General features: G+C 64.1%; 52 protein-coding genes, 1 tRNA gene and 2 pseudogenes (2 of these 55 only partly in view). 16 read left to right on the forward strand and 39 right to left on the reverse strand.

All coding sequences use genetic code 11. The features are described from left to right. The 11 genes from IVA88_RS24135 to ugpC all read right to left on the reverse strand — a co-directional run. Nucleotides 1-627: the 5' portion of a thiolase family protein gene (locus IVA88_RS24135; protein WP_247499654.1), read on the reverse strand. The gene continues 510 nt to the left of window position 1, outside the view; the window shows 627 of its 1,137 coding nt (coding positions 1-627); the start codon lies at nt 625-627; its stop codon lies off the left edge, out of view. Further along, complete coding sequence (locus IVA88_RS24140) at nt 624-1,847, reverse strand: CoA transferase (RefSeq protein ID WP_247499655.1); 1,224 nt, start codon at nt 1,845-1,847, stop codon at nt 624-626. The genes IVA88_RS24135 and IVA88_RS24140 overlap by 4 nt, the downstream gene beginning before the upstream one ends. A gap of 119 nt (nt 1,848-1,966) precedes the next feature. Continuing rightward, complete coding sequence (locus tag IVA88_RS24145; RefSeq protein ID WP_007592312.1) at nt 1,967-2,173, reverse strand: hypothetical protein; 207 nt, start codon at nt 2,171-2,173, stop codon at nt 1,967-1,969. Between the two features lie 114 nt (nt 2,174-2,287). Then, nucleotides 2,288-3,457: an acetyl-CoA acetyltransferase gene (locus tag IVA88_RS24150; RefSeq protein ID WP_247499656.1), complete on the reverse strand. Its 1,170-nt coding sequence runs from the start codon at nt 3,455-3,457 to the stop codon at nt 2,288-2,290. 71 nt (nt 3,458-3,528) lie between these two features. Then, on the reverse strand, nt 3,529-4,179 hold the full coding sequence (gene eda, locus IVA88_RS24155; RefSeq protein WP_247499657.1) for a bifunctional 4-hydroxy-2-oxoglutarate aldolase/2-dehydro-3-deoxy-phosphogluconate aldolase: 651 nt from the start codon (nt 4,177-4,179) through the stop codon (nt 3,529-3,531). A 13-nt stretch (nt 4,180-4,192) separates the two neighbouring features. Then, nucleotides 4,193-5,173: a sugar kinase gene (locus IVA88_RS24160; protein WP_247499658.1), complete on the reverse strand. Its 981-nt coding sequence runs from the start codon at nt 5,171-5,173 to the stop codon at nt 4,193-4,195. A 23-nt stretch (nt 5,174-5,196) separates the two neighbouring features. Then, nucleotides 5,197-6,183, reverse strand: coding sequence for a D-erythronate dehydrogenase (denD, locus tag IVA88_RS24165; RefSeq protein ID WP_247499659.1), 987 nt, complete (start codon nt 6,181-6,183; stop codon nt 5,197-5,199). 78 nt (nt 6,184-6,261) lie between these two features. Then, complete coding sequence (locus IVA88_RS24170) at nt 6,262-7,137, reverse strand: carbohydrate ABC transporter permease (RefSeq protein WP_247499660.1); 876 nt, start codon at nt 7,135-7,137, stop codon at nt 6,262-6,264. Nucleotides 7,138-7,139: 2 nt separating this feature from the next. Then, complete coding sequence (locus IVA88_RS24175) at nt 7,140-8,087, reverse strand: sugar ABC transporter permease (RefSeq protein WP_247499661.1); 948 nt, start codon at nt 8,085-8,087, stop codon at nt 7,140-7,142. A gap of 66 nt (nt 8,088-8,153) precedes the next feature. Beyond that, a complete protein-coding gene (locus IVA88_RS24180) occupies nt 8,154-9,467 on the reverse strand; it encodes an ABC transporter substrate-binding protein (RefSeq protein ID WP_247499662.1) in 1,314 nt (437 codons plus the stop codon). A gap of 114 nt (nt 9,468-9,581) precedes the next feature. Continuing rightward, nucleotides 9,582-10,643: a sn-glycerol-3-phosphate ABC transporter ATP-binding protein UgpC gene (gene ugpC / locus IVA88_RS24185; RefSeq protein WP_247499663.1), complete on the reverse strand. Its 1,062-nt coding sequence runs from the start codon at nt 10,641-10,643 to the stop codon at nt 9,582-9,584. A 203-nt stretch (nt 10,644-10,846) separates the two neighbouring features. On the opposite strand from ugpC, the gene IVA88_RS24190 reads away from it, so the two are divergent. From IVA88_RS24190 to IVA88_RS24220, 7 genes are all read left to right on the forward strand, one after another. Beyond that, nucleotides 10,847-11,947 (forward strand): LacI family DNA-binding transcriptional regulator, encoded by a 1,101-nt coding sequence (locus IVA88_RS24190; RefSeq protein ID WP_247499664.1) that lies wholly within the window; start codon nt 10,847-10,849, stop codon nt 11,945-11,947. 122 nt (nt 11,948-12,069) lie between these two features. After that, complete coding sequence (locus IVA88_RS24195) at nt 12,070-13,899, forward strand: IlvD/Edd family dehydratase (RefSeq protein WP_247499665.1); 1,830 nt, start codon at nt 12,070-12,072, stop codon at nt 13,897-13,899. A gap of 126 nt (nt 13,900-14,025) precedes the next feature. Then, a complete protein-coding gene (locus IVA88_RS24200) occupies nt 14,026-14,757 on the forward strand; it encodes an SDR family oxidoreductase (protein ID WP_247499666.1) in 732 nt (243 codons plus the stop codon). 16 nt (nt 14,758-14,773) lie between these two features. Next, complete coding sequence (locus IVA88_RS24205; RefSeq protein ID WP_247499667.1) at nt 14,774-15,520, forward strand: SDR family NAD(P)-dependent oxidoreductase; 747 nt, start codon at nt 14,774-14,776, stop codon at nt 15,518-15,520. A 7-nt stretch (nt 15,521-15,527) separates the two neighbouring features. Continuing rightward, nucleotides 15,528-15,920 (forward strand): GFA family protein, encoded by a 393-nt coding sequence (locus IVA88_RS24210; protein ID WP_247499668.1) that lies wholly within the window; start codon nt 15,528-15,530, stop codon nt 15,918-15,920. A gap of 153 nt (nt 15,921-16,073) precedes the next feature. Next, entirely contained in the window at nt 16,074-16,754 is a 681-nt protein-coding gene (locus IVA88_RS24215; protein ID WP_247500402.1) for a site-2 protease family protein, read from the forward strand. Nucleotides 16,755-16,818: 64 nt separating this feature from the next. Then, entirely contained in the window at nt 16,819-17,241 is a 423-nt protein-coding gene (locus IVA88_RS24220) for a hypothetical protein (protein WP_247500403.1), read from the forward strand. On the opposite strand, the gene IVA88_RS24225 is transcribed toward IVA88_RS24220, so the two are convergent. From IVA88_RS24225 to IVA88_RS24250, 6 genes are all read right to left on the reverse strand, one after another. Then, the gene (locus IVA88_RS24225; protein WP_247499669.1) at nt 17,229-18,044 is read right to left on the reverse strand and encodes a TonB family protein; all 816 of its coding nucleotides are present in this window, start codon (nt 18,042-18,044) and stop codon (nt 17,229-17,231) included. The genes IVA88_RS24220 and IVA88_RS24225 overlap by 13 nt on opposite strands. Before the next feature lie 9 nt (nt 18,045-18,053). Beyond that, a complete protein-coding gene (gene exbD, locus IVA88_RS24230) occupies nt 18,054-18,509 on the reverse strand; it encodes a TonB system transport protein ExbD (RefSeq protein WP_247499670.1) in 456 nt (151 codons plus the stop codon). A 3-nt stretch (nt 18,510-18,512) separates the two neighbouring features. After that, on the reverse strand, nt 18,513-19,409 hold the full coding sequence (gene exbB / locus IVA88_RS24235) for a tonB-system energizer ExbB (protein ID WP_247499671.1): 897 nt from the start codon (nt 19,407-19,409) through the stop codon (nt 18,513-18,515). Further along, on the reverse strand, nt 19,406-20,095 hold the full coding sequence (locus IVA88_RS24240) for a Fe2+-dependent dioxygenase (protein ID WP_247499672.1): 690 nt from the start codon (nt 20,093-20,095) through the stop codon (nt 19,406-19,408). The genes exbB and IVA88_RS24240 overlap by 4 nt, the downstream gene beginning before the upstream one ends. A 2-nt stretch (nt 20,096-20,097) precedes the next feature. Continuing rightward, the gene (locus IVA88_RS24245) at nt 20,098-22,491 is read right to left on the reverse strand and encodes a TonB-dependent receptor (protein WP_247499673.1); all 2,394 of its coding nucleotides are present in this window, start codon (nt 22,489-22,491) and stop codon (nt 20,098-20,100) included. Nucleotides 22,492-22,714: 223 nt separating this feature from the next. Further along, nucleotides 22,715-22,954 (reverse strand): hypothetical protein, encoded by a 240-nt coding sequence (locus IVA88_RS24250; protein ID WP_211396371.1) that lies wholly within the window; start codon nt 22,952-22,954, stop codon nt 22,715-22,717. A gap of 374 nt (nt 22,955-23,328) precedes the next feature. On the opposite strand from IVA88_RS24250, the gene IVA88_RS24255 reads away from it, so the two are divergent. The 3 genes from IVA88_RS24255 to IVA88_RS24265 all read left to right on the forward strand — a co-directional run bounded on the left by IVA88_RS24255 (nt 23,329) and on the right by IVA88_RS24265 (nt 28,273). Then, nucleotides 23,329-24,501, forward strand: a complete 1,173-nt coding sequence (locus tag IVA88_RS24255; RefSeq protein WP_247499674.1) for an efflux RND transporter periplasmic adaptor subunit — start codon at nt 23,329-23,331, stop codon at nt 24,499-24,501. Then, nucleotides 24,498-27,644: an efflux RND transporter permease subunit gene (locus IVA88_RS24260; protein WP_247499675.1), complete on the forward strand. Its 3,147-nt coding sequence runs from the start codon at nt 24,498-24,500 to the stop codon at nt 27,642-27,644. The genes IVA88_RS24255 and IVA88_RS24260 overlap by 4 nt, the downstream gene beginning before the upstream one ends. A 65-nt stretch (nt 27,645-27,709) precedes the next feature. Further along, nucleotides 27,710-28,273 (forward strand): invasion associated locus B family protein, encoded by a 564-nt coding sequence (locus IVA88_RS24265; RefSeq protein ID WP_247499676.1) that lies wholly within the window; start codon nt 27,710-27,712, stop codon nt 28,271-28,273. Between the two features lie 79 nt (nt 28,274-28,352). Here IVA88_RS24265 and IVA88_RS24270 read toward each other — a convergent pair whose 3' ends face one another. From IVA88_RS24270 to IVA88_RS24295, 6 genes are all read right to left on the reverse strand, one after another. Beyond that, on the reverse strand, nt 28,353-29,072 hold the full coding sequence (locus IVA88_RS24270) for an ABC transporter ATP-binding protein (RefSeq protein ID WP_247499677.1): 720 nt from the start codon (nt 29,070-29,072) through the stop codon (nt 28,353-28,355). Then, the gene (locus IVA88_RS24275) at nt 29,069-29,836 is read right to left on the reverse strand and encodes an ABC transporter ATP-binding protein (RefSeq protein WP_247499678.1); all 768 of its coding nucleotides are present in this window, start codon (nt 29,834-29,836) and stop codon (nt 29,069-29,071) included. The genes IVA88_RS24270 and IVA88_RS24275 overlap by 4 nt, the downstream gene beginning before the upstream one ends. After that, entirely contained in the window at nt 29,826-30,797 is a 972-nt protein-coding gene (locus IVA88_RS24280; protein WP_247499679.1) for a branched-chain amino acid ABC transporter permease, read from the reverse strand. The genes IVA88_RS24275 and IVA88_RS24280 overlap by 11 nt, the downstream gene beginning before the upstream one ends. Before the next feature lie 13 nt (nt 30,798-30,810). Then, a complete protein-coding gene (locus IVA88_RS24285) occupies nt 30,811-31,674 on the reverse strand; it encodes a branched-chain amino acid ABC transporter permease (protein WP_247499680.1) in 864 nt (287 codons plus the stop codon). A 69-nt stretch (nt 31,675-31,743) separates the two neighbouring features. Then, nucleotides 31,744-32,997, reverse strand: coding sequence for an ABC transporter substrate-binding protein (locus tag IVA88_RS24290; RefSeq protein WP_247499681.1), 1,254 nt, complete (start codon nt 32,995-32,997; stop codon nt 31,744-31,746). A gap of 253 nt (nt 32,998-33,250) precedes the next feature. Continuing rightward, complete coding sequence (locus IVA88_RS24295) at nt 33,251-33,613, reverse strand: DUF1428 family protein (RefSeq protein ID WP_247499682.1); 363 nt, start codon at nt 33,611-33,613, stop codon at nt 33,251-33,253. Between the two features lie 298 nt (nt 33,614-33,911). Between IVA88_RS24295 and IVA88_RS24300 the strand changes: the two genes are divergently transcribed. Then, nucleotides 33,912-33,985 (forward strand) — tRNA-Gln (locus IVA88_RS24300). Nucleotides 33,986-34,181: 196 nt separating this feature from the next. On the opposite strand, the gene IVA88_RS24305 is transcribed toward IVA88_RS24300, so the two are convergent. The 6 genes from IVA88_RS24305 to IVA88_RS24330 are packed head-to-tail and all read right to left on the reverse strand — an operon-like array spanning nt 34,182 to nt 40,892. Then, nucleotides 34,182-35,153 carry a tripartite tricarboxylate transporter substrate binding protein gene (locus IVA88_RS24305; protein ID WP_247499683.1) on the reverse strand — a complete coding sequence of 324 codons (972 nt, stop codon included), beginning with the start codon at nt 35,151-35,153 and terminating at the stop codon, nt 34,182-34,184. 57 nt (nt 35,154-35,210) lie between these two features. Beyond that, a complete protein-coding gene (locus IVA88_RS24310) occupies nt 35,211-36,341 on the reverse strand; it encodes an iron-containing alcohol dehydrogenase (RefSeq protein ID WP_247499684.1) in 1,131 nt (376 codons plus the stop codon). 14 nt (nt 36,342-36,355) lie between these two features. Beyond that, entirely contained in the window at nt 36,356-37,393 is a 1,038-nt protein-coding gene (gene pdxA, locus IVA88_RS24315) for a 4-hydroxythreonine-4-phosphate dehydrogenase PdxA (RefSeq protein ID WP_247499685.1), read from the reverse strand. Further along, entirely contained in the window at nt 37,390-38,496 is a 1,107-nt protein-coding gene (locus IVA88_RS24320) for a four-carbon acid sugar kinase family protein (RefSeq protein WP_247499686.1), read from the reverse strand. Before IVA88_RS24320 ends, pdxA begins: the two co-directional genes overlap by 4 nt. Next, nucleotides 38,493-39,938, reverse strand: a complete 1,446-nt coding sequence (locus IVA88_RS24325; protein WP_247499687.1) for an FAD-binding oxidoreductase — start codon at nt 39,936-39,938, stop codon at nt 38,493-38,495. The genes IVA88_RS24320 and IVA88_RS24325 overlap by 4 nt, the downstream gene beginning before the upstream one ends. A gap of 21 nt (nt 39,939-39,959) precedes the next feature. Continuing rightward, the gene (locus tag IVA88_RS24330; RefSeq protein WP_247499688.1) at nt 39,960-40,892 is read right to left on the reverse strand and encodes a dihydrodipicolinate synthase family protein; all 933 of its coding nucleotides are present in this window, start codon (nt 40,890-40,892) and stop codon (nt 39,960-39,962) included. Nucleotides 40,893-40,994: 102 nt separating this feature from the next. Here IVA88_RS24330 and IVA88_RS24335 point away from each other — a divergent pair, with 102 nt between their 5' ends. Further along, a complete protein-coding gene (locus IVA88_RS24335) occupies nt 40,995-41,828 on the forward strand; it encodes an IclR family transcriptional regulator (RefSeq protein WP_247499689.1) in 834 nt (277 codons plus the stop codon). Nucleotides 41,829-41,843: 15 nt separating this feature from the next. Here IVA88_RS24335 and rnz read toward each other — a convergent pair whose 3' ends face one another. Further along, nucleotides 41,844-42,746 carry a ribonuclease Z gene (gene rnz, locus IVA88_RS24340; protein WP_247499690.1) on the reverse strand — a complete coding sequence of 301 codons (903 nt, stop codon included), beginning with the start codon at nt 42,744-42,746 and terminating at the stop codon, nt 41,844-41,846. A gap of 445 nt (nt 42,747-43,191) precedes the next feature. Here rnz and IVA88_RS24345 point away from each other — a divergent pair, with 445 nt between their 5' ends. Further along, a complete protein-coding gene (locus tag IVA88_RS24345) occupies nt 43,192-44,700 on the forward strand; it encodes an amidase (protein ID WP_247499691.1) in 1,509 nt (502 codons plus the stop codon). A gap of 24 nt (nt 44,701-44,724) precedes the next feature. Here the strand turns inward: IVA88_RS24345 and IVA88_RS24350 are convergent, their stop codons facing one another. After that, the gene (locus IVA88_RS24350) at nt 44,725-45,330 is read right to left on the reverse strand and encodes a TetR/AcrR family transcriptional regulator (protein ID WP_247499692.1); all 606 of its coding nucleotides are present in this window, start codon (nt 45,328-45,330) and stop codon (nt 44,725-44,727) included. 199 nt (nt 45,331-45,529) lie between these two features. On the opposite strand from IVA88_RS24350, the gene IVA88_RS24355 reads away from it, so the two are divergent. Together IVA88_RS24355 and IVA88_RS24360 are read left to right on the forward strand one after the other, a co-directional pair. Next, nucleotides 45,530-46,786, forward strand: a complete 1,257-nt coding sequence (locus IVA88_RS24355) for an efflux RND transporter periplasmic adaptor subunit (protein ID WP_247499693.1) — start codon at nt 45,530-45,532, stop codon at nt 46,784-46,786. Nucleotides 46,787-46,971: 185 nt separating this feature from the next. After that, nucleotides 46,972-50,160: a multidrug efflux RND transporter permease subunit gene (locus IVA88_RS24360; protein WP_247499694.1), complete on the forward strand. Its 3,189-nt coding sequence runs from the start codon at nt 46,972-46,974 to the stop codon at nt 50,158-50,160. Here the strand turns inward: IVA88_RS24360 and IVA88_RS24365 are convergent. The 8 genes and pseudogenes from IVA88_RS24365 to IVA88_RS24400 all read right to left on the reverse strand — a co-directional run. After that, a pseudogene (locus IVA88_RS24365) lies at nt 50,157-50,351 on the reverse strand (sulfite exporter TauE/SafE family protein); the annotation flags it as partial. The gene IVA88_RS24360 and the pseudogene IVA88_RS24365 overlap by 4 nt on opposite strands. Before the next feature lie 19 nt (nt 50,352-50,370). Beyond that, nucleotides 50,371-50,883 carry a hypothetical protein gene (locus IVA88_RS24370; protein ID WP_247499696.1) on the reverse strand — a complete coding sequence of 171 codons (513 nt, stop codon included), beginning with the start codon at nt 50,881-50,883 and terminating at the stop codon, nt 50,371-50,373. Between the two features lie 92 nt (nt 50,884-50,975). Beyond that, a pseudogene (locus tag IVA88_RS24375) lies at nt 50,976-51,421 on the reverse strand (MaoC family dehydratase). 373 nt (nt 51,422-51,794) lie between these two features. Next, nucleotides 51,795-52,217, reverse strand: a complete 423-nt coding sequence (locus IVA88_RS24380) for a hypothetical protein (RefSeq protein ID WP_247499697.1) — start codon at nt 52,215-52,217, stop codon at nt 51,795-51,797. 12 nt (nt 52,218-52,229) lie between these two features. Further along, the gene (locus IVA88_RS24385; RefSeq protein WP_247499698.1) at nt 52,230-52,451 is read right to left on the reverse strand and encodes a hypothetical protein; all 222 of its coding nucleotides are present in this window, start codon (nt 52,449-52,451) and stop codon (nt 52,230-52,232) included. A 194-nt stretch (nt 52,452-52,645) separates the two neighbouring features. After that, the gene (locus IVA88_RS24390; RefSeq protein ID WP_247499699.1) at nt 52,646-53,464 is read right to left on the reverse strand and encodes a lytic murein transglycosylase; all 819 of its coding nucleotides are present in this window, start codon (nt 53,462-53,464) and stop codon (nt 52,646-52,648) included. 398 nt (nt 53,465-53,862) lie between these two features. Next, complete coding sequence (locus tag IVA88_RS24395; RefSeq protein ID WP_247499700.1) at nt 53,863-54,771, reverse strand: amino acid ABC transporter substrate-binding protein; 909 nt, start codon at nt 54,769-54,771, stop codon at nt 53,863-53,865. 179 nt (nt 54,772-54,950) lie between these two features. Beyond that, the gene (locus IVA88_RS24400; protein WP_247499701.1) at nt 54,951-55,370 is read right to left on the reverse strand and encodes a nuclear transport factor 2 family protein; all 420 of its coding nucleotides are present in this window, start codon (nt 55,368-55,370) and stop codon (nt 54,951-54,953) included. A 143-nt stretch (nt 55,371-55,513) separates the two neighbouring features. On the opposite strand from IVA88_RS24400, the gene IVA88_RS24405 reads away from it, so the two are divergent. Beyond that, nucleotides 55,514-56,522 carry the 5' portion of an amidohydrolase family protein gene (locus IVA88_RS24405; protein ID WP_247499702.1) on the forward strand. Its footprint extends 233 nt past the window's final position, so only the first 1,009 of its 1,242 coding nucleotides appear in the window; its start codon is at nt 55,514-55,516; its stop codon lies beyond the right edge, outside the window.

Here is a 56,522-nt window from a genome sequence, read left to right on the forward strand (position 1 = left end):
GTCCGACACCGGGCAGCAATCGAGCAGCTTCAGCGGCATCGCCACCGGCTTCGAGGCCATGACGTCGGAAACAGTGATGGGATCGTGGAATTGGGCGCCGGGATGGCTGCAGGCGTGGGCGCGCATCAGCACCGCGAATTCGGCGAGGTCTTCTTCCGTCACGCCGTATTCGTGCATGTAGCGGTTGGCGACAAGGCCGTAATAGGCGGGAATGGTCGGGCCGAGCGGCACCTCGTAATCGGGATGACCGACCTGCGCCAGTGCCTGGATCGAGGCATCGCGGCTCTGGCCAGTGAGGCGGTTCTCGCCGCCGACGACGAGCACATTGCGGGCGACGCCTGCTTCGACGAGATGATGGGCGAGCATGGTCATCGCGAGCCCGGTCGCGCCGCCGACCTGGACGGCATGGGCGTAACTGGGGCGGATGCCAAAATGCTCGGCAAAGACGGTCGCCAGCATGATGTGCGACGAGACTGTGGAGTAGCCGCAGAGGACGCCGTCGATCTCCGCGCGCTTGAGCCCGGCATCGTCAAGCGCGGCCTGCGCGGCCTTGCTCATCAGGTCGAGCGAGGACGAGCCTTCGTGCTTGCCAAAAGGCGTGAGGCCGACGCCGGTGATGAAGCTCATGGGCGCACCTGTGCATCGTCATTCCGAGGCGGCGAACGGGTGACGCCGTCGCGGACCATGGCCTCGATCTCGTCCGCGGAATAGCCGATCTCACGCAGGATCTCCGCGCCGTGCTCGTTGAGCTGCGGGGCGAGGCGCACCGGTTCGGCTTCAGTCCCGGACCAGGTCGCCGTCACCTTCATGCTGCGGATCGGACCTTCGGTCGGATGGTTCACGACCGGGAAGAAATTCGTCGCCTCCAGATGCTCGTCGTGCAGCATCGACGCGAGGTCGTGCATCGGCATTACAGGCACGTCCGCCTTGGTCAGCAGGTCGATCCATTCCGCCGTGGAGCGCGTCTCGAAGATGCGCGCGAGCTCGGCATAGACGACGTCGATGTTGGCGGCGCGGCCGGCAAAGCTCGCGAACATCGCGTCGGCCCGCAGATCGTCACGTCCCGTGGCCTTGAAGAAGTTCTCCCACTGTTTGTCGTTGTAGACGATGATGCTGAGATAGCCGTCCGACGTCTTGTAGGGCCGGCGATCGCGCGAGAGGTGGCGGGCGTAACCGCCCTTGTCGAGCGGCGGCTCGTAGGTCAATCCGCCCATATGGTCGCCCATGACGAAGCCGGCCATGGTCTCGAACATCGGGATGTCGACGCGCTGGCCGCGTCCGGTGCGGTCGCGGTGCACGAGGCTGGCGCAGATCGCGCCGACGGCGGTCAAGCCGACGATGCGATCGACCAGCGCGTTGGGCACATAGCGCGGCACGCCGTCACCGGTCTGCGCCATCAGAGCCGGCAGCGCGGTGGCGCCCTGGATCAGGTCGTCATAGGCAGGTTTTGCAGCATACGGCCCGTCCTGGCCGAAACCGAACACGCCGGCATAGACCAGACGCGGATTGATCTTGGAAACTACGTCATAGCCGAGTTGAAGCCGCGCCATCGCCTGCGGGCGGACGTTGTAGACAAGGACGTCGGCGTCTTTCAGCAAGCGCAGCACGGCCTCGCGGCCGGCGGGCTTCTTCAGGTCGAGGCAGATCGAGCGCTTGCTGCGGTTGGTGTTGAGGAACACCGGGCCCATGCCGGCGTGCCGCATCGGCCCGATCAGGCGGGTGACGTCGCCGTCCAGGGACTCCACCTTGATGACGTCTGCGCCGTAGTCGCCGAGCATCTGGGTCGCATAGGGCCCCATCAGCACGGTGGTCATGTCGACGATCTTGATGTCCTTCAGCGGCCCCATCGTTCGCTCCCGATCGCGCGGGCTCACTTGGGGCCCTCCGATTTCGGTCCAGCTAACGGCAGCGGCGGCGCGTGCGCAAGGGCGGCCGGCGTATGGCCGCATGCGCCGCGATGCGGCCGCTATTTCTTCTGACGGGATTCGCGAACCTTGAGGAGACGGTCGAGTTCCTCATTCTGCTGGTTGATGCGATCCGCGATCCGCGACTCGTTCTGCTCACCCGAGGCCGCCGCGGCCTGCTCGATGAGCTGCCTTATATTGTCCTCGAGGATCGCGATGCGGTCGTTGAGCGCGTCCATCGACAGCGAATCTTCGTAGTCATTGCTCATGATGCATCCCCTGCAAATCGATCAAGAGCTTTAAGGGGCCGGGTGGGCCCACCATGATCTAGCGCAAGAAAAGAAGGTGGGCACGGCGCTTCGCGCTTTGCCCACCCTGCGGCCTTACTTCAGCGGCTCCAGCACGGAGACGTAGTTGGCAACGGCCGCACCGCCCATGTTGAAGATGCCGCCGAGTTTTGCATTCTTGAGCTGCATGCCCTCGGGCGCTTGGCCGGCGAGCTGCATCGCGGTCATCACGTGCATGGAGACGCCGGTGGCACCGATCGGATGGCCCTTGGCCTTGAGGCCACCGGACGGATTGACCGGCAGCTTGCCGTCCTTGAGCGTCCAGCCTTCCTTGATGGCGCGGGCGCCCTGCCCCTTCGGCGTCAGGCCCATCGCTTCGTACTCGATCAGCTCGGCGACCGTGAAGCAGTCATGGGTCTCGACGAAGGAGAGATCGGTGAGCGCAACGCCCGCCTTTTCCAGCGCGCGCTGCCAGGCGACCGTGCAGCCCTCGAACTGGAGGATGTCGCGCTTGGACATCGGCAAAAAGTCCTGGGCGTGCGCGGTGGCGCGGAAGCCGATCGACTTGCTCATGGTCTTGGCGGTCTCGCCGTCGGCCAGCACGAGCGCCGCGGCACCGTCGGAGACGAGCGAGCAATCGGTGCGCTTCAGCGGACCGGCGACATAGGGATTCTTCTCGCTCTCGGCGCGGCAGAACTCGAAACCAAAGTCCTTGCGCATCTGGGCGAACGGATTGGCGACGCCGTTCTTGTGGTTCTTGGCCGCGATCAGCGCCAGTGCATCGGACTGGTCGCCGTATTTCTGGAAATAGGAGCTGGCGATCTTGCCGAACACACCGGCGAAGCCGCCGACTGTGTCGCCGTCCTCGGGCAGATAGGACGCCTTCAACAGGTTCTTGCCGATCTCCGGCCCCGGCGTGCGCGTCATCTGTTCGACGCCGACGACGAGCACGATCCTGGCCGCCCCTGCGGCAATCGCACGCACGCCCTGATGCACGGCGGCGGAGCCGGTGGCGCAGGCGTTCTCGACGCGGGTGGTCGGCTTGAAGCGCAGCTTCGGGTCGGCCTGGAGCACCAGCGAGGCGGTAAAATCCTGGGGCGAGAAGCCGGCGTTGAAATGGCCGAGCACGATCTCGTCGATATCGCCGGCCGAAATACCGGCATCCGCCAGCGCCTCATTGGCGACCTTCACCACAAGGCTTTCCACGGTCTCGGTGTCGAACTTGCCGAAAGGCGTATGCGCCCATCCGACGATGCTGGCGGCCATGTCTTCTCTCCCGGGGTCGTCTGATCTCAAGTCTTGTCTGAGCTAAGTCTTAGCCCAAGGATGGCAAGACTTCACGCGGCTTTCAGGGCCTTGAGGGTGCGCTGGCAGATGGCAGTTATGCCCGCCCAGTTGCCGGCCCTCACCTCCGCTGCCGGACACAGCCAGGAACCGCCGACCGCAACCACGTTGGGCTCGGCGAGCCAGGTCGCCGCATTAGCCTCACCGACGCCGCCCGTGGGACAGAACCGCACGTTCGGGAACGGACCGGCGAGGGCGCGCAGGCCCTTGATGCCGCCGGCCTGCTCGGCCGGGAAGAATTTTGCGACGTCGAGGCCATGGGCCAGCGCCATCATGAGCTCGGAGGCAGTCGCGATGCCCGGGGCGAACGGCAAGGAGCTGTCGGCGGCAACCTTGAGGAGATCGGGGGTCAAGCCCGGGCTGATGCCGAATTTGACGCCAAGCTTCTCGACGCGAGCGAAGTCGGCCGGATTGAGAATCGTGCCGATGCCGACGACCGCCTCAGGCACCTCGGCCATCATCGCCCTCGCGGCCTCGATCGCAACAGGGGTGCGCATGGTCACCTCCAGCGTGCGGACGCCGCCGGCAACCAGCGCGCGGGCCAGCGGCACAGCATCCTGGATACGCTCGATGGTGAGGACGGGAATGACGGTCGCGGCCTTGAACAGCGCGACGAGGTGGTTCTGTTGGGCAGTCGTGGTCATATTGGCTTTCGTTTCACTTGGTCGCTTGACGCGTGGTCGCCGGCCGGTGCCGCTTCTTCGGTGGCATGGCATAACCCGGAATGATGGCGCCCGAATAGCAGATCACGAGGCTGGCGAGGCGGTGCCCGGCCTGGGCCGCCTCGACCGGGTCGGAACCGGCGAGCCGCGCCGCGATATAGGCCGCCGCAAAGCTGTCGCCGGCCGCGGTTGTGTCGACCACGGGCTTGGTCATGGGCTCGGCGCGGACCTCGTGGGTCGCCCCGGGAAAGCGCAACAGGCTGACCGGATCGGCGAGCCGGAACACCAGCTCGGGGCTCGGGATGCGCGCCATCAATTGGTCGTGGCTCTCGCCGGGATAGAGGGCGAGCAGATCCTCGGTCGAGGTCAGCACGATGTCGGCAGCCGCGAATGCCGCTGAAAACACCTCGCGCGCGACATCGCGGTCCGGCCAACCCCGCGCGCGAAAGTTGGTGTCGAACACGAAACGGGTGCCGAGCAGGCGCGCACGCTTGATCGCCGCGAACAGGCGCTCGCGCCCGGCCGCGTCGTAGATCGAGAGCGTGATCGCAGAGAGATAGACGACGTCGTAGCTCATCAGCGAGTTGAGGAGATCGTCCGTCTCCGGCAGATTCATCAGCTGGCGGGCCGCCGCACTGTCGCGCCAGTGGAGGAACTGGCGCTCGCCCTTCGCATCGAGCTGGATCATGTAAAGGCCGGGCAGCTTGCCCGGTAGCCGCGCGACGCGTCTCGTGCCGACGCCCTCCGCAGTCCAAGCCGCAATCATCTCATCGCTCAGGGCATCGTCGCCAAGTGCGGTGAGATAATCGACCTTGATCTCGAGCCGCGCCAGATACACAGCCGTGTTGAGGGTGTCTCCGCCGAAACCGCGCGAGTAGAGGCCCCCGCCCTGCCCGCCGGACTGTCCGGCTGATTGTCCACCTTGGGCCTGCCGGAGCTCGACCATGCATTCGCCGATGCAAGCAACGCTCGCCATCACTTTACCCGCTCAGTCAGAGATCAGGCGACGAAATTGCCGCCGAGCTCGTCTTCGATGTGAATGCGGATGATGTCGTCGAAAGTCTTCTCGGCGGTTGTGAAGCCGAGCTCGAGCGACCGCTTGGCATTGAAGTTGCGCGGCCAGCCGCCGACGATACCGATGATGAAGGGATCGGGCTCCCGCTTGATGCGGGCAGCGACCTTGTCGCCCGCGACGCGTTTCAGCGCAGCGATCTGCTCGCCGACTGTCGCCGACAGGCCCGGCATGGTCAAATTACGGCGCGGCCCCACCGCGGCGAGGTCCATGGTGCCGGCATGCAGCAGGAATCCAACGGCGGAGCGCGGCGTGGCATGCCAGTGGCGGACGTCCTCGGAGACCGGCAGCACGACCTCCTTGCCGGCCAGCGGCTCGCGCAGGATACTGGAGAAGAAGCCCGATGCCGCCTTGTTGGGCAGACCGGGCCTGATGCAGATGGTCGGCAAACGGATCCCGATGCCGTCGAGGAAGCCGCGGCGGGAATAGTCGGCCAGCAGCAATTCGCCGATTGCCTTCTGCGTACCGTAGCTCAGAAGCGGCGTATGGAAGAACTCATCGCCGATCGCCTCCGGGAACGGCGCGCCGAACACCGCGATCGAGGAGGTGAACACCACGCGCGGCTTGTAGCCGCCGCCCGCGAGCCTGACGGCGTCGAGCAGCATCCGCGTGCCGTCGAGATTGATACGATAGCCCTTGTCGAAATCGAGCTCGGCTTCGCCCGAGACGATCGCGGCCAGATGAAAGATCACGTCCGGGCGGCCGGCGACCAGCTTTTCGGCCGCACCCGGTACGGCGAAATCGCCCGAGACGGTCTCGACGGCAAAACCGGCTTTTTCCGGCATCTTCGGCTCGACCACGTCGTGCATGGTCAGCTTGGTGATCTCGCTCTTGCCGAGCCGGCCGTCGCGCAGCAGCCGTTCACACAATTTGCGGCCGACCATGCCGGCGGCGCCCAGAACCAGAATGTGCAAGAGCCTACTCCTTTTTATTGGCCGGAACGCGCCGCCCTTGGCGATTCGTCCTGGCAGGCCTGAAGGCAAGCCCCGCGATCATTCCTTCACGGCGCCGGTCATCGCCGACACATAATACTCCACGAAGAAGGAATAAAGGATAACTACGGGGACCGAGCCTGTCAGAGCCGCCGCCATCAGCGCGCCCCAATGATAGACGTCGCCATTGACGAGCTCGGTGATCGCGCCGACGGGGATCGTCTTGTTCTCGGACGAGGAGATGAAGGTCAGCGCGTAGATGAACTCGTTCCAGGACAGCGTGAAGGCGAAGATGCCCGCCGAGATCACGCCCGGCAGCGACAGCGGCAGCGTGATCTTCATCAGGATCTGCAGCCGCGTCGCCCCGTCGATCAGCGCACACTCCTCAAGCTCATAGGGGATGGTGCGGAAATAACCCATCAGGAGCCAGGTGCAGAACGGGATCAGGAAGGTCGGATAGGTCAGGATCAGCGCCAGATTGCCGTCGAACAGGCCGAGCTGAAACACGATCGCCGCCAGCGGAATGAACAGGATCGAGGGCGGCACGAGATAGCCGAGGAAGATCGCAAGGCCGACATAGCGCGAGCCCTTGTAGCGCAGGCGTTCGATCGCGTAGGCGGCGCAGACGCTGGCGAACAATGAAATGAAGGTCGACGACACCGAGACGATCACGGTGTTCCACATCCAGAGCGGATAGTCGGTGTCGAAGAACAGCTTCTTGATGTGCTCCAGCGTCGGATGCACGATCCAGAACGGATTGTACTTCTCGTAGTCGTACATCTCCGCGTCCGGCTTGAACGTCGCGACCGCCATCCAGTAGAACGGGAACAGCAGGAAGAAGATGATCAGGCCGAGCGGAAGGTAGACGCGGAAAAACTTCCGCGGGAACTTCTCCAGATAGTCCATTCCGACGCTTTGGTCGTCCATCGTGGTCATGGTCAGTCCCTCCCGCCCTGCTGCCAGCGGGAACGCTGAAGCCCGAAAAAGCTGAGCAGGATCGCGGCGACCAGGAACGGAATCATTGCGTTCGAGATCGCCGCGCCCTCGCCGAGATTGCCGCCGGTGATGGCCCGCTGGAACGACAGCGTCGCCATCAGATGGGTGGAGTTGATCGGCCCACCCCGTGTGATGGTGTAGATGAGCTGGAAGTCGGTGAAGGTCATCAGCACCGAGAACGTCATCACGACCGCGATGATCGGCGACAGCATCGGCAGCGTGATGTGGCGGAAGCGCTGCAGATTGGTGGCGCCGTCGAGATTGGCGGCCTCATAGAGCGAGGGCGAGATGGTCTGAAGTCCCGCCAGCAGCGTGATCGCCACGAAAGGCACGCCGCGCCAGATATTGGCAGCGACGACCGACCAGCGCGCATTCCAAGGATCGCCGAGGAAATCGATATAGCGTGTGATCAGGCCGGCCTTGATCAACACCCAGGAGATGATCGAGAACTGGCTGTCATAGATCCACCAGAACGCGATTGCGGAGAGCACAGTGGGCACGACGAAGGGCAGCAGGACGATGGCGCGGACCATCGACTTGAACGGCAGCCGCTCGTTGAGCAGCAGCGCCAGGTAAAGTCCGATGGCGAATTTCACGGCGCTGGCGGCGACCGTGTAGAAGATCGTGTTGAACACCGATAGCCAGAACACCGAGTCTTTGGAGAGCGAGACGAAGTTCTGGAAGCCGATGAAGCGCCCGGCTCCGCCAATCTTGGTATCGGTCATGCCGAGCCAGAAGCCCAGCGCCAGCGGATAAGCCAGAAACAGGATGAGGATCGCGATCGCCGGCACCATGAACATCGCGCCGAGGAAATGCCGGCTCTCGAATGCTCTGGTCCACAGGCTGCTGCGCTTGACCTGCGCGACAGCGGACTCGGCCATAACTGCCATGTCGGATTCCCCTCGACGAAGAGTCGCGGCGTCCGGCGAACCGGACGCCGCGTAGATTGGAGCTGATCAGACCTGGTAGTAGCGCTTGGCGCGCTCGGCTGCGCGTGCGGCTGCCGCCTTCGGCGTGACGGAGCCCGACGCCGCCTCGGCGAACATGTCGACGACGACGAAGTCGCCCATCACGGCGGCGGAGGCGTAGCCGAGATCGCCGGCAAAGCCGTTGTCGCGGCAGCGCTTCAGGCAGTCGCGATACGGGGTGATCTTCGGGTCCGAGGTCCATACCGGGTTGTCGTTATAGGCCGGCAGAGGCGGCGAGACGTAGCCGTTGGAGGAGACCTCCCAGGCGTCGTAGTTCGCCTTGTCCATCATGAACTTGATGTATTCCTTGACCGCCTTCGGATACTTCGAGTGCTTGTAACCGTAATAGACGAGCACGTTCTGCTGCTCGGTCGACACGCCGACCGGCCCGATCGGCATCGGGGCGTGGTTCATGTCTTTGGCGATCTCCTGCTGCTTCGGATCGGTCGAGTTCTTTCCGACGGTCCAGATCGAGATGCCGTTCAGGGTCAGGCTGAGCTCGCCGTTCAAGAACGCCTTGTTGTTGTTCGAGTCATTCCACGACAGCACGCCGGGGATGAAGGTCTCGTAGAGCTGCTTGACGTATTCGAGCGCGGCGATCGTCTCCGGCGAGTCGATCACGACCTCGTTCTTGTCGTTGACGACCTTGCCGCCGAAGGCCCACAGCGCCCACTGGCACCAGCCGTTGGCGTCGCCCGTGGCGTGGCCGAGCGCGAAGCCGGCCGGCGTGTTGTTCTTCTTCAGCGCCTGGCACAGCTTGAGGAAGCCGGCAGTATCCTTGGGGAATTCATCGAAGCCGGCGGCCTTCACGTGGCTTATGCGGTAGTTCAGGCAGCCGCCGGTCGCGCCCTGCGGAATGGCGATCCAGCTGTTGCCCTTCTTGCCGTAGCGTTCGGCAACCGGATACCAGCCGCCATACTGCGCACCGAGATAGTCGGCGAGGTCAGTCATGTCGATCAGCTTTTCCGGGAATTTGTGGGGATCATCGAGCGTGCCGATGATCAGGTCCGGACCGGCGCCGACATTGGCGGCGACCGCGGCTTTGGGGCGGATGTCCTCCCAGCTCTCGGCCTCGAGCTTGACCTTGACGCCGGTCTTCTCGGAGAACGCCTTGGTCTGCTCGGCGAATTTGTCGAACTCGGCCTGAATGAACTGCTTCCAGCGCAAGACGCGGATGGAAGCGTTCGGCTCGGGCGTGTTGGTCCACTCCGCCGCGCGCACCGGGACGATGCCCGGGCCGGCCAGCAACGCCGCGCCGCCCAGGCCGACTTTAAGCACACTTCGCCTGTCGAAATCGCTCATCGTTCTCTCCCTAAATTTTATATTTGTATTGGGTAGTCTTGTATCGGGTCGTCTTATTAGTCGTCTTGTTATTGGTCGTCCTGGGCAGTTCTGCTGGGGCAGTTCTCGGCGTCGCTACACGCGTTTGCCCGTCGCCTCGTCGAACAGATGAACCACGGAAGGATCGGGCTTCAGCTTGATCTTGTCACCCGGATTGAACTGGTGACGTTCGCGGAAGACCGCGACGACCTGCTCACCACCGAGCTTCGCAAACACCTGCGTTTCGGAGCCCGTCGGCTCGACCACAACGATCTCGGCATCGGCGCCGTCGTCAGCGATGGTGAAATGCTCCGGCCGCACGCCGTAAACGACAGGACGGCCGTCGGACGCCGCGGGCGCGTTCCTGAGCGGCAGCTTGACGCCGTTCGGACCCTCGAAGGTCGCCACGCCGTTGACGCGCACATGCCCCTTCAGGAAGTTCATGGACGGCGAGCCGATGAAGCCGGCAACGAACTGGTTCTCGGGCTTGTCGTAGAGCTCGAGCGGCGTGCCCATCTGCTCGACGATGCCGTCATGCATGACGACGATCTTGTCGGCCATGGTCATGGCCTCGATTTGATCGTGGGTGACGTAGACGGTCGTGGTCTTCAGCCGCTGGTGCAGCTCCTTGATCTCGGTGCGCATCGCCACGCGCAGCTTGGCGTCGAGGTTCGACAAGGGCTCGTCGAACAGGAACACCTGCGGATCGCGCACGATGGCGCGGCCCATGGCGACGCGCTGGCGCTGGCCGCCAGAAAGCTGGCGCGGATAGCGTTCGAGCAGCGGCGACAGCGCCAGGATCTCGGCGGCGCGCTTGACGCGCTTATTGATCTCTTCGGTGCTCTCGCCCCGCAGCTTCATGGAGAAACCCATGTTCTCGCCGACCGTCATGTGCGGATAGAGCGCGTAGTTCTGGAATACCATCGCAATGTCCCGCTCCTTGGGCTGGACATTGTTGACGACGCGGTCGCCGATCGAGATCGTGCCTGAGGTGATGTTCTCGAGGCCTGCGAGCATGCGCAGAAGCGTCGACTTGCCGCAGCCGGAGGGTCCAACCAGGACGACGAACTGGCCGTCCTCGATCGGAATCGAAACGCCGTGCAGGACTTCAAAATTACCGAACGATTTCCGCACGTCGCGGATTTGCACAGACGACATCTAGCTCCCTCCTCGAAAGTCCACGACGCATCTCGCGCCGCGACCGTCTTGTTTTTTCCAGACTTCACCCAACGAAGCCCGACCTTAGCGGGCGACATTGTCGGCAGTTTGTGCGGTTTTGGCAATTTGTCTTTGGTTAGTCTGTGCTGGTAGCGCTGTCAACGTTCCTTTGTTTGCGACAGTGAGTGTGTTAAGAGCAGCAAATGGGTCGAAAGCGCACCAAGTCAGGCAAAATCCGGCTGGCAGAAGTCGCCGAGCTTGCCGGCGTAAGTCCGATCACTGCGTCCCGTTTCTTCCGCAATCCCGAGGCGCTCTCGGTCGCCAAGCGGACACGGGTCGATAGCGCGGCCAAGGAACTCGGCTATGTGCCGAACCTGGCGGCACGGGCATTGGCCTCACAGCGCACCGAAGTGATCGGCGTCTTGATTCCGTCACTGACCAATAACGTGTTCTCCGACGTGCTGCGCGGCATCTACGACGCCTCCGAAAACAGCCGTTACTCGATCCAGCTGTCCAACACACGCTACAGTATTCTCCAGGAGGAGAAGCTGCTGCGCCTGTTTCTTGCGCAGAAGCCGGCCGGGCTGATCGTCACCGGCATCGACCAGACGACGGAATCGCGCGCGATGCTCGACGCCGCCGACTGCCCGATCGTGCAAATCATGGAGATCGGACCCAATCCGGTCGACATGATGATCGGCTTTTCGCACTATGACGCAGCCCGCGCCGCGATTGCACACTTGTTCGCGCAAGGTCACCGCAAGATCGGCTTCGTCGGCGCGCGGATGGATCCGCGGGTGCAGCGGCGGCTCGACGGATACGTCTCGGCCATGAAGGACGCCGGGCTGTTCGAGCAACGCCTCGTCGTCACGACGGCGACACCGACCTCGGTGACGCTCGGCGGCGCCCTGTTCACCGATCTCCTGGCGCGGGAGCCCGGCATGGACGCGGTGTTCTGCGCCAATGACGACCTCGCGCTCGGGGTGCTGTTCGAATGCAGGCGCCGCGAGATCGCGATCCCCGAACAGATCGCGATCGTCGGCTTCAACGATCTCGAATTCATGGCCTCTGCCGTCCCGACCCTCACGAGCGTGCGCACCAACCGGTACGAGATGGGCAACACCGCCGCCACCATGCTGATCGACGCGATCGACGGACGGCGCCCGGAGCATCCGGTGCTCGATCTCGGCTTCAAGGTGATCGAGCGGCAGAGCTCGTCGGCGCGGCGTTCGGACAACCGGCCAGCCGTTTCAGGCGCAGGCGCTGCGAACAAAATGGTAGCGTTACCAAGTGGCCATGACTAGTATCGGATTTGTAAGGAAACGACCCGCCAGCGGGCAGGCAAATCATCACTCGCGCCGTTGGGCATCGCACAAGCCGACCCCATAAAACGGACGCCAGTGCGTTTGCATTGCAGGAGAAATCAATGACAAAAAAACCAACCAATGGGCATGCCCCCGCCGGCAACGGCGCTCGCCGCCACCTCCGCTCGCAGGAATGGTTCAACAATCCGCATAATCCGGGTATGACCGCGCTCTATATGGAGCGCTATCTGAACTACGGTCTCACCCGGTCCGAGCTTCAATCCGGCAAGCCAATCATCGGCATCGCGCAGACCGGCAACGACCTCTCCCCCTGCAACCGCCACCATATCGAGCTTGCTCATCGGGTCCGCGAAGGCATCCGCGAGGCCGGCGGCATTGCGATGGAATTCCCGACCCATCCGATCCAGGAGACCGGCAAGCGCCCGACCGCGGCGCTCGACCGCAACCTCGCTTATCTCGGCCTCGTCGAGATCCTCTACGGCTATCCGCTCGACGGCGTGGTGCTGACCACCGGCTGCGACAAGACCACGCCGGCCTGCATGATGGCGGCGGCAACGGTCAACCTGCCCGCGATCGTGCTGTCGGGCGGCCCGATGCTGAACGGCTGGCATGCCGGCGAACGCACCGGCTCAGGCACCATCGTCTGGAAGTCGCGCGAGCGCCTCGCCGCCGGCGAAATCGACTATGAAGAATTCATGGAGATCGTGGCGTCATCGGCGCCCTCGGTCGGCCATTGCAACACCATGGGCACTGCCTCCACCATGAACGGGCTTGCCGAAGCGCTCGGCTTCTCGTTGCCGGGATGTGCGGCGATCCCCGCGCCTTATCGCGAGCGTGGCCAGATCGCCTATGAGACAGGCAAGCGCGCCGTCGAGATGGTCTGGGAGGATCTGAAACCCTCGGACATCCTGACCCGCGAGGCGTTCGAGAACTGCATCGTGATCAATTCGGCGATCGGCGGCTCGACCAACGCGCCGATCCACATCAACGCGCTGGCGCGCCACATCGGCGTCGAGCTCTCGATTGACGACTGGCAGAAGCTCGGCCACGACGTGCCGCTGCTGGTCAACATGCAGCCGGCCGGCTTCTATCTCGGCGAGGAATTCCACCGCGCCGGCGGCGTGCCGGCCGTGGTGCGCGAACTGATGAAGCACAAGCGCATCCACGAGGACGCGGTCACGGTCAACGGCCGCGGCATTGGCGAAAATTGCGCCAATGCGCCGAAGCCTGACAACGATGTGATCTGGGCTTACGACAAGCCGCTGGTGAAGGACGCCGGCTTCCTGGTGCTCAAGGGCAACCTGTTCGATTCCGCGATCATGAAGACCAGCGTGATCTCCAAGGAATTTCGCGATCGCTACCTCAGCAACCCGACCGATCTCAATGCATTCGAGGGCCGCGCCGTCGTGTTCGAGGGTCCCGAGGATTACCACGAGCGGATAGACGATCCCTCGCTCGATATCGACGAGCGCTGCGTGCTGTTCATCCGCGGCACCGGGCCGATCGGCTATCCCGGCGGCGCCGAAGTCGTGAACATGCAGCCGCCGGCGGCGCTGATCAAGCGCGGCATCCTTGCCCTGCCCTGCATCGGCGACGGCCGCCAATCGGGTACATCGGGCTCGCCCTCGATCCTCAACGCCTCGCCGGAAGCTGCCGCCAATGGCGGGCTGGCGATCCTCAGGAACGGCGACAAGGTGCGCATCGACCTCAACAAGGGCAGCGCCAACATTCTCATCTCCGACGACGAGGTGAAGAAGCGCCATGCCGACCTGGCGGCCAATGGCGGCTTCAAGCATCCGCCGAACCAGACGCCATGGCAGGAGCTTTACCGCAACACCGTCGGCCAGCACGCGACCGGCGCCTGCATGGAGCTCGCCACGCGCTACCAGAACGTCGCCGGCACATTTGGTGTGGCGCGGGATAATCACTAGCCACTCGTCATGGCGAGGAGCGAAGCGACGAAGCAATCCAGACTGCCTCCAAGGCAAGATTCTGGATTGCTTCGCTTCGCTCGCAATGACGGCATAGCAATCAATTCACGGTGAGGAGAATCACAAATGGCAGACCGCCTCAAGGGGAAGCGCGCAATCGTCACGGCTGCAGCGGCAGGCATCGGACGCGCATGCGCCATCGCATTCGCGCGTGAAGGCGCAACCGTGATCGCCACCGACATCAACGAGAGCGGCATCGCGAGCCTGACCAAGGAAGGCATCGCCGAGACGGCGAAGCTCGACGTGCGCAGCACCGCCGACGTCAACGCCTTCGCCAAGCGCGTCGGCAAGGTGGACATCCTGCTCAACGCGGCCGGCTTCGTGCACCACGGCACCATCCTGGAGTGTTCGGAAGAGGATTTTGATTTCTCGTTCGACCTCAACGTCAAGTCGATGCACCGGACCATCAGGGCGTTCCTGCCCGACATGCTCGCGGGCGGCGGCGGCAGCATCGTCAACATCTCCTCCTGCGCGGCGCTGCGGCCGCCGGCCAATCGCTACGTCTACAGCGCCTCGAAGGCCGCGGTGTCGCTGCTGACGCGGGCGGTCGCGCTCGACTTCATCACCAAGGGTATCCGCTGCAACAGCATCTGCCCCGGCACCGTCGAGACGCCCTCGATGCTCGACCGCGCCGCCGCGCAAGGGCCGCAGGGCAAGGAGATGTTCGTCTCCCGCCAGAAGATGGGCCGGCTCGGCACCGCAGACGAGATCGCGTCCATGGCGGTCTATCTCGGCAGCGACGAAAGCGCATTCACCACCGGCGTCGACCTCGTCGTCGACGGCGGCTACATGCTCTGACGCAAAGGCCTGCAGCATGAACAAGATCGATCTCAACGGCCGCGTCGCAATCGTCACCGGCGGCGCGCAAGGCTTTGGCCGCGCCATCACCCGGCGCTTTGTCGATTCCGGCGCCAAGGTCGCGATCTGGGATTTTGACGCCGCGCTAGCCGAGAAGACAGCGAAGGAGATCGGCGAAAACGTCCGCGTCTTCAAAGTCGACGTCACCGACACCGCGGCCGTCGAACAGGCGCGCGACGCGACGCTTGCCGCCTTCGGCAAGATCGACATCCTCGTCAACAATGCCGGCATCGCCGGAGTCAACAAGCCGGTCTGGGAAACTGATCTGGAGGAATGGCGCAAGGTGCTGCGCATAAATCTCGACGGCCCCTTCATCGTCTGCAAGGCGATCGTGCCCGCGATGCTCAAGCAGAAATACGGGCGGATCGTGAACATCGCCTCCATCGCCGGCAAGGAAGGCAATCCGAACGCCTCGCACTATTCGGCCTCCAAGGCCGGCCTGATCGCGCTGACGAAGTCACTCGGCAAGGAGCTGGCGGCACATGACATCCTCGTCAATGCGGTGACGCCGGCGGCTGCGAAGACCGCGATCTTCGACCAGATGACGCAGCAGCACATCGATTTCATGCTGTCGAAGATCCCGAAAGCGCGTTTCGTGCTGGTGGAAGAGCTGGCCGCGATGGTGAGCTGGCTCGCATCCGAGGACTGCGCGTTCTCGACCGGCGCGGTGTTCGACATTTCGGGCGGACGCGCAACCTATTGAGGCAGCCATGATCAGAGAAGGCGGATGTCTGTGCGGCGCGGTGCGGTTCAAGGCGGAAGGTGAGCCGCTCAACGTTCGCGTCTGCCATTGCCGCATCTGCCAGAAGGCCATGGGCTCGCCCTACTTCGCCCGCGCCCAGTTCGACCAGCGCGCACTGACCGTCGAGGGCGAGACCACCCGCTATGCGTCGTCGGAGAACATCGATCGCGTGTTCTGCACACGCTGCGGCACAAGACTGTTTGCCTGGCGGCGCAATGGCACGCTGGCGGGCGTCGCACTCACCGCGTTCGATGATCGCAACGCCTTCGCGCCGACCGAGCACATCTGGGTCTCGGAGAAGCTCGCCTGGCTGAAGCTCGACGACGGGCTGACGCAGTATCCGGGGACCATCCCGGCGTGAATTTTTGCGGAAGCATAGCGGCGTCGGGCCACGCGGATCATTTACGGCGTGGCATTTCTGAACCGGGCACCCTATGTTGAGATGAAGCGTTGCTGCACCACCGGTTGGCTGGGTCGGCTGCAAGACCGAAGGCAAAACCGGGACGGACGAGCCGTGAACATCTCTTTGTATGACCTCTCGGTGTGGGTACTGCCGCTGGTGCTCGCCATCACCTTCCACGAGGCTGCGCACGCCTTCGTCGCATACCGTCTCGGCGACGACACCGCCTCGCAGCTCGGCCGCGTCAGCTTCAACCCGCTCCGGCACATCGACCCCTTCGGCACCGCGATCCTGCCCGCGATGCTGCTGTTTGCGCATTCGCCGTTCCTGTTCGGCTATGCCAAGCCTGTGCCGGTGAATTTCCGCAAGCTCAACAACCCCAGGCTCGACATGGTCTGGGTGGCGCTGGCCGGGCCCGCCACCAACATCCTGCTGGCGCTCCTGGCGGCTCTCGCCCTCCACACCCTGCCCTGGGCTCCGGCCAATTCGGCGCAATGGATCTTCGACAACCTCAAGAATGCGCTGCTCATCAACGCGGTGCTGGCAGTGTTCAATATGATGCCGATCCCGCCGCTCGATGGCGGGCGCGTCGCGGTCGGGCTGCTGCCCCGGCCGCTCGCCCTGCCGCTGGCCCGGCTCGAGCCGTTCGGTATGCTGATCCTGATCGGTCTGTTGATCCTGCTGCCGCTGGCGGGCTCGCAGTTCGGTCTAAATCTTGATGTTATTTCAGCAATACTGCGAACGTTGACCGGTTATGTGATTCAGGCTGTTCTCTTCCTGACCGGCAATGCGTAGTTGAACAGCGACACCCGAACACAAAGCCGAAGGGCCAGAGGCCGACTTGGTCAAAGCTGCGGATATGCTGATCGCGCGACGCGCCGATACCCGCGCCCGCGCCGATTTCGCCACCTGGAAGATGATGGCCAAGCTCAACGGGTCGTCCGCGCTGCCTCCGGAGGCTCAGGAGTTCCTCGTGAGCTACAAGAACCTGCTGGCGCAGATGAACGAGGGTGAGGCCACCGAAGCCACCATCGGCGCGATCTACAAGGCCTACTATGCCGAGATGGGCGGCGCGGGAACCCCGCCCGACGTCCGACCTCGCGCGGCCGAGCCGGCGGCGGACAATGTTACCGCTTTCCGCCGCCCCGAACCGAAGCCGAAGAAGGCCAATTTCTTCGGGGCAGCGGCCGCAAGCGCAACCCAGAAACGGCCGCTCCCGGTGGCATTGATCTTCGCCTGCCTGGTCGTGGTCTATGTCGGGATCAGGCTCTACTGGCGCTGAGCCGTCTTCTTCTTTTTCTTTGCGTCCGGCGGCGTGAAGATGATGTCGACGGTGCGCTCGAACCGGTCGTCAGTCAGGCTGGCAGGCGGCTGCGGGATGGGATCGGACTTGCGGACAATCGAGATCGCGGCCGCATCGTAGGCTGCATCCCCGGAGGACTCGACGACGTCGACTGAAAGCACGTTGCCCCGTCGGTTGATCGCGAAGCTGACCTTGACCTTCTGATTGTTGGGCTCCTTGCCCTCAGGGTTGACCTTGTGGGCCGTGAGGTGCGCGCTGATCTTGCGGTTCCAGTCGGCCGTCAGCTTCAGCATGTCCTTGCCGATGCCAAGCACAGGCGCCAGCGCCTTCTCGGCCTCGCGCGCGTCCTCATCGAGTGTCTGCCGCGCCGTCGCAACCGACTTCGGCGAGGCCTCCGCGGCGGGCGTTTCGACCGCCGCGATCTTCGGATCCTCGTCCTGCGGCTTCTTCGAGATGTTTTCGGTGACGACCCGATCGGGATCGTCGACCTGTTGCGACTGATCCTTTGGAAGCTCGGTTTCCTTGGTCTCGGCCTTTTGCTCGGGAAGCGCCTGCTGCTCCTGCATTGCTTCGCTGTCCGGTCCTGGCGGAAGATCGGTGTCAGGTGCCTTCGGCGAGGCCATCTCGACGGCGAACTCCGCGCCAGCCGCGCCGAGGCCATCGTCGCCGTCATCGGCGCGCAGGTGGGCCAGCGCGAGCGCGCCACCACCCAGATGGAGCGCGAGCGCCGCCACCGCTGCCAAAATCCAAAGCGTCCGGGGTGGTCTGGACTCGTCCGACATAGCGGGCCTCTAAGGCTGAGCGGCGCCTGCCGCGGGCACCCCCGGAGCGCCTTCCAGCGCAACCAGTTTCACCCGCGAATAGCCGCCTGAGCGCAAGAGCTCCATGATACCCATCAACTCGCCATACGGCACCGAGCGATCGGCGCGCAGGAAGACATACTTGTCCTTGCTCATGTCGGACAGACCGTCGAGGGTGCCGATCAACTCGGCGCGGTGGACCGGATTTTCTCCGATGGCGAGCGTCAAATCGGGCTTGATGCTGAGATAGGTCGGCTTGTCCGGCTTCTTCTGCGGCGTCGCGCTCGACGTGGGCAAATCGATCGGCAGGTCGACGGTCGAGAGCGGCGCTGCGACCATGAAGATGATCAGCAGCACCAGGATGACGTCGATGAACGGCGTGACGTTGATCTCGTGCGTTTCGCCGAAATCATCGTCGTCATCATTGTCTGCGAGCGAAACGCCCATGGTTCACTCCGCCGCGCGCGAATGCACGCTGCCGTGGCTGCGGTCGAGATCGCGCGAGAGCAGCCGCCCCGCCGCGCCCGAGGCACGGCTGACGAGCTCGAGATAGCTCTTCGTCACGCGCGAGAAGTGGTTGTAGATGATGACGGCGGGGATCGCGGCGACCAGACCGATCGCGGTGGCGAGCAGCGCCTCGGCGATGCCGGGAGCCACGACAGCGAGATTCGTGGTCTGCGACTTCGAGATGCCGATGAAGCTATTCATGATGCCCCACACCGTGCCGAACAGGCCCACGAAGGGCGACGTGGAGCCGATGGTCGCGAGCACACCCATGCCGACGCGGACGCGCCGCGCCTCCGCGCGCACGATCTCGGAGAAGCTCGAAGCGGCGCGCTCCTTGATGCCGGCATCGCTGGACAGGCCGGCCGACATCCGCGCCTCGCGCAGCGCGGCCGCCAGGAACGACGGCAGGATGCCCTCCTTGGAGCCAAGCGCCATCTGCGCTTCCGCCAGCGAGCGCGCCTCCGCGATCTTCTTGAGCGCCGAGCGAAGCTTGGTCGAGGCAACCGACAGCTCGATCGACTTGGCGATCAGGACCGTCCAGGTCACCAGCGATGCGAAGGCGAGCCCGATCATCACCGCTTTCACGATGATGTCCGCCGACTGGAACATCATCCAGGGCGACAGCTCCTTCATGGCCGGTGCGACACCGGCCGCCGCATCGGGCCGTTGGGCCGCGGGCATGGTCGCCGAGGGAGCCGCAGGAGCCGCCGCGGGCTGAGCCGTCGATTGGACAGGTGCCGCCGGCGGGGCTTGTGTCTGGGCAGAAACAGGGGATGCGAGCCAGGCGGCCGCCAGCATCAAAGCTGCGGCAAGGCTTGCTTGGAAGGACATGATCTTCATACTTCGGCCCAGTAGCGAATGAGGTTGTGATAGATACCCGTCAATTTGACCGTTTCGGGATCGTCACGCCCGAGCCGTTCCACCAGCGCCTGAATCGCGGTGTCGAGGTCAAAGATCATGCTCCGGGCTTGATCGTCCCGTATCATGCTCTGAAGCCAGAAGAAAGATGCAACCCGCGTTCCCCTGGTCACCGGCGTCACGAGGTGGAGGCTCGTGGAGGGATAGAGCACGCAGTCCCCGGCTTGCAACTTGACTTCGTGCGAACCGTAGCTGTCCTCGATCACAAGTTCGCCACCGTCGTACTCCTCCGGCTCGGCCAGGAACAGCGTGACCGATAAGTCTGTGCGGATGCGAAGGCCGGTCAGACGGTCACCTCGGATTGCGTTGTCGACATGCAGGCCGAAATGGTGGCCACTGCCGGCTGCGTAACGGTTGAAAAGCGGCGGGAAGATCTGGAGCGGGATCGCCGCCGCGATAAAGCGCGGGTTCGACGTCAGCGCCGAGATGATGCGGTTGCCGAGCTTGCGCGCGACCTCGCTGTCCGGCGGCAATTGCTCGTTGCGCTTGACCATCGCCGACTGCGAGCCGGCGGTGGATCGCCCGTCTTCCCATTCGCTGGCGTCCATGATGCGGCGGAACTCCGCCACATCATCCTTGCTGAGAACGCCAGGCAGGCACGTCAACATGATCAGAACTTCGCCGTCGTGATGAGGTAGAATGCCCGCCCCGGCGCGACCGCCACGAAAGGCACGGCACTGCGATAGAACGAGTCGTAATAGAGCTTGTTCGTCAGGTTCTGGGCGTAGAACTTCATGGTCCAGTTCTGGTCGATCTTCTTCTCAACGAACGCGTCGAAGCGCCAATAGCTCGGCAACTCGTTGGTGTTGGCCGCGAATGTGCCGCCATAGACCTTCGAGCGGTACACCGCCTGTCCGCCGAGTTCCCAGCCGTCGTCGAACTTGTACTTGGTCAACATGCTGAACGACTGGTGGGCAATGTTGGCGAGCTGCAGACCGAGATTCGAGGCAACGCCGCTCTGCGTGACCTTCGACTGCATCAGCACCAGACCGCCAAAAATGCTCCAGCGGTCGGTGAGCTTGCCCTCGGCCTCGATGTCGATGCCTTGGATCCTGTAGGCAGCGCCCGAGGTCAGCACGCTGTTGACGGTCTCGCGCGCGTTGTCCTTGGTCGTCTGGAACAGCGCACCGGTCACCAACAGGTGCCGGTCGGCGAGCTCCCATTTGGTGCCGAGCTCGATCGCCTTATTACGCTCGGGTCCGAGCAAAACGGCCGTGTTGGGCGGAACACCACCGTAATCGGTCGCGGTCGCATCAAGCTCCGACCCGAACGGATTGGCCGAGGTCGCATAGGCTGCGTAAAGGCTGCCGATCGACATCGGCTTGTAGACCAGGCCGACGTTGTAATTAACAAGATCGGCGTTCTGCTTCAGATAGGCCGCGTTGGTCGACGAGCTCTGGCTGTAGCCGTCGTAGCGCACGCCGCCGTTCACAATGATGGTGTCCTGCCAGTTCGCAGTGTCCATGACGTAGACGCTGCTGGTGTTGACACCGTAGCGCGTCGGATTTCCAACCAGCGACGGCGTGTTGCTAAAGGGAATGTAGGTGTACTGCGGCGAATAGAGATTGACCCCCGTGACCGCTCCGTTGCTGGTCGAGCCGCCGCCGAACAGTTCCGACGAGAGGCCGGTGTAACGGTCGATCGAGATGTTCTCATTGGCATATTCCACGCCGAACACTGCGGTGTGCTTGACCCCGCCGGTGATGAGCTTGAACGTGGCCTCGTTCTGGTTGGCCCACACGTCGACGTTCTGGTAGCGGCTCTGCGCGCTCGCCGTCGTGGTCCAGAGCAGCGGATTGGGGCTGGTCGTGTTCGGGTTCTGCGGCAGAGTGCCGATGTAGTTCAGCAGCGAGTGCTCACCGCGCACTTTGCTGCTCAGCGTAATAGCATCGTTGACCTTGTACTCGATCGTGCCGGTGCCGAAATCCTGCCGCGCAGTCTGGAAGTCGCGATTGAGGAAGCCGTACCAGTTTCCGCGCGGAATGCCCGCTGACGTTACGGGGACATTGCCCTGCCTGTAAAAGGGCACGCCGAAATCCGGGTAGCCGCTGAGATCGGTGTGGACATAGTTCGTCGTGATCTTGATGTCGTTGGTCGGGGTGTATTTGGTCGAGATGAACGAACCCCAGCGATCGTCGGTGACGTAATTGCGGCCGGCGACGTTGGCGTCCTGGAACAGGCCGCCTACGCGCACCGAGAAGGTCGGATCGATGACCTGATTCACGTCGAGCGTGACGCGCTTGGTCCTGTCGGTGCCGAACTCGGTATCCATGCGCTTAAAGTTGACGTCGCCTGCCTGCTTGGTGACGATGTTGATGGCGCCGCCGGCGGTGCCGCGGCCGGCGTAGGACGAGGCCGGGCCGCGCAGGATCTCGATCTGCTCGGTGAAGAAGTTCTCGCGGATCGAGACCGCAGGATCGCGGATACCGTCGATGAAGACGTCGTTGCGCGCATCGAAGCCGCGGATGAAGAAGCGGTCGCCGAACGCGTTGCCGCCCTCTCCCGATCCCAGCGTCACGCCGGCGGTCGAGCGCCCGATCTCTTTCAGTGTCGTGGCGTTCTTGTCCTCGAGAACTTCCTTGCTGAGCACGGTGATCGTCTTGGGCGTGTTCAGCATCGGCTCGGGAAATTTGCCGGATGCCTGGACGTGGTCGACCTTGTAGGGCGCAGCGGGATCAGAATACGGATTGCGGTCGACCTCGCCGGCGGGGACGGTAGGAGCGGTCTGCTGCGCCGCCTGCTGCCGCTGCGCAGCACGACGAAGCGCATTGCGCGCGCGGACCTGATCCGGCGTCGGCTTCGAGGCCACCGGACGCGGACGCTGGACCGGCGCATCGACCGTTACCGGGGGCAGGTTAGACTGCTGCGCCTCCGCGCCGCTCGACACCGATGCTGCCGCGATCAGGCCCGCAACAGCGGAGACCTTCTTGCCGGAAACGCTCGTGAATTTTTCATCGAATGCTGCGACCGAACGCAACGATTTCGGTGCGACCACCTGCCCCATTTACCAAACGCCCCATATTCCTGTTCGCTCAATCACGTCGACGAACGATTGGAGTGTTGGTATCGGCCGCAAAATAGCGGGTCAATGCGAGCAAGCCGCGAGAACCCTTGAATAAGTCCAGATCAAAACGATTCTAAACTGCAGTTTGAAATCGTTCTAAATCAAGATTGGATTCGTTCTAACCAAACCGAAACGCGAAAATCAGCGATCGCGCTGACCACATTCAATCGCTGCTCGGCGGCTTCATCAGCGAGAACAATTCGTCGACGGTCTTCTGCGCCACCGCGCGCACGCGATCGCTGTGGTCCATGCCGGCGATGTTGACGCCGTTGACGACCGCTTTGATCTCGTCGCGGAAGTCGGTGAGGAAGCGCAGGGGATCACGCTGCTCGTTGGCGACGCGAGCGATCAGTCCCGTGATCAGAATCTGACACGCGATCAGCTTGCCGTTCAGTTCGTCCATCCTGCGCTCCCTTTGTGGCGGCCGATATGAACGATGCTGAATTTCCTGACAACCGAAACGGCCTTCGAGCGATTTAGAACCGTTCTTGTGAAGCCCGGCCCTGCGGCTCCGCGCGGCGCCATCTGGCCCCGCACACACCGCTTTCGAGCAATGCACAAAGTTTGCACGCGGATCGTTCGTCATGGGAAAATGCAGCACTGCACACCGCGACGCCAGAAGGCTGCCTAAGCAGTGCAAAGCTTTCCAATTGTTTAGGATTCTCAGCCGATAGTGCTGTTTACACTGGAACTTGGCGTGTATTATACAAGCGCCCTGGAACCCTATGGTTGCCCCATAATTCGTAGCTTAGGGTACAAGCGCCGACACGAGACGATATGAAAAAGTCCCGGCCGATCCTCTGGATTCTGATCATCGCGGCCGTGGCCTCCGCGGGTTACTTTGGTTGGCAGAAATTCGGCTCGCCCGACGCCGGAAAAACCCAGACTGCGCAGAAGGGTCCGCAGCGCCCACCCGCCGTGCCGGTGAGCGTTTCGCCGGTCCAGAAGGTCGACTTTCCGGTTTACCTGACCGGTCTCGGCACGGTTCAGGGCTTCAACACCGTACAAGTCCGGACTCGGGTAGATGGCCAGATCGACAAGATCGCCTTCACCGAGGGCCAGATCGTCAAGCAGGACGAGCTTCTGGTCTCGATCGATCCTCGTCCCTATCAAGCTACGCTCGACCAAGCCAAGGCCAAGAAGGCCCAGGACGAGGCAAATCTGGCCAACGCCAATCTCGAGCTCCAGCGCGCCATGAAGCTCGGCGAATTCGCCACCGCACAGCGGGTCGACACCCAGCGCTCGACGGTCGCTCAGCTCAACGCCCAGATCGCCGCCGATGAAGCCGCGATCTCCAACGCGCAGACCCAGCTCGACTACACCCAGGTCAAGGCGCCGATCACCGGAGTCGCCGGCCTGCGTCAGGTCGACATCGGCAACATCGTCAACGCCTCGACGCAGACCGGCATCGTCACGATCTCGCAGGTCGAGCCGATCTCGGTGATCTTCACCGCGCCGGAAGATCAGCTGCCTTATATCAGCGAGGGCCAGAAGGCCGGCGCGCTCAGGGTGATCGCCTTCACCACCGACGGCAAGAAGACGCTGGCCGAGGGCAAGCTCGCGGTCATCAACAACCAGGTCGACACGAGCAGCGGCACGATCCGGCTCAAGGCGGTGTTCGACAACAAGGACCACGCGCTGTGGCCCGGGCAGTCGGTGTCGACGCGCCTTCTGGTGCGCACCCTGAAGGATGCGACCGTTGTCCCGGATGACGCGGTCCAGCACTCCACCAACGGCCTCTACGCCTATACCGTCAATCAGGACAACAAGGCCGAGGTGCACAAGATCAAGGTCAGCTACGGCATCGACGGACGTTCGGTCGTCGACGAAGGGCTAACGCCCGGACAACAGGTGATCACGGGCGGCCAATTCAAGGTCCAGCCCGGAAGCCTCGTCTCTACGGCTGTGGCGAGCTCGGATCCGGCCCAGAACAAGGTTCGACAGGAATGAACGCCGGCGGGATTTCGGCACCTTTCATCCGTTATCCCATCGGCACCTCGCTGCTGATGGCCGGCATTCTCTTTGTCGGTCTCGTCGCCTATCCCCTACTGCCGGTCGCACCACTGCCGCAGGTGGACTTCCCGACCATCCAGATCACCGCCAATTTGCCGGGCGGCAGCCCCGAGACCATGGCCTCGTCGGTGGCCCAGCCGCTCGAACGGCAATTCGCCCAGATCCCGGGCATCGCCCAGATGACCTCGACGAGCTATCTGGGCACCGCGTCGATCACCATCCAGTTCGATCTCAACCGCAGCATCGACGGCGCCGCCAACGACGTGCAGGGCGCCATCAACGCCGCGAGCGGGCAGCTGCCGAAAAACCTGCCCTCGCCGCCGACCTACCGCAAGGTCAACCCGGCAGACGCCCCGATCCTGCTATTGTCGGCGACTTCCGACACATTACCGCTGACCAGCGTCAGCGATGCGGTCGATGCCCAGCTCGCCCAGCAGATCAGCCAGCTCTCCGGCGTGGCGCAGGTCTTCATCGGCGGCCAGCAGAAACCGTCAATCCGCATTCAGATCGACCCGGCGAAACTCGTCGCCAAGGGCCTGTCGATGGAGGACGTGCGCAGCCAAATTGCGATCACCACGGTCGACAGCCCCAAGGGCAACATCGACGGCCCGAAGCGCGCTTACACGATCTACGCCAACGACCAGCTCACCCAGTCCAAAGACTGGAACGACGTCATCGTCGCCTACCGCAACGGCGGCCCGTTGCGGATCCGCGACATCGGCCAGGCAGTCAGCGGCCCCGAGGACGCCAAGCAGGCGGCTTGGGCCAACGGCAAGCGCGGCGTGTTCCTGGTAGTGTTCAAGCAGCCCGGCGCCAACGTCATCGAGACCGTCGACCGGATCAAGGCGACGCTGCCTCGCCTCGTCGCGGCGATCCCGCCCGCGATCAAGATCGAGGTGATCAGCGACCGCACCACGACAATCCGCGCCGCGGTCGAAGACGTCCAGTTCACGCTACTGCTGACCATTGCGCTGGTGGTCATGGTCATCTTCATCTTCCTGCGCAGCTTCTGGGCCACCGTCATTCCCACCATCACGGTGCCGCTGGCGCTGCTGGGCGCATGCGCGCTGATGTGGGTGTTCGGCTATTCGCTCGACAATCTGTCGCTGATGGCGCTCACTATCGCGGTCGGCTTCGTCGTCGACGACGCCATCGTGATGCTGGAGAACATCACGCGCTACATCGAGGAAGGCGAATCGCCGATGGCGGCGGCCTTCAAGGGCTCCAAGGAAATCGGCTTCACCATCGTGTCGATCAGCATCTCGCTGGTCGCAGTGCTGATTCCGCTGCTCCTGATGGGCGGCATCATCGGGCGCTTGTTCCGCGAATTCGCCGTCGTGCTGGCGATGACGATCTTCGTCTCGATGTTCGTGTCGCTGACCCTGACGCCGATGATGGCCTCGCGCTTCCTGCGCGCCCACGGCGAAGTCACCCACGGCAAGTTCTACCAGTGGAGCGAGCGCGGCTTCGATGCGATGTTGCGCGGCTACGAATGGGTGCTCGACCACGCCCTGAGCTGGCGCCGCACGACGCTCGCGATCTTCTTCGCGACCCTTGCCCTGTCGGTCTATCTGTTCGTCCTGATCCCGAAGGGCTTCTTCCCGCAGCAGGACGTCGGCCTGATCACCGCGACCTCGGAAGCCTCCCAGGACATCTCGTTCGCGGAGATGCAGCGCCGTCAGGTCGAGCTCGGCAAGATCGTGATGGACGATCCCGACATCGCATCCATCGCGATGAACATCGGCGGCAGCGGCCGCGCCGGCAACAACGGCAACATGTTCATCACGCTGAAAGCGCGCAATGAGCGCGAGGCCTCCGCGCAGCAGATCATCGCGCGGCTGCGTCCCAAGCTCGAGAAGGTGTCCGGGGCCCGCCTCTACATGCAGGCGGCCCAGGACGTCCGGCTCGGCGGCCGGCCGACGCGGACGCAATTCGAATTCACCCTGCAGGACGCCGACCTCACCGAGCTCAACGACTGGGCCCCGAAAATCCTCGCCAAGATGCAGACGTTGCCGCAGCTGCGCGACGTCGCGACCGATCAGCAGACCCAGGGCACCACGGTTCAGCTCAAGATCAACCGCGATACCGCAGCGCGCTACGGCATCCAGCCGCAGCTGATCGACGACACGCTGTACGACGCCTTCGGGCAGCGCCAGGTCACGCAGTATTTCACCCAGCTCAACACCTACAAGGTGATCCTGGAAATCCTCCCGGAGATGCAGGGCAGTCTCGAAAGCCTGAACAAGCTCTATCTGAAATCGCCGCTGACCGGGGACCAGGTGCCGCTGTCCACGTTCGCGACCTGGAGCACCGATCCGGTTCGCCCGCTCTCGATCAGCCACCAGGGACAGTTTCCGGCGATCACCATCAGCTTCAACCTCGCCCAGGGTGTCGCACTCGGCCAGGCCACCGAGGCCGTTCAGAAGGCGATGGCCGATCTCGGCGCGCCTCCGACGCTCAATTCGAGCTTCCAGGGCACGGCACAGGCATTCCAGCAGTCGCTGGGCACAGTGCCGCTCCTCATTCTTGCGGCGCTGGTCGTGGTCTATCTGATCCTCGGCATCCTCTACGAGAGCTACATCCATCCGATCACGATTCTGTCGACGCTGCCCTCGGCCGGCGTCGGCGCGCTCGCGATCCTGATGGCGGCCGGCTTCGAGTTCAGCCTTATTGCTTTGATCGGCGTTATTCTGCTGATCGGCATCGTGAAGAAGAACGGCATCATGATGGTGGACTTCGCCATTGCTGCGGAGCGTGACGAGCACAAAACGCCGGCGGAATCGATCCGGCAGGCAGCGCTCTTGCGCTTCCGTCCGATCATGATGACGACGATGGCTGCCCTGCTTGGCGGCGTGCCGCTGATGCTCGGCCACGGCACCGGCGCCGAGATTCGTCAGCCTCTCGGCTACGCCATGGTCGGCGGTCTGATCGTCAGCCAGGCGCTGACGCTGTTCACCACTCCGGTCGTCTATCTCTATCTCGACGAGCTCAACAACTGGTTCTCGGGCTGGGGCCGTAAGGGTGACGGCGAAGGCGACGAGAGGGTCGAGCACGGCACCGTTAAGGAAGCTGCCGAGTAGCAGCTTGCACCACGCGCCTCGCGACGTTACAGCGAGGCCCCGGTTCACGCCAACGCGGTTTTGCCATGCCCATGCAATCCAGACTTGCAGCCCTTGCCGCCGCTGTCCTGTTGTCAGCAGGTGCCGCGCATGCCCAGCAGGGCGCCAAGAAGAATGCAGCTCCCTCTGCCCCGGCGGCACAGCCCGCACCGGCTGCGACGCAGGCTGACGGCGCTCCGGCGCAGCCCGGCTGGGTCGTGCGCTGCACCAGCGTCAGCCGCGATGCGCCGCTCGAATGCGCGATGGAGCAGAACGCGGTGCTGACCAAGACCGGCCAGACCATCGTCCTGATCAACATTCGCATCGCGCCCGACACCCGCACACCGGTGGCGCTGCTGCAATTGCCGCTCGGCCTCAACCTTCCCATCGGCGCCAAGCTCCAGGTCGACGAGGGCAAGACGGTCGATCTCCAGATCCAGACCTGCGAGAACCGCGGCTGCTACGCCTCGACGCCGATCGCGCCGGACCTTCTCGGCACGTTGAAGTCGGGCAAGCAGTTGAAGGTCTCCTTCCAGAACATGGCCAAGGAGACGATCGCGATCCCGATGCCGCTCGGCGATTTCGCGGCGGCCTACGACAAGATCAAGTGACGACGCCTCGTCGTTATCGCTGCAGATCCATTTTGCCAGCGTAACGCCGCCGACACCGGCGCCTTCGGGCGGATGTCGGTCAGTCCACGCCCAGATAAGCCTTTTGCACCTGCGGGTCCTCCGCGAGCGCCGCCGCCGTGCCTGACAACACGCTCCTGCCGACCTGGAGCACCGTGGCGAAATCCGAGACTTCAAGCGCGAGTTCGATCGACTGCTCGGCGAGGAGGATGGTCAGTCCCTCGCGATGCAGGCGGCCGAAGGTCTCGTACATGGACTCGACCACCGCCGGCGCGAGACCGAGCGACGGCTCATCCAGCATCAACAGCTTCGGGTCGCTCATCAGCGCGCGGCCGACCGCGAGCATCTGCCGCTCGCCGCCGGACATGGTGCCGGCGCGCTGGTTGCGCCGTTCCTTGAGGCGGGGAAAGATCTCGTAGACACGTTCGAGCAGCGTGGCCTGCCGCGACTTGTCGTGCAGCGGCGTTGCACCGAGCAGGAGATTGTTTTCGACGCTCTGCTGCACGAACAGCCGCCAGCCTTCCGGCGACAGCGCCATCCCCTTGCGTACGATCGCAAACGCCTTCTCGCCGGCGATGTCCTCGCCGCGAAAATGGATCGATCCGGAATGCACGGGAATGAGGCCGGCGATCGCGTTCAGCGTCGTGGTCTTGCCGCCACCATTGGAGCCGAGCAGCGCGACGACACTGCCCTCGGGAACCTCGAGCGAGACGTCGGACACGCCGATGAGATCGCCGTAGCGCACCTCGAGGTGCTCGATCCGCAGCAACGCCCCGCTCATAAATCCGGCCCGCCCATCAGCTCGACGGGCGTGTGGCCGGCGGCCGCCTTGGCTGCACGCTTGCCGAGATAGGCCTCGATCACCGCCGGGCTGGAGGTGACCTCGCGCGGCGAGCCGCGGGCGATCTCCTTGCCCTGATGGAACACCATCACGCGGCTGGCGAGCGACATGATCACTTCCATGATGTGCTCGACGATCACGAGCGTAATGCCGGAACGGTGGATGTCGCGCACGAGGTCGATGGCGAGCCTCACCTCATGGGCGTTAAGGCCGGCCATGGCTTCGTCGAGCAGAAGCACCTTCGGCTCGGTCGCGAGCGCCCGCGCGATCTCCAGCCGCTTGCGGCCGGGCGTGCCGAGCGAGCGCGCCGGCGCATCCGCAAGCCTGATCATGCCGACCCGCTCGAGCACGGCGCGCGCCTTGGTCTCGGCCTCTTTGCGATGCGCCGTGCGCAGGAAAGCGCCGATCATGACGTTCTCCAGCACCGTCATGCCTTCAAAGGTCTGCGGCACCTGGAAGGTGCGGGCGAGCCCAAGCCCGGCGCGCAGCTCCGGCGTGAAGTCGGTGATGTCGCGGCCCTCGAACAGGACACGGCCGGAGGTGGTCTTGAGATCGCCCGTCAGGCAATTGAAGAAGGTGGACTTGCCCGCGCCGTTCGGGCCGATCAGGCCGAGAATGTCGCCCCGCCCCAGGATCACGGAGGCGTCGTCTACCGCCTTGAAGCTGCCGAACGCCTTTGTAATTCCGCGTGCCTCAAGGAGCATGGCTAGCTCCCGTGTCCTTCGTCGGCTTGCCGCGCCGCTTGAACAGGCTGAGGAGGCCGCCCGGCTGGAAGCGCGCGATCACCACGATGATCGCGCCATAGAGCACGAAGGTCAGCCCGGCGCCCTTGCCGCCGAGCCAACTGTTCGAGATCTCCTCCAGCGGCACCAGGATCGCGGCGCCTACCAGCGGCCCGAACAGGAGCCCGGCCCCGCCCAGCGCCGCCATGATCAGGATTTTCACCGAAATCAGGATGCCGAACCCGGACTCGGGATCGACGAAACCGAACATCATGGCATAGAGCGCGCCGGCGACGCTCGTCAGCGCCGCGCTCAGCATGAAGGCGTAGAGTTTTGTGCGGCTGGCAGGCGCGCCGAGCGAGCGCGCAGCCCGTTCGGAATCCTTGATCGCGCGCAGGTAAAACCCCATCCGGCTGTTGGTCATCCACCAAGTGATCAGCAGCGTGATCGCGAGAATTGCAAGGAAGAGATAATAGTAGGGCAGCGACGACAGGAACGAGAGATCGAAGATGTTGCGCGGCACGGTCGGCCCGGAGAGCCCGACGGCCGCGCCGAGCCAGTCGGTGTTGGTCACGATCAGCCGCATCGTCTCGGCAACCGCGATGGTCGCCATGCTGAAATAATGGCCGGATAGCCGCAGCGTCGGCACACCGATGATCGCGGCAAGCCCGACCGCGAGCACTATGCCGCCGGGAATGCCGAACAGCGGCGACAGGCCGAACTTTGCGTAGGACCCCATCGCGGCATAGGCACCGCAGCCGAAGAACACGACGTGGCCGACCGAGACCTGGCCGGCATAGCCGCCGACGATATTCCAGGCGGACGCCGCAATCGCATAGAGCAGCACCAGTGCGCCCAAGCGCTGCTGGAATGGCGAGGACAGCAGCAGCGGATAGGCGATCGCAATGGCTGCGAAGACCGAAAGCCAGATCAGGCGCCGCATCACGTCGTCCTCATCAGGTTTTGCCCATCAGGCCTTGCGGCCGGAACCAGAGGAAGAGCAGGAACAGGACATAGACGACGATGTCCTTGTAGATCGCGCCGATCAGATAGCCGGACAGCGACTCGATGACGCCGATCATGAGGCCCGCGACCAGTGCGCCCGGCACGCTGCCGAAACCGCCGAGCGAGACCGTGACGAAGGCGACGATGCCGAGCGTCTCGCCGACGGTCGGCACGATGTAGAAGAAGTTCGCGATCAGCGCGCCGGCAAGCCCGGTGGCGCCGGCTGCAATGGCCCAGGCGACCGCCTGCATGGTATCGGGGCGGATGCCCATGAGCTGGGCCCCGGTCTGATCTTCCGCCACTGCCAACATTTTCGAGCCAAGCGAGGTGCGGGTCAGGAGGAGATGCAGGCCTAGCGTGACCAGCAGCGCGACAACACCGGCGAGCAGCCGCGAGGCTTCGATGCGCAGGCCCGCGAACGCGTAGGTGCCGCCGACGATATCCTGCGGCATCGACAGGAAATTGGCGCCAAACCACCAGAACACGGAATAGCGCAACAGCAGCGCCAGCCCGAAGGTGCCGAGGATCTGGGCCAGCATCGGCCCCTTCATGATGTCGCGGATCAGGGCGAAATAGACCACGACGCCGACCGTCGCGAGCACCAGCGTCGCGAGCGGGGCGCCGAGGAGCGGCCCTCCCCCCATCAGCGTGTAGACGACATAGGCGACATACATGCCGAGCATGACGAAATCGCCATGCGCGAAATTGACGATGTTCATCATGCCCCACACCAGCGTGAGGCCCGAGGAAAACAGCGCGTAGACGGCGCCGAGCAGAAGCCCGCCGACGATCACCTGCACGAGGACAAAGGACATGAGCCGCGTTGCTCTGATCAAATCATCTTGGAAAAGGTGGCGGGACGCGAGGTCCCGCCTTCAAAAATTTCACCAGCCCTTGTAGGGCAGCACCGGCGCCTTCGCGGCATTGGCTTTCGGCCATACCGCGGTGTAGTTCTCGCCATCCTGGAGCTGGATGATGAGACCGGAGGCGAGGACGTTCTGGCCCTTGTCGTCGAACTTAACGCCCTTGTAGCCCATCATCAATTGCTCGGGCTTCAGATCGGTCGCCTTCAGCGCGGCCTGGATTTTTGCAGGCTCTGTCGAGCCGGCGCGGTCGATGGCGTCGGCCAGCACGAAGAAGCCCTGCATCTGGCGGCCGACCGTGTCGTCCATCTCCTCGCCGCTCTTCTTCTTGTACATCTCGGCAATGATCGCGGTCGGCGAGCCGGACGGGCCTACCGCCCAGGACGAGCGGTTGAAAACGCCTTGCGAGATCTTTCCGACCGCCTTGATGAAGGACGGATCGGAATAGCCGGCATCGTCGGCGAGCAGGATGGCCGGCTTGTAGTCGAGCGACTGCATGGTCTTGGCAAACAGGATCGCATCCGACGTGTAGCTGATCATGATGATCACGTCGGGCTTCTTGTCCTTGAGCTGGAGAACCTGGCCCTGCACGTCGGTGGCATTGACGGGATAGGCGACATCGAGCGCGACCGGCTGGCCCTTGTCCTTGAAGGCGGTGCTGATCGTGTTGGCGACCGAGGTGCCGTATTCGGTGTTGTCGTGGACCAGCGCGATCGCATCGGTCTTGGCGCCGGCCGCCTTCATGTCGGCGAGGAAGTCGACATAGGCCTTGGCAAAATCGGTCGCGATCGGCGTGGTGCGGAAGAACCATTTGAAGCCGCGCTCGGTGAGATTGGCGGCCACCGACTCGGAGTTCAGAAAGGGAATGCCGTATTTCTCGGCGATCGCGCTCGAGGTCAGCGTGACGCCGGACTGATAGGAGCCGAACACCGCCGCCACCTTCTCTTCCGTGATCAGGCGCAGCGCTTGGTTCTGCCCCGTCGCCGGGTTGCCCTGGTTATCAGCGAACACGGCCTCGATCCTGGCGCCGCCGAGACCGGCAAGACCTGCGTTCTTCGCCAGCGGCAGATTGCCGAGCTCGGGATGGGCGTTATTGATGATATCCATGGCGACTTCGATCGCCGCCTTGGCGTGTGCGCCGATCGAGGCGGTGCCGCCGGACATCGGCAGGATCACGCCGATCTTGACGACCTTGTCCTCGGCCCGCGCGCCCGAGGCAAGCGCAAGCGACATCGCGGCCGCGCAAAGCAGCCCGGTGACGTGCTTTAATGTCATGAAATCAGACCTCCCAAAGGGTTTCCCCAACCAGGATTTTTGGAAGCTTGGGCGAGCCGCCCGCCTCCGTTTGATTATGCCTGGCGATGAGAGGATGGCATGCCAGCCCGATACCGGCAAGTGAACCGGGTTGCCACGATGCTGCATGTGGGGCAGCGATGACGTGCGGTGCAGACGACGCTCAATCTGGCGTCGTCTGATGTGAGTGAAACAACCGCCGGCGGTTATCGCATGCGCAAGGCGGAGGGCGCGCTCATCCGGCGATATCGCTCGCCCTCAGCAGCGTCGTGAAGCCGCCATAGATCATGCGCTTGCCGTCGAACGGCATGCCGTCCAACTTCAGCCGCGGGTCTGCCATCACCTTCTTGTTGACGGCGTCGCGAGTCGCCCGGTCGCGATAGACGATCCAGGCGAACACCACGATCTCGTCCTCCTTCGCCATCACCGCGCGCGGAAACGAGGTGAGCTCGCCATAGGGTACGTCGTCGCCGATGCATTCGACATAGTCGAGCGCACCATGCTCCATCCAGATCGCGCAGGCCGCATTCGCCAGCGCCTTGTAGGCCTCGATCTTGTCCTTCGGCACGGCCAGCACGAAACCATCGACATAGGGCATCACGGATCTCCCAGAGTTGTGTGCCCCAAGGACGATGCAGCGCGCGACGATCCGACTGGGAAACGTGATTTTCCGATGAGGCAAACCGTCGCGCGCCGCTGCGGCGCGCCGCCGGAGCCTGAGATCCGGCCGCTCACGCCCGCGATTGGACCGCAAAACACACCTGCACCGCAGCGCTTGCCAGCCCACAGCCGAGCGGGTAGAAACCCTCCACGCCTGAGCCGTGATTTGCGCGATAAGCGCCGTCGGCCATGGCCGGGCAAGTCAACAAGCCGTTGAATTTGTTCGGCTATTCTGTTGGGGAATGGTGTAACGGTAGCACAACAGACTCTGACTCTGTTTGTCTAGGTTCGAATCCTAGTTCCCCAGCCACTCCAGGTAAGCCGCTCACAATGAGACCGTCAGAGGTGGCGCTCTTCCTCAGGCGCCGTCATCCCGTGCATCTCGACACGGTGCGGCGAGCGAGCTTCGCGCGCGCCCGAAGCTTTGGCGGGACCGGCGCGACCCGGCGCCAAGCCGCGATCCGGCCCAAGCCACTTCGAACTTCGGCAGACGGTCGACCCGGCTCCTACTCCAGCTTGATATTCGCCGCCTCGATCACTTTCTTCCAGCGTGCCGTTTCCGCGGCGATGTAGGCCGCGAACGGTTCGGAATCCACCGCGACCGCCGCTGCGCCGAGCTCGGCCATCTTCTGCACCGTCTCCGGCTGCTGCATGAAGGCGCGGATCTCGGCCGAGAGCTTTTCGACGATCGGCTTCGGCGTCGCCGCGGGGACAAAGAAGCCGTGCCAGGCGACGGCCTCGAAGCCGGGCAGGAATTCGGCAACGGCAGGCATTTCCGGATCGAAGGCAGCGCGCTTGGGCGTTGCGGTCGCAAGCATCGCGAGCTGGCCGGTCTTCACCTGCGGCAGCAGCAGCGGGACGTTATCGAAGGCCAGATCAATCTGGCCACTCAGCAGATCCGTCAGCATCTGGCTCGAGCCCTTGTAGGGCACGTGCACCATCTTGGTGCCGGTCATCTGCTGAAACAGCTCGCCGGCGAGATGCTGCGACGTGCCGACCCCGGCCGAGCCGAACGAGATCTTGTCCGGGTTCGCCTTGAGATAGGCGATCAGCTCCGGCACGCTGCGCGCCTTGATCTTCTCGGGGTTGACGACAAGAACGTTGGGCACGACGCTGATCTGGGCGACCGGCGCCAGATCCTTGTCCGGCTGGTAGCTGAGCTTCGGCCCGTAGAGCGTGGGGTTGATTGCGAGCGCGGATGTGCTCGCAAGCCCGAGCGTGATGCCGTCAGGCGCCGACTTCGCCAGCCGCGTCACGCCGAGGATCGAACCGGCGCCGCCGACATTCTCGACCACGAACGGCTTGCCGAACTTCATCTGAAGATGGTTGGACACCATGCGGGCGAAGATATCCGCCGTGCCGCCGGCAGCGAAGGGAACGATCACCGTCACTTGCTTGGACGGATAGCCGTCCTGGGCCTTCGCCGGCGACGTCGCCAGCAGCACGACTGAGGCAAGAACAAGCCACATCGATCTCATCGAAGTTTCCTCTGCATTTCCTGTTGTTGATTGGATGCCGCGCCTGCGCGGAGATGGCTAGAACGCGACCTCGTACATGTTCAGGATCGCATCCCGGCCGAGGTCGCGCGGATTGTTGTCGAGAAGGCGGCGAATGGCGTGCGCCTCGTTGGCCATCACGCCGAGGTCGTCCCGGGGGACGCCGAGCGCGGACAGCCGCATCTCGATGCCGAGATTCCTGCAGAACCCATAAGTCGCTTCGAATGCAAGCTTCGCATCGCTCTGCGCCGGCAGTCCGAGTGCCGCCAGCACCGCCGCCGTCTTCGCCTCCGCTGCCGGCGTGTTGAACGCGAGCGTATGCGGGAAGATCACCGCGCAGGCGAGCCCGTGCGCCACATGATGGCGCGTGCCGAGCGGATAGGCCACCGCATGGCCGGCGGTCGTGTTCACCGGTCCGAGGCAATAGCCGCCGTACAGCGATGCCAGCGCCAGACCCGCGCGTGCCTCGCGATCGCCGCCGTCAGCGACCGCGCGCTTGAGATATTGGCCGACCAACCGGGCGCCTTCGAGCGCGTAGAGATCGATCGCCGGATGCGCCTTGCGGCTGGTATAGGCCTCGACGCAATGCGCCAGCGCGTCGACGCCGGTGGCGGCGGTGACCTCCTTCGGCACGGTCATCGTCAGGTCCGGATCGACGATGGCGATATCGGCGAGCATGAAGCGGCTCTGCACCGCCTGCTTGTTCTGGCCGACAGGATCGGTGACCAGCGCGCGGGTGCCGGCCTCGCTGCCGGTGCCCGACGTGGTCGGAATCTGCATCAGCGCCACGCTGCGGCCGGCCACCTTCTCGGGACCGACGATATCGGCAAAGGCCACCTCGGAGGTACAGAGCACGGCCACCAGCTTGGCGAGATCCATCGCGCTGCCGCCGCCGAAGCCGATGACGAGATCGGGCTTGGCGTCGCGCGCCATCGCCACGGCCTTGTCGAGATTGGGCAGGTCCGGCTCGGGCTTCACCTCGCCGAACACCTTCACTGCACCAGGCAGCGCTAGCATGTCGACGCGGCGGGCATTGAACGGGTCAGAGACCACGAGCGGTCGTTTGGCGCCGATGCGCTCGGCGAAGCGCGCCGCGGCGGTAATCGTGCCGCAGCCGAACTCGAGGACAGTCGGACGAAGGATTTCGATGGGTGTGAAAGCGTTGCTCATCGTCGCGCTCGATCTCATGATTTGGATGCGGAGGCGCCAGCGGCCAGCCGTTCCGCATAGTCGATAGCTTCGATCAGGCTGTGCTCGTTGGCGATCCCCTTGCCGGCGATGTCGAAGGCGGTGCCGTGATCGACGGAGGTGCGGATGATCGGCAGGCCCAGCGTGATGTTGACGCCCGAGAGCTCCTGCCAGCGGCCGGTCGCAGGATCGACCTGGAAGCCGAGCAGTTTGACGGGGATGTGTCCCTGGTCGTGATACATCGCCACCACAGCATCGTACTGACCGGCGCGTAGCTTCACGAAGATCGTGTCGCCGGGCACCGGACCGACGACATCGAGGCCGTCGGCGACCGCTGTCGCAATCGTCGGGGCGGACACGTCGATGTCCTGCCGGCCGAACAGGCCGCCCTCGCCGGCGTGAGGATTGAGCGCGGCGATGGCGATCTTTGGCTTGGCGATGCCAAGCCGCAGCAGCGCATCGTTGGTGAGGTCGATGACCATGCGCAGGCGCTCCGGCGTCAGACGCTTCGGCACGTCCTCCAGCGCCACATGGGTCGAAACATGGCTGACGCGCATGTTGCCGTGGGCGAGCAGCATCACCGAGCCGCGCACACCGGTGAGATGCGCCAGCATCTCGGTATGACCAGGAAAATGATAGCCGGCCTCGTTGAGCGCTTCCTTATTGAGCGGTGCCGTGACGATGGCCGCAGTCCGTCCCGCCTGCGTCAGGCGCACGCCCTGCTCGATCGCCTTGTAGGCGAAGCGTCCGCCGTCGGCGCTCAATACGCCGGGCTTGATCGGGTCGCCCTCGACGTCGGCCTGGAGGAAACAGAGGTTCGGCCAGTCACGATCCTCAGCGCTCACTTCCGGGATCGCAATGACGGCACCGAGCGTGGCTTTTGCGGCATCAAGCGCCGCGCCACTGCCGATGATCAGCAGACGCAGATCGCCCGTCGCGATCCGGTCCTTCAGCCCGACGCAGGCCTTGACGATGATCTCCGGCCCGATCCCGGCCGGATCGCCCATCGTAATGGCAAGATGGCGAGAGGTCATGTCGGACTCTCCATGTTGAGCAAATGATTGGTCCGGAGCAGATCGCGCCACAGATCGCTGGGGCCGAACGCGCCGGATTTCGAGATCACATCAACGCCGGCCCAGCGGCCGCCCTGCAGGATCGAGCGCGGCAATCCCGGCACGATACGCCCTGTCACCTCCAGCGCGTGCGCACCGAGGGCGACGCATGCGGCTTTCAAAGTCTCTCCGCCGGCAACGATCAGCGTGCCCGGCGGTTCAAGTGCCGCGATCACCGCCGTCATCTCGCGCGCGATCCGTCGCGCCGCCTCGGCGCGGGTCAGGCCGTCGACCAGGGAGAACTGGACCAGCGCCACGCCGTCGTCGGCCAGCTTGCGCCGGACGCGCGTCGCGCCCTCAGCTTCCGCAAGCGCGATGGTCGCCTCAGCGCATTCGGCAAGCTGGGAGGCGGTGGCAAGTTGGTCGGAGCCGAACAGCCCCAGTACCGGCAGCTTCAACCGGTCCGGCGCATCGGCGCGGTGATTGCGGGCGAGTGCGCCGGCCAGCCCGCCGCTTCCGCACCAGAGCACAGGCCCCGGCATGCGCCGTCCCATCTCGACCACGCGATCGAGCTCGACATCACTCTCGGCATCGAAGACCTGAACGCCGCCCTCCGACAGCGTATCGGCCCGGCCCTGCCGCGCTTCGATGCCCTCCACCTGCAACTGGGTCAGGATATTCTCTCCGACACGATGCCAGTCGCCTTGCACCGTGCGCGCAAATTGCTGGCCACCTACGGTGCGCCGCCCCTGATAGTCGAAGGCAGGTGCGACCACGCACGACGTCCAATGGCCGCTGCGCAGGCAGGCGCCAAGCTCAGCGGCCCATGCGCCGCGAAGCAGGCTATCCACCTTCTTGTAGGCGATGGTCGCCTCGTGGAGCAGCGGCACCAGCCGTCCGACAATCTCGATGCTCTCGGCCTTCGACCGCTCGCGGCTGCCGCTGTCGATCGCGAGGCTTCCGGAATCCTGCGGCGCAGACGCTTCCGGCCAGGCGACGTTGAACGGTCCGCACAGGCCGACGAACTCCGCGGCGGTATCGAGCGCGCCGGTGAGATCGTCGGCAAGCAGGCGGACGCTCGTCATCGTCGCGTGCCTCCGACATTGAATATCTTGCCCGGGTTCATCAGGCCCTTGGGATCGAGCAATTGCTTGATGCCGCGCATCAACTCGATATCGAGGGGATCGGCGACGCGGGCAAGCCGGCCACGATTGGTGATCCCGATGCCGTGTTCGGCACTGATCGCGCCGCCCTGCACTGCGGTCTCGTCGTCGACGATCTCATTGATCTCAGCCACCAGCGCGGCTGTTGCGTCCGGATCTTGGCAACGCGCGCGGTCGATCAGAGCGATCACGTGGATATTGCCGTCGCCGATATGGCCGTGCATCACGACGCGCGCATGCGGCACCGCGGCGTTGATCCGGGCCTCGACATTGGTGACGAAGGCAGCCTGACGCTCCAGCGGCACCACGCTGTCGTGCGACACCACATAGCCGCTGCGCTTGTTGCCTTCGGAGACCCTGTGCCTGACGGTCCAGATCGCCTTCGCCTGCGCGAGGTTGGACGCCAGGATGACGTCTTCGGCGAGCCCCGCCTCCATCGCATCCACGAGCACCGTGCCGAGCGGCTCATCGAGGTCGACGCCCGCGAGCGTGTCGGTCAGCTCGACGATCAGGTACCACGGCGTCGTCAGCTCGAACGGGATCGTGACATGTGGCACGGTCTCCGCGATCACCTCGATCTGCGAGCGCGACATGATCTCGAGGCTGCCGAGCCGGTCGCCGACCGCACCGCGCAAGCGTTGCATGATCTCAAGCGCCTGCTCGACGCCCTGCAATTTGAGCAGCGCCAGTGCCGAGCTGCGCGGCGGCGAGAACAATTTCAATACGGCAGCGGTGACAATGCCGAGCGTCCCCTCTGCGCTGATGAAGAGCTGCTTGAGCGCGTAACCTGTGTTGTCCTTGCGAAGCGCACGCAGGCCGTTGAAAATTCTGCCGTCGGGCAGCACGACCTCCAGCCCGAGCACGAGATCCCGCGTCGGCCCGTAGCGCAGCACGGCCGTGCCGCCGGCATTGGTCGAGATGTTGCCGCCGATCTGGCAGGAGCCCTCGGCACCTAAGCTCAGGGGGAAATAGCGATCGACGTCCCGGGCCGCATTCTGCACCTCGGCGAGAATACAGCCCGCCTCGACCGTGATGGTGTTGGCGAGCGGACTGACCTCACGCACGGTCCGCATGCGGTCGAGCCGGATCACGACGTTGGCCGTACGCTCGTCCGGCGTTGCGGCACCGCACATGCCGGTGTTGCCGCCTTGCGGGACGATCGCGAGCTGCCTTGCCGCACAGAACTTGACGACCGACGCAACCTCTGCGGTCGAGCCGGGCTTCACCACGGCGGCGGCGCGACCGTGATAACGCCCGCGCCAGTCCACCACATAGGGCTCCTGGTCGGGCCCGGACGCGATGACGTGCTTGTCGCCGACGATGGCGGCAAGCCCGGTCAACGCATCACGGAAAGGGTCGGACATTGGATCGCCTCGTCGCGCGCGCTAGGCGGCGAATGCCGTCGCATTCGCGAGCAGCTCTTTGACCTGCTCGGATGGCAAGGATTCCAGCGGCGGCCGCAGGCGCTGCCATCCGGCATGGCCGGTGCGCTCGGCCACCAGCGCCTTCAGCGAGGCCATCTGCGGGAAACGCGAGACCAATTCGCGCGCTTTCACGATGCGCGCCTGCGCAGCCCCTAGTGCCGCGTCGTCGTCGCTATCACGAAAATGCTTGTAGATATAGGCAAGATCGCGCGCGACCAGATTGGAAGTCGCGGTGATGCAGCCGGCGCCGCCCTTGCGCAGCAGCGGCAACAGCAGCGGGTCCGCCCCGACCAGGACTGAAAAGCCCGGGAAGCGCTCGACCATTGCGGCCATGTTGGCAAAGTCGCCGGAGGAATCCTTAATGCCGGTGAAGGTGGACGGGTAGGCCGCGCGCAGCCGTTCGATCAGCGCATGCGAGATCGGCTGCGCCGACATCTGCGGGATGTGATAGAGGACCACCTTGAGCCTGGCATCGCCGACGCGCTGCACGACTTCGCTGTAGGAGGCGAAGATGCCGTCATCGGTGACGCCCTTGTAGTAGAACGGCGGCAACATCACCACGGTATCGACGCCGACCGAGAGGGCATGGCGCGTCAGGGCGACGGTCTCGCTGAGCGCGGCGACACCGGTGCCGGGCAGAAGCCGCTGCGGCGCGATCCCGGCGGCGACGACCGCCTCCAGCAGTGCGGTGCGCTCGGCTGCCGAGAAGGAGTTCGCCTCGCCTGTCGTGCCCAGCAACGCGATGCCGTCGCAGCCTTCGTCAAGAAGATGACGGCAATGCGCGATGAAGCGGGCATGATCGGGGGCGAGCTCGGCGTCGAGCGGCGTCAGCGCGGCGGAGAACACGCCATGGGGGTGCAGCGATGATGTCGGCAAACTTCCTCCGATCGTCATTTGATGTTGTTCGGAATGCGAACATTTGTTACTAGCTTGGCCTGTCGTAAAATCAGCTTGCCGCCACGTCAAGGGCGACATGTCACGGCGAGACACTCAAGCATGGCCAAGGTCGAAAAGAAGGCCACAAAGCGCGTATCGGAAACGACTCCGAAGAATCCCAAGAATTATGTCGCTTCCGTCGGCAAGGCGTTCGCGGTGCTCGAGGGCTTCACCAGCGAGGCGTTCGAGTTGACCCTGAGTGAGATTGCCGCACGCGCCGATCTCGATCGCGGGACGACATTCCGGCTGATCCAGACTCTGGTCGAACTCGGTTACGTTCAGGCGGTTCCGCAAAGCCGCCGGTTCCGACTCGGGATTGCCTGCCTCGACCTCGGCTACACTGTGCTGTCGAACGGATCGTTGCGGCCGATCGTCGAGCCGCTGCTGCGCGATCTCGTGCCTGACGTGGGCGATGCGGCCTCGCTCGGGATCCTCGACGGCGGCGACGTGATCTATCTCGCGCGCATCGGTGCGGGCCTCGACCGCCACAAGATGGATCGCCGGCCGGGCACGCGCATTCCCGCCTACAGCGCCGCGCTCGGTCATGCCATGCTGGCGCATCTGGCGCGAGACGAGCAGGTCGCGCGACTGGAAGCGCGCCCTCGCGTAAAGCTGTCGGAGCGCACGCTGACCGATCTCGATGCCCTGCTCGCCCGGCTCGATCAGGTGAAGAAGAAAGGCCATGCCGTCTCCGACGGCGAGAATGCCTATGGCCTACGCACGCTGGCGACGCCGATCTTCGACGCCCGGGGTCTTGTGATCGGGGGATTGAGCGTCACCGTCGATGCGATGCGCATGGATATGCCGACTTTCCGCGACCAGGCGCTGCCGAGGCTGATGCAGGCGACCAGAGAGGTGCAGGACCTCGCGATCAAGTCGGGATTAACGAGCTGAGAGCGGTCGCTGCGTCTAAATCACGATGTGATCGAAGTCGGCGGCGATCCGCGTGTTTGGAAAAATCCTTGTCGCCTCGGCCAGGATCTCTTCGTCCCGATAGCGCCCCGACATGTGATTCAGCACGAGTTGCCCGACGTTGTTCGCGGCAGCAAATGAAGCCGCCTCGCGCGCGGTGAGATGGCCATAGTCCCGCGCGGTCGCGGCGTCGCGATCGAGGAACGTCGCCTCGATCACCAGCAGATCGGCGCCGGCAACATGTTTGGACAATCCGTCGGTGGTTTCGGTGTCGCCGATCACCACGAGCTTCCTGCCGCCGCTCGGCGGCCCCAGAACATCTTCCGGATCGATCGCGCGGCCGGCGATCACGACTGGTCGTCCGGCGGCCAGTTCTCCGCGCAGCGGCCCATCGGGAACGCCGAGCTCAGCCAGTTGCTCCCGCTCAAGATGGCGACGGGCAGGGCTCTGGAAGGAGAAGCCAAAGCTGTCTGTTTCGCGGTGGCGGACCGGAAAGCAGTCGACGGTGAAGTCGCCGGCGTCGATAACCTGTCCTTCGGTCAGCGGCACGAATTCCACCGGGATCGGCGCCCTGCCCGCGCCCCACAGGCCCGAGAGCATGCGGACGACCATGTCGAGCGTACCCGGCCCTGCATGGACGGTCATCACGTCGGAGTTCTGGCGCAACCCCAGTGTCGAGAACAGGCCGGGGATACCGAGCACGTGATCGAGATGGGCGTGCGTCAGCAGGATGCGGTCAAGCCGCCGAAAGCCCGCGCCGCTGCGCAGCAACTGGCGCTGCGTGCCCTCGCCGCAATCAACCAGGATGCGCTTGCCCGCTGCCTCCACGAGGAGAGCAGGATGGTTACGCTCCGCCGACGGAACGCTGGCCGAAGTCCCAAGGAATGTCAGGGCGAACATGCTCGTCAGTGTCCAGGCTTCACCGCCTCCAATGCCACGCGAGCAGCAGCGCGTACAGGCCATCGATTCCGCATCGAGCACCGTGCCCCAAGGGCCGCTCGATAAAAAAACGCGAAAACAACCCCATGCACAGTACGAATCAGCACGAATCATTGAGGAATTTCGCACCCCGTTGCGCGACCCCTGCGAGCGAAGGCGGTTTGACTCGTCGGGCAAAACAGGCGCAGAATTGCACGATCCCGGATTGTGAATTCGCAAGTCGCGCCGCCGCCATTGCCGGTTCGAAAAGCACGTCCGACCGCGACCATGTCCCGCCGACGGGCGAGCAGATCTGGTTCCCGTTGCGCGGCCTCCTCATTCGATTCCCCAAATTGCATGTTCGATACCAGGATCGATTTGCAGCCGAACGACATCGACACGGCGATGCGAGACAATGGAGATCGTGATGCAACCAGGATTGATCGCAGATGCCGCTGACTTGAACTACGGCTCGATCGGCTCGCTTTTAAGCTCCCTGCATGCACGCAAGGTTTCTGCGTCGGAGTTACTCGGGCACACGATCGCGCGCATCGAGGCGCTGGACGGGCGGATCAATGCGGTTATCGTTCGTGATTTCGATCGCGCAAGAGACGCCGCGCGTGCCGCCGATGCTGCGCTTGCCCGTGGCGAGCGGCTTCCATTGCTCGGCATCCCCGTGACGTTGAAAGAACCGTTCAACGTCGCCGGCCTGCCGATGACGTGGGGCTTTCCGCATTTCAGGGATTTCCAACCGGCGGAGGACGCCCTTATCGTGTCGCGGTTGAAGGCGGCGGGCGCCGTCATCATCGGCAAGACCAATATCCCGATCGGTCTCAGGGATTTCCAGAGCTATAACGAGATCTACGGGACGACGAACAACCCGTGGGACCTCGGCCGGTCGCCGGGTGGCTCTTCAGGCGGATCGGCGGCGACGCTGGCCGCGGGGTTCGGACCGCTCTCGATCGGCTCTGATATCGGCGGCTCGATCCGGGTGCCGGCACATTTCTGCGGCGTGTTCGGACACAAGCCGAGCCTCGGCCTGGTCCCGCTGCGCGGGTACAGTCTGCCGCCGGCACCGGCCGTTCCCGGTCAGGGCGATCTGGCTGTCGTTGGACCAATGACGCGCACGGCCCCGGATCTTGGGTTGGCGCTCGACGTGATTGCCGGCCCCGACGAGACGCGCGACGGGATCGGCTATCGCCTTGCGCTGCCCGCCCCGCGCCATAACCGGCTCAGGGACTTCAGGATCCTCGTGATCGATACCCATCCGCTGATGCCGACGGGTGACGCGGTGCGCTCAGCCATTGGACGATTGGCCGAGCGGCTCGAACGATCAGGCGCGCGGGTCGCTCGCTCAAGCACGTCGCTGCCCGATCTCGCTGAATCCGCGCGGCTCTACATGAGGCTGTTGAACGCAGCGCGGAGTCCACGGCTGACACCGGCCGCGCTCGCAGAAGCGCAAGGACTTGCCGCGTTACTCTCGCCCGACGACCGCAGCCTGCAGGCCGAGCGCGCGCGCGGCTGGGCGATGGTCCATCGTGAATGGCTGGCGACCGATGCCGCGCGCCTGCAGCTGCAACGACGATGGCAGGAGCTGTTCCGCGATTTCGACGCAGTGATCTACCCGGCCGCCGCCGTGCCGGCCTTTCCACAGGACCAGTCCGAGCCGTTCGACGCGCGGCAATTGGATATCGATGGCAAGGCATACAACTACGCCGACGCCTGCTTCATCTGGGCAGACCCCGCTTCGACCTGTGGACTGCCGGCGACCGCCGTTCCGATCGAGCGCACGCTTTCGGGCCTGCCAATCGGCGTCCAGATCATTGGGCCCTATCTCGAGGATCGCACGACGATTGCGCTGGCCGAATTGCTCGAACGCGAATTCGGCGGCTTCGTGCCGCCGCCAGCGCTGTCTGCAATGCAATCGGCGAGATGAGTGAGGCCGCGACGCCGGCAGCGATCACTTTCCGTGAGCCGCCTGCGCCTCGACTGCCTGCACCGCCATGCTCGCCACCTGCCGCAACGCTTCACGATCCGCGCCGGAAGACGCCATCACGCCCATGCCCACAGCGACGGCGGAGACATAGCGCGCCAGCGCTGCGGGATCGGCGCTCTCCTTGAGATCGCCTTCGGCCTTGGCGCGAATGAACCGATCGCGGAGCTGGTCTTCGTTCTCGGCACGGCGGGCGGCGAGCTCAAAAGGGACATTTTCGGAGCCTGTGCCGCAGGCGATGCCGCCTTGGACGAGCAGGCAGCCGGGCGGATTGGCGGGGTCGGTCTGCTTTTCGGCGATGCCCAGCAGCATTCGCTCGGCGACCTCGCGGACCGTGGGTGCCGCGACCACCTCCTCCATCCAGACGCCGCGCAGTTTGGTGTAGCGATCCAGCGCGGCTTTCAGCAGGCCTTCCTTGTTGCCGAAACACGCATAGAGGCTCGGGGGATTGATGCCCATGGCTTCGGTGAGCTGGGCGATGGTGGCGCCCTCATAGCCATGGCGCCAAAACACTTCCATCGCCTGGTCCAACGCCGTCTCGGCGTTGAATTCGCGGGGGCGTCCCATGCCCATGTGCCTGTTCTCCTCGGAAACTGGACCGTCCCTCAACCTAACGCTTGATCTATCTATTTGTTCTAGCTTTATTTTCTGCGCCGGCTTCCATTCTTGCGGTAAGCCGCTACAATTTTCTTAGTGAATGGTACATAAGTATCTTGCGCTGCGGTATCCAGCTCCACATCTGTAGTGAACACTACATATCTGGAGCGCGCAAATGCATCCCTCCCAAAATACTGCCCAAAATGCTCGCCGCACCGGCCGTTTCCGCCGCCTCCTGGGCGGCGCGGCGATCGTGGGCGCCCTCGCCGTCGCCGGCTCGATTGCGACCGGCCACTACTTTCGCGCAGCCCAGGCGACGGCAACGGCCGCTGCGGCTGAACAAGCCGTCTCGGTCACCGTCGCGATGATCGAGCCACGGCAGACCGTGCTGTGGGACGACTTCTCCGGCCGGCTGGAAGCCATCAACCGGGTCGAGCTTCGCCCCCGCGTCGGGGGTGCGATCCTTGCGACCAACTTTACAGAAGGCGCGCTGGTGAAGGCAGGTGACATCCTGTTCAAGATCGACCCGGCACCCTACGCGGCGGAAGTCGACAAGGCCGCGGCCCAGCTCGAAGCTGCGAAAGCGCGCGTCGTGTTTACCCAGAGTGAGCTCGAGCGCGGCGCGCAGCTCGTCGGCAACGCCGTGGTCACGCGGCGCGACTACGACCAGCGCGAGAACGCCCACCGCGAAGCCATCGCCAACGTGAAGGCGGCCGAGGCGACGCTCCAGACCGCGAAGCTCAATCTCGATTACACCGAGGTGCGTGCGCCCGTGGACGGGCGCGTCGGCAAGATCGAGATCACCGTCGGCAATCTCGTCGCCGCCGGCACCGCCTCCCCGGTGCTGACCTCACTGGTCTCCGTCAATCCGATCTACGCGTCCTTCGACGCAGATGAAGAGCTGGTGGTGCGGGCGTTGAACTCGATTTCCGAGGTCTCCGGCAAGCGCGGCAATCTCGACCAGATCCCGGTCGCGATGGCGACCTCCGGCGGCCTCTCGGCGAAGGGTCACATCCAGCTCATCGACAACCAGGTCAACGGCCAGAGCGGCACCATCCGTGTCCGCGCGGTGTTCGATAACGAGAACGGGCGTCTCATCCCCGGCCAGTTCGCCCGCGTGCGCATGGGCCAGCCCAAGCAGCAGACGCTGGTGATGATCGACGAGCGCGCGATCGGCACCGATCAGGACAAGAAGTTCGTGATGGCGGTTGGCGACGACAGCCGTGCGGTCTACCGGCCGATCACGCTCGGTGGCTCGGTCGACGGATTGCGTATCGTGACGGCGGGGCTGAAGACCGGCGACCGCATCATCGTCAACGGCCTCCAGCGCGTGCGCCCGGGTGCCCTGCTCAAGACAGAGGTCGCGGCAATGGGCGCGCGCGGGCCGCAGCAGGCATCCAACCACAGCAATCAGGACGTCGTGCAGCGCTGATGTTCACCGTCATTCCGGGGCGCGCGTAGCGCAAACCAAGGTGCGCAATTGCGCACCTGGGAACCTCGAGCTTTAGAAACTCCGATCACTTCACCTCCGGATTCCGGGTTCGCGCGCTTGGCGCGCGCCCCGGAATGACGGGCGAGTTACCGGAGACACGCAGGATATTGCGCAGGGGCAAGGCCATGAATCTCTCAAAATTCTTCATCGACCGTCCGATTTTCGCCGGCGTGCTGTCGGTCCTGATCTTTCTCGCCGGCCTGATCTCGCTGTTCGCGATGCCGATCTCGGAATATCCGGACGTGGTGCCGCCCTCGGTGGTGGTCCGCGCGACCTATCCCGGCGCCAATCCGAAGGTGATCGCGGAGACGGTGGCAACGCCGATCGAGGAGCAGATCAACGGCGTCGAGAACATGCTCTACATGTCGAGCCAGGCGACGACCGACGGCGCGATGACGCTGACGGTCACGTTCCGGCTCGGCACCGATCCTGACAAGGCGACGCAGCTGGTGCAGAACCGTGTGCAGCAGGCCGAGCCGCGCCTGCCCGCCGTGGTGCGCCAGCTCGGCATCATCACCAAGAAGTCCTCGCCCGACCTCACCATGGTCGTGCATCTGCTGTCGCCGAACAACCGCTACGACATGACGTATCTGCGCAACTACGCGGTGCTCAACGTCAAGGATAGGCTGGCGCGGATCGACGGCGTCGGCGATGTCCAACTCTATGGCGCCGGCGACTATTCGATGCGGGTGTGGGTCGATCCGCAGAAGGCCGCCGAGCACGGCCTCACCGCAAGCGATATCGTCAAGTCGATCCAGGCGCAGAACGTCGAGGCCGCCGCCGGCGTGGTCGGCTCCTCGCCGAACGTCAAGGGCATCGATCTGCAACTGTCCGTCAACGCCGAGGGACGGCTTGCGAACGAGGAGCAGTTCGGCGACATCGTGGTCAAAACCGGCACGCATGGCGAAGTGGTGCGGCTGCGCGACGTCGCGCGGATCGAGCTCGGTGCCTCCCAATACGGCCTGCGTTCGCTGCTCGACAACAAGCAGGCGGTGGCGATCCCGATTTTCCAGGCGCCCGGCTCCAATGCGCTGGAGATTTCCGACCACGTTCGCGCCACCATGGCCGAGATCAAGAAGAACATGCCGGAAGGCGTGTCCTACCAGATCGTCTACGACCCGACCCAATTCGTCCGCTCGTCGATCGAGGCTGTGATCCACACGCTGCTGGAGGCGATCGCGCTGGTGGTGTTGGTGGTGATCCTGTTCCTCCAGACCTGGCGCGCCTCGATCATTCCGCTGCTGGCGGTGCCCGTGTCGATCGTCGGCACCTTCGCGGTGATGCACGTGTTCGGCTTCTCCATCAACGCGCTCAGCCTGTTCGGCCTCGTGCTTGCGATCGGCATCGTCGTCGACGACGCCATCGTCGTGGTCGAGAACGTCGAACGCAACATCGAGGGCGGGCTGTCGCCGCGCGACGCTACCTACCAGGCGATGCGCGAGGTATCGGGGCCGATCATCGCGATTGCGATGGTGCTGATCGCGGTGTTCGTGCCGCTCGCCTTCATCTCCGGCCTCACCGGGCAGTTCTACAAGCAGTTCGCGCTGACGATTGCGATCTCGACCGTGATTTCCGCGGTCAACTCGCTGACGCTGTCACCGGCGCTGTCCGCCTTGCTGCTCAAGGGTCACAACGAGCCGAAGGATCGGCTGACGCTCATCATGGAAAAGAGCCTTGGCTGGTTCTTCCGCGGCTTCAACAAGGTGTTCACACGCTCCTCGAACAACTACAGCGGCACCGTCACCAAGGTGATCTCGGGCAAGGCGGCCGTCATGGGCCTTTATGTGGTCCTGGTCGGGGTGACCGCCTTCCTGTTCCAGCAGGTCCCGAGCGGGTTCGTGCCGGGTCAGGACAAGCAGTATCTGGTCGGCTTCTCGCGTCTGCCCGACGGAGCGACGCTCGACCGCACCGAAGACGTGATCCGCAAGATGAGCGACATCGCGCTGACCCAGCCCGGTGTCGAGAGCTCGGTGGCGTTCCCGGGCCTGTCGATCTCGGGCTTCACCAACTCCTCCAACGCCGGCATCGTGTTCTCGACACTGAAGCCGTTCGAGGAGCGCAAAGGCCCCGCACTGAGCGGCAATGCAATCGCCGCCGACCTCAACAAGAAGTACGCTGGCATCCAGGAAGCTTTCATCGCCATGTTCCCGCCGCCGCCAGTCAACGGGCTCGGCACCATCGGCGGCTTCAAGCTGCAGATCGAGGATCGCGCCGGTCTCGGCTACGAGGCGCTGAACGAGGCGACCAATGCATTCATGGCGGCGATGCAGAAGGCGCCGGAGATCGCCGGCGTGTTCTCGAGCTTCCAGGTCAACGTGCCCCAGCTCTTCGCCGACATCGACCGCACCAAGGCGCTCCAGCTCGGCGTGCCCGTGACTGAGGTGTTCAATACGCTCCAGATCTACCTCGGCTCCTACTACGTCAACGACTTCAACAAGTTTGGACGTACCTACTCCGTCTACGTCCAAGCCGACGCGCCGTTCCGCGCGCGGGCCGACGACATCAGGCACTTGAAGGTGCGCTCATCCTCCGGCGACATGGTGCCGCTGTCGGCGTTGCTCACGATCCGCCAGAGCGCGGGTCCGGAGCGTGCGATCCGCTACAACGGCTTCCTGTCGTCCGACATCAACGCGGCGGCTGCGCCCGGCTTTTCATCGGGCCAGGCCCAGGAAGTCGCGACGCGGATCGCGGCGGAGACATTGCCGCCCGGCTTTGCCTTCGAATGGACCGACCTGACCTATCAGGAGTTCATCGCCGGCAATTCCGGCCTCTGGGTGTTCCCGCTGGCGATCCTGCTGGTGTTCCTGGTGCTGGCCGCACTCTATGAAAGCCTGACCTTGCCGCTCTCGATCCTCATGATCGTGCCGATGGGTCTGCTGGCCGCGATGTTCGGCGTCTGGCTCTCCAAGGGCGACAACAACGTCTTCACCCAGATCGGCTTGATCGTGCTGGTGGGACTCTCGGCCAAGAACGCCATCCTGATCGTCGAATTCGCGCGCGAGCTCGAATTCGCAGGCCGCACGCCGATCCGGGCAGCGATCGAGGCGAGCCGGCTGCGGTTGCGTCCGATTCTGATGACGTCGATGGCGTTCATCATGGGCGTCTTGCCGCTGGTGCTGTCCACCGGCGCCGGCTCCGAGATGCGGCGCGCCATGGGCGTCGCCGTGTTCTCCGGCATGATCGGCGTCACCGTGTTCGGCCTGTTCCTGACGCCGGTGTTCTATGTGCTGCTGCGGACCGTCACAGGCATGACGCCGCTGACGCATCACGGCAGCGACACCAGCGCGGCGCCGGTGCAAACCGTCGGGCACTAGATCAGGGAAATCCCTGACAGCAACAACAGAACGAGCACGGTCTTGCGAAAGACCGTCTCGTTGACCCTGTGGAAGGCGATCACGCCGAGCGCGGAGCCTGCAAACAGTGCCGGCAGGCTGACCGCGAGATCGACGAAGGCTTTCGACGACAGATCCTGATGTCCGACCAGCAGCGCGATCGCGAACAGCTGCCCGACCGGCGCCGGCAATTTACTTCCGATTCTCCTCGCAGAATTTCAGCGCCGCCAGCGCTTCGCCGGCCCGCGGCACCTGCATCTCGATGCTGTCGTCGTCATCGCCCTCGAAATCGAGCGAGAGACGCTTGGCCCTGGACAGCCGGTCCATCATGGACCGATCATATTCGAAGATGCCGCGCACGGTGGTCTTGTCCATGACCTCCCACTTCGCCTTCTTCATGATATCGGCGTCATCGGTGCCGACGTCGGCCCGGAGGATCTCGCCGACCTTGTCCCACTCCCAGCCGTCATAGATCATCACGATGACGATAGCCTTCTCGGAATAGGTGATGACGATGACGTAGTCGCGGTTCTCGTCTTCTTTGTCCTTGTAACCGCGGCTCGCGTTGCAATGTGCGTCCTGCGTGCGCTTCTCGATGGTCCAGTCGCCGACCTTGGACTGCTGCGCCTGCACCGGTCTTGCGGTCAGAGCAACTGCGCTCAAGACGCCGGCCAGCACCCCGGCGGCGAGAAGAGATCGTTTCATGTCAGCCTCCAGCGTCTTCCCCGACTGAGATGACCACCTCTGCCGGTGACCCGCAAGGGCTTCAGACGGCGGTGTAGAGCTGCGCCTGTGCCCTACTCCCGCCGCGGCACGATCGCGATCGGGGTGAAGGTGTAAACCTCCTCGGCGCTCTGGTTGAACATCGTCCATTTCACCAGCGCGATGCCCTGCGCTTCGACTTCGACGGCGTCAGGCTCATAACCTCTCCGACCAGATGCAGGCGGTCATCGGGCCGCACCGGGACGGTCCAGCGCAGCCCGTCGACGCCGGCGCCGATCAGCGGATGCGGGCCGAACGGGCGGGTCTGGATCGCGAGGTTCATGGCAATCGCGGCGGTGTGCCATCCCGAGGCAGCGAGGCCCCTGAACAGGGTCTGCTTGGCAGCTTCGTGGTCGAGATGCATCGGCTGCGGATCGAACTCGGCCGCGAAGCGCTTGATGTCGGCCTCAGTGACTTGAACTTCGGGGGATTTGAACTGCATTCCGATGGTGAGATCGTCGAACCACTCGACCTGCGCCATGATTTCGCCTCGCAATGTGATGCGCCGCCTCGCGGCCACAAAGGATTGGGGAAGGAGCCGGATGTAGCGGCTCCGCAGCGCACAAACCAGCCTGGGATTCTCCCAAGAAACCCATTTCCGGGTGCGACGAAACACGCCTGAAACAGTTGGTCGGTTATCTAATCGTCAAAATCATACAGGGACGGCCACCATGCAATTTCTTCTTGACCTGATCTGGGATTATTCCTGCTGTCAGCACCTCCTGGCCCTGCCGCCGCAGGAGGACGAACTATGATCGAGCTGATCTCGGCCGTGCTCGCGCTTTGTAGTATCGGCGTTTTTGCGGCGCACGCGGTGGATGCCTATCGCACCACGCATTACTGATCGCCTCGTCCTAGAACGGCCGCCGGTAGAAGTGCTCCGAATGCGTTGCCGCCGGAAACCGGTTGGCGAGTGCGAGCGCGCCCCTCTCGTCCGTCTCGAGCGCGATCTTCTGCGCGAGCATCACGTCGCCGGGAACGAGAAAGCCCGACGGGACGAAGCACCACCCCATGGTCGCAATTCCGGCCTCGTCGATCTCATGGACATTGGCGGCCGTGCCATAATGGATGCGATAGGTCTTGCCGGTATCGCAGCCGACGACATCGAAATACCGGTGCTGCTCGAACTGCGCCCGCTGCGCCGGTGACAGCCATTCGGCCAGAAGCCGACGGCCGCGAGCATCCGGCGTGTTCTCGCCGAAGAACCGCCGATAGAGTTCGCGTAGCGCATGCAGACGCGCACGCGCCGGCCCGCGGAGCCAGACTGCCGCGATCATGAGCAGCTCAGATCAACCGCCGACCAGGCGAGGATAGAACAGCGTTTCCTGCACATTCGGGTCGAACGATCGGATCCGGGTGACTTCGCCGGGTCCGGTTCGCAGCGCGGCCGTGAAGCCGGCTCCGGTCAGCTCCCGAAAGCGCCGTTCGGCCCGCGCCAGCGCTTCGGCATTGCCAGGATCAAACTCGTGGCGCGTGTCGCCAGTCTGGTCCATCACGATCTGGGTTGCCATGTTGAGTCTCCTCATGCCCAGCCCTGTTCGATCAAAGCAAACCTCGTGCCGTCGGTTCCAGTTGGCAACAACTTTCTCTTGCCGGCGCATCACGCCTTGCTGAGCCAGAGCGTTTTCGAGCGAAGTGCATGCCGGTCGCGTCAAGAAAACGCGTCAAAGCAACAATCGAGAGCCCGTCTGAAACGGGGTTCTCGTCAGCGCGAGGCGGCCGCTCCTCCGCCCTCGTCGATCTGCCGTCCCATCAGGGCGATCGCCTTCTGATAGACGCCGGCGGCATTCCAGGCCTCGATGGCGGCGAAATTCGGCTCGCCCGGCTGGTAACCGGCTCCTGCGCGCCAGCCATGGGCCTTGAGGAAATTCGCCGTCGAGTTCAGCGCATTGGCGGCAACTTCGAGATTGCCGGTGCCGTAGGCCAGGATGTTCTTGGGCATGAACTGGGTCTGGCCGACTTCGCCGTGCATCGAGCCGCGGGTTGCCCCCGACAGCGTGCCGCGATCGATCAGCTTCAGCGCCGCATAGAGCTGATCGGTGAAGAATTCGGGACGGCGGCAGTCATAGGCGAGCGTCGCGATCGAGGAGAGCATGTTCTGGTTGCCGCGCTGGCTGCCGAATCCGGTCTCCATGCCCCAGATCGCGATCAGCGGCCCCGGCGGGACGCCATAACGCTGCTGGATCGAGGCGAACAAGGCGGCCTGCGACTGCTTGAGCTGGCGGCCCTTGGCAACGATGGTGGTGGCACCGCGCTTGGCGAGGAACTGGTCGAGCGACAGCGAGAAGCTGCGCTGGCCGCGGTCGGCCGCGATGGTGGCACTGGCGTAGTTGGTCTGCATCAGCGCCGAGAGCGCGGTCTGGCCGATGCCCTTGCCCTGCGCCTCCGCGCTGAACTCGCGCTTCCAGGCCTCGAAGCCGGCCGACGAACTGCCGCATTGCGCGGCGTAGGCGGCGGGCGCCAGGCAGCCGAGCAGCGTCATCGCCCCAAAAACCGCCCCGGCCACAGTTCTCCCCCTAGTCATTCCGATGTCCTCTCTGTCTGCCGCAATCCGATGCCCGAGCTTACCCGGACGAAGGCGCCGACTCCATGGCGTGATCATACGACAGTTCCAGTCCGTCCAAATTGCCCTCCCTGCGCCACTTGTCGAGCAGCCGCAAGAATGCCACCGGGCCGCGCCAACACTGGCTGTTTCTTGGCGCAATCGGATCGAACACGCCTTCGACGCGCGCCCGGATCTCGGCTTGCCCGCTGTTCTATGCGCTGGAGGCTCGCGAAGACGACCGCAAGTTCCTCGGGACCGATATCCTTCGGCAGGCTGGCCGCACCCGGCGCAGGACCCGAAGGGCGGCACGGGTTGGACGGATGCTGACATCTCGGCGGGCCGCTTGCGCGCCCCCTCAGGCGACGACAGCCCTCGCCTCAGTTGACCACATAGACATCAGGATCGAAGCTGGAGCTGGGCTTCTTGAAGGCGTCGCGCAGGGCCGGTGACATCGGGACGTTGTAGTTGAGGCCGCTCGGCGGCGTCGGCGATTCCAGCCACTTCTTGTAGAGGACCTCAATCTCCGGGCTGGCGTACAGCTCTGCAGTCGCGCGGTCGGCAAGCGCCTTGAAGGGCGCATCCTCCCGCCGCAGCATGATCCCGTAAGGCTCGGGCTTCGAGAACGTCTCCTCGCTGATCATAAAGAGCTGCGGCTCCTTCGATCGCGCAATCGCGACCGCGAGCTGCACGTCGTCGAGCGCGTAGGCCTGGGCGCGATCGGTTTCGAGCAACAGGAAAGCTTCGGCCTGATCCTTGGCCGGCATCACATTGATGCCGAGATTGCGCTCGGTGTTGACCTTGGCGAGCTGCGTCAGGTTGACCGAGCCGGCCACTGCCGTCACCGCCTTGCCCTTGAGATCGTCGATCGTGTTGATCTTTGCGGCCCTTTTGGCGGCAAATCGCGTGGCGCTGAGGAAGTGCGTGTTGGTGAAGGCAACCTGCTTCTGGCGATCGGCGTTGTTGGTGGTGGCCGAGCAATGCAAGTCGAGCGTCCCGTTGACCATCAGCGGAATCCGGTTCGACGACGTCACGGCGATAGTGTCGACGGCGATGTCGGGCATGCCGAGCTGCTTCTTCACGGCATCCACGATTCCAAGGCAGATATCCATGGCAAAGCCGACCGGCTTCTGGTTGCCGTCGAGATAGCTGAAGGGGACCGAGGCCTCCTGATAGCCCAGCGTGATCTTCTTCGTTTCTTTCACTTTCTGTAGCGTGCCCGACAGGTCTTCGGCGGAGGCGACAGTCGCAAGGCATGTGAGGGCCAGGAGAACGGTAGGTAGACGCATCGGGGGCTCCTCGAGGACGCTTGCGCCTCCATGCCGGGCGCAGCAATCGCACCGTTGATAGCGCAGGCGCGTGGCAGCGGCCAGACGAGCTTGCGCCTATCAGCTATCGCCGCTTGCGATATGCTGACCGGTCAGCTTGTCCGCGCGGAAACGGCCGGGCCCAAGCGCCGGGCTGGCTGTTACGCGTCGATGCCGCGCTGGACCAGGATGCGCTCGGCGCTGTCGTTCCAGACGTCCATCTTGGTGATCTTGCCATTCCGCACCACGAAGCGATCGACGTAGCGGTTGCCTTCGAACGGGGTCCCATCCTTCCATTCGCCATAGAGCGTGCCGACGCTATAGACCACGGTTTCGCCGTCGCCGGGGCAGACGTCGAACCGGTCCATCCTCTTCTTGACCCAGCGGTAGCGCTTGGCGTTGAAGGCGGTCGGGCCGCGCGGATGATCGAACTCGCGCCCGCCGGTAAAGGTGATGACCGTGCCCGGCGCCATATAGGCTGCCGCGGTGTCCGGATCGGGGATCATCGATGCGGTGAGATAGGCTTCCACGATCCCGGCATCGAACAACGGACCGGCTTCGGCTCTTGCGGCAATGGACATGGCTCATTCTCCCGGCTTTGGGGAATACTAGCGCCGCCATCGGGGAATACGTGCATATATTTTGAACATTTCCCTCGCTACACTGCCGACAATCTGGAGCCGCCAACCGCGGCTGGCTGCACTAAATTCCTTCCGCAGGAGCCATGACCGCGCAATCCGCCTTTGACCTCATCTTTCGCAATGCCGTGCTGCGCGGGGCTGCCGACCCAATGGATATCGGCGTCACGCGCGGCCGGATCACCGCCATCGAACCGACGCTCGCCTGCGAGGCCGTCGAGGTCGATGTCGGCGGGCGCCTCGCCCTGCCCGGCTTCGTCGACAGCCACATCCATCTCGACAAGGCCTGCCTGCTCGGCCGCTGCGGGCACGATCACGGCAGCGTCTCGGAAGCGATCCGCGCCGTCGCCGGGATGAAGAAGGACTTTACGATCGAAGACGTCTATGCACGCGGCGCAAAGGTGCTCGAACGCGCCATCGTGCACGGCACGACCCGCATGCGAACCCATGTCGAGATCGATCCGCGCATTGGCTTGCGCGGCTTCGAGGCGGTCAAGGCGCTGAAGCGTGATTATGCCTGGGCGATCGACCTGTCGCTCTGCGTCTTTCCACAGGAAGGCCTCACTAACGATCCCGGCAGCGAGGAGCTGCTGATCCAGGCGCTGCGCAACGGCGGCGGGGTGATCGGCGGCTGCCCCTACACGGACACCGATCCGAACGCCCATCTCGCGCGCATCTTCGACCTGGCACAGGAATTCGATGTCGACGTCGATCTCCATCTCGATTTCGACCTCGATCCCTCCTGGTGGCACCTCGACGAGGTCTGCCGGCAGACCGAGGGGCGCAAATACGGGGGGCGCGTCGCAATCGGCCATGCGACGAAACTCTCCGCACTGGCACCGGAGCGGCTGAAGGCTGCCACCGCGCAACTCGCGCGAGCCGGCGTTGCCGTCACCGTGTTGCCTGCAACCGATCTCTATCTGATGGGGCGTGAGGCGACCCACAACGCGCCACGCGGGCTGACGCTTGCCCACAAGCTCGCCGGCGACGGCGTGGTGTGCTCGGTCGCGACCAACAACGTGCTCAATCCCTTCACGCCGTTCGGCGATGCCTCGCTGCTGCGAATGGCGAATTTCTACGCCAATGTCGCGCATG

It is taken from the genome of Bradyrhizobium sp. 149 (assembly GCF_023073915.1).
Lineage (GTDB): Bacteria > Pseudomonadota > Alphaproteobacteria > Rhizobiales > Xanthobacteraceae > Bradyrhizobium.

Bases quoted from the DNA above. Each gene is read 5' to 3' on its own strand.
- IVA88_RS24140 (WP_247499655.1), bottom strand. From the start codon at position 1,847: ATGGGGCCGCTGAAGGACATCAAGATCGTCGACATGACCACCGTGCTG.
- IVA88_RS24145 (WP_007592312.1), bottom strand. From the start codon at position 2,173: ATGAGCAATGACTACGAAGATTCGCTGTCGATGGACGCGCTCAACGAC.
- IVA88_RS24150 (WP_247499656.1), bottom strand. From the start codon at position 3,457: ATGGCCGCCAGCATCGTCGGATGGGCGCATACGCCTTTCGGCAAGTTC.
- eda (WP_247499657.1), bottom strand. From the start codon at position 4,179: ATGACCACGACTGCCCAACAGAACCACCTCGTCGCGCTGTTCAAGGCC.
- IVA88_RS24160 (WP_247499658.1), bottom strand. From the start codon at position 5,173: ATGGCGAGCGTTGCTTGCATCGGCGAATGCATGGTCGAGCTCCGGCAG.
- IVA88_RS24170 (WP_247499660.1), bottom strand. From the start codon at position 7,137: ATGACCACGATGGACGACCAAAGCGTCGGAATGGACTATCTGGAGAAG.
- IVA88_RS24175 (WP_247499661.1), bottom strand. From the start codon at position 8,087: ATGGCAGTTATGGCCGAGTCCGCTGTCGCGCAGGTCAAGCGCAGCAGC.
- IVA88_RS24180 (WP_247499662.1), bottom strand. From the start codon at position 9,467: ATGAGCGATTTCGACAGGCGAAGTGTGCTTAAAGTCGGCCTGGGCGGC.
- ugpC (WP_247499663.1), bottom strand. From the start codon at position 10,643: ATGTCGTCTGTGCAAATCCGCGACGTGCGGAAATCGTTCGGTAATTTT.
- IVA88_RS24190 (WP_247499664.1), top strand. From the start codon at position 10,847: ATGGGTCGAAAGCGCACCAAGTCAGGCAAAATCCGGCTGGCAGAAGTC.
- IVA88_RS24195 (WP_247499665.1), top strand. From the start codon at position 12,070: ATGACAAAAAAACCAACCAATGGGCATGCCCCCGCCGGCAACGGCGCT.
- IVA88_RS24200 (WP_247499666.1), top strand. From the start codon at position 14,026: ATGGCAGACCGCCTCAAGGGGAAGCGCGCAATCGTCACGGCTGCAGCG.
- IVA88_RS24205 (WP_247499667.1), top strand. From the start codon at position 14,774: ATGAACAAGATCGATCTCAACGGCCGCGTCGCAATCGTCACCGGCGGC.
- IVA88_RS24210 (WP_247499668.1), top strand. From the start codon at position 15,528: ATGATCAGAGAAGGCGGATGTCTGTGCGGCGCGGTGCGGTTCAAGGCG.
- IVA88_RS24220 (WP_247500403.1), top strand. From the start codon at position 16,819: ATGCTGATCGCGCGACGCGCCGATACCCGCGCCCGCGCCGATTTCGCC.
- IVA88_RS24225 (WP_247499669.1), bottom strand. From the start codon at position 18,044: ATGTCGGACGAGTCCAGACCACCCCGGACGCTTTGGATTTTGGCAGCG.
- exbD (WP_247499670.1), bottom strand. From the start codon at position 18,509: ATGGGCGTTTCGCTCGCAGACAATGATGACGACGATGATTTCGGCGAA.
- exbB (WP_247499671.1), bottom strand. From the start codon at position 19,409: ATGAAGATCATGTCCTTCCAAGCAAGCCTTGCCGCAGCTTTGATGCTG.
- IVA88_RS24240 (WP_247499672.1), bottom strand. From the start codon at position 20,095: ATGTTGACGTGCCTGCCTGGCGTTCTCAGCAAGGATGATGTGGCGGAG.
- IVA88_RS24245 (WP_247499673.1), bottom strand. From the start codon at position 22,491: ATGGGGCAGGTGGTCGCACCGAAATCGTTGCGTTCGGTCGCAGCATTC.
- IVA88_RS24250 (WP_211396371.1), bottom strand. From the start codon at position 22,954: ATGGACGAACTGAACGGCAAGCTGATCGCGTGTCAGATTCTGATCACG.
- IVA88_RS24255 (WP_247499674.1), top strand. From the start codon at position 23,329: ATGAAAAAGTCCCGGCCGATCCTCTGGATTCTGATCATCGCGGCCGTG.
- IVA88_RS24260 (WP_247499675.1), top strand. From the start codon at position 24,498: ATGAACGCCGGCGGGATTTCGGCACCTTTCATCCGTTATCCCATCGGC.
- IVA88_RS24265 (WP_247499676.1), top strand. From the start codon at position 27,710: ATGCCCATGCAATCCAGACTTGCAGCCCTTGCCGCCGCTGTCCTGTTG.
- IVA88_RS24270 (WP_247499677.1), bottom strand. From the start codon at position 29,072: ATGAGCGGGGCGTTGCTGCGGATCGAGCACCTCGAGGTGCGCTACGGC.
- IVA88_RS24275 (WP_247499678.1), bottom strand. From the start codon at position 29,836: ATGCTCCTTGAGGCACGCGGAATTACAAAGGCGTTCGGCAGCTTCAAG.
- IVA88_RS24280 (WP_247499679.1), bottom strand. From the start codon at position 30,797: ATGCGGCGCCTGATCTGGCTTTCGGTCTTCGCAGCCATTGCGATCGCC.
- IVA88_RS24285 (WP_247499680.1), bottom strand. From the start codon at position 31,674: ATGTCCTTTGTCCTCGTGCAGGTGATCGTCGGCGGGCTTCTGCTCGGC.
- IVA88_RS24290 (WP_247499681.1), bottom strand. From the start codon at position 32,997: ATGACATTAAAGCACGTCACCGGGCTGCTTTGCGCGGCCGCGATGTCG.
- IVA88_RS24295 (WP_247499682.1), bottom strand. From the start codon at position 33,613: ATGCCCTATGTCGATGGTTTCGTGCTGGCCGTGCCGAAGGACAAGATC.
- IVA88_RS24305 (WP_247499683.1), bottom strand. From the start codon at position 35,153: ATGAGATCGATGTGGCTTGTTCTTGCCTCAGTCGTGCTGCTGGCGACG.
- IVA88_RS24310 (WP_247499684.1), bottom strand. From the start codon at position 36,341: ATGAGCAACGCTTTCACACCCATCGAAATCCTTCGTCCGACTGTCCTC.
- pdxA (WP_247499685.1), bottom strand. From the start codon at position 37,393: ATGACCTCTCGCCATCTTGCCATTACGATGGGCGATCCGGCCGGGATC.
- IVA88_RS24320 (WP_247499686.1), bottom strand. From the start codon at position 38,496: ATGACGAGCGTCCGCCTGCTTGCCGACGATCTCACCGGCGCGCTCGAT.
- IVA88_RS24325 (WP_247499687.1), bottom strand. From the start codon at position 39,938: ATGTCCGACCCTTTCCGTGATGCGTTGACCGGGCTTGCCGCCATCGTC.
- IVA88_RS24330 (WP_247499688.1), bottom strand. From the start codon at position 40,892: ATGACGATCGGAGGAAGTTTGCCGACATCATCGCTGCACCCCCATGGC.
- IVA88_RS24335 (WP_247499689.1), top strand. From the start codon at position 40,995: ATGGCCAAGGTCGAAAAGAAGGCCACAAAGCGCGTATCGGAAACGACT.
- rnz (WP_247499690.1), bottom strand. From the start codon at position 42,746: ATGTTCGCCCTGACATTCCTTGGGACTTCGGCCAGCGTTCCGTCGGCG.
- IVA88_RS24345 (WP_247499691.1), top strand. From the start codon at position 43,192: ATGCAACCAGGATTGATCGCAGATGCCGCTGACTTGAACTACGGCTCG.
- IVA88_RS24350 (WP_247499692.1), bottom strand. From the start codon at position 45,330: ATGGGCATGGGACGCCCCCGCGAATTCAACGCCGAGACGGCGTTGGAC.
- IVA88_RS24355 (WP_247499693.1), top strand. From the start codon at position 45,530: ATGCATCCCTCCCAAAATACTGCCCAAAATGCTCGCCGCACCGGCCGT.
- IVA88_RS24360 (WP_247499694.1), top strand. From the start codon at position 46,972: ATGAATCTCTCAAAATTCTTCATCGACCGTCCGATTTTCGCCGGCGTG.
- IVA88_RS24370 (WP_247499696.1), bottom strand. From the start codon at position 50,883: ATGAAACGATCTCTTCTCGCCGCCGGGGTGCTGGCCGGCGTCTTGAGC.
- IVA88_RS24380 (WP_247499697.1), bottom strand. From the start codon at position 52,217: ATGATCGCGGCAGTCTGGCTCCGCGGGCCGGCGCGTGCGCGTCTGCAT.
- IVA88_RS24385 (WP_247499698.1), bottom strand. From the start codon at position 52,451: ATGGCAACCCAGATCGTGATGGACCAGACTGGCGACACGCGCCACGAG.
- IVA88_RS24390 (WP_247499699.1), bottom strand. From the start codon at position 53,464: ATGACTAGGGGGAGAACTGTGGCCGGGGCGGTTTTTGGGGCGATGACG.
- IVA88_RS24395 (WP_247499700.1), bottom strand. From the start codon at position 54,771: ATGCGTCTACCTACCGTTCTCCTGGCCCTCACATGCCTTGCGACTGTC.
- IVA88_RS24400 (WP_247499701.1), bottom strand. From the start codon at position 55,370: ATGTCCATTGCCGCAAGAGCCGAAGCCGGTCCGTTGTTCGATGCCGGG.